At 32.8% G+C, this 55518-nt stretch carries 50 protein-coding genes (1 of these 50 running past the window's edge); 27 read left to right on the plus strand and 23 right to left on the minus strand.

The features are described from left to right. The 13 genes from asnB to JS605_RS15820 all read right to left on the minus strand — a co-directional run. On the minus strand, positions 1–1798 hold the 5' portion of the coding sequence (asnB, locus tag JS605_RS15760) for an asparagine synthase (glutamine-hydrolyzing) (protein WP_203258687.1). Its footprint begins 98 nt before the window's first position; only the first 1798 of its 1896 coding nucleotides appear in the window; it begins with the start codon at positions 1796–1798; its stop codon lies off the left edge, out of view. Between the two features lie 5 nt (positions 1799–1803). Next, positions 1804–2949 (minus strand): glycosyltransferase family 1 protein, encoded by a 1146-nt coding sequence (locus JS605_RS15765; protein WP_203258688.1) that lies wholly within the window; start codon positions 2947–2949, stop codon positions 1804–1806. Position 2950: 1 nt separating this feature from the next. Beyond that, a complete protein-coding gene (locus JS605_RS15770; protein WP_203258689.1) occupies positions 2951–3847 on the minus strand; it encodes a glycosyltransferase family 2 protein in 897 nt (298 codons plus the stop codon). Next, the gene (locus JS605_RS15775; protein ID WP_203258690.1) at positions 3848–4951 is read right to left on the minus strand and encodes an EpsG family protein; all 1104 of its coding nucleotides are present in this window, start codon (positions 4949–4951) and stop codon (positions 3848–3850) included. It abuts the gene before it with no gap. Positions 4952–4978: 27 nt separating this feature from the next. Beyond that, complete coding sequence (locus JS605_RS15780) at positions 4979–6097, minus strand: glycosyltransferase family 4 protein (protein WP_203258691.1); 1119 nt, start codon at positions 6095–6097, stop codon at positions 4979–4981. Between the two features lie 10 nt (positions 6098–6107). Continuing rightward, entirely contained in the window at positions 6108–7091 is a 984-nt protein-coding gene (locus JS605_RS15785) for a glycosyltransferase family 2 protein (protein WP_203258692.1), read from the minus strand. Continuing rightward, positions 7081–8199 (minus strand): glycosyltransferase family 4 protein, encoded by a 1119-nt coding sequence (locus JS605_RS15790; RefSeq protein ID WP_203258693.1) that lies wholly within the window; start codon positions 8197–8199, stop codon positions 7081–7083. Before JS605_RS15790 ends, JS605_RS15785 begins: the two co-directional genes overlap by 11 nt. Beyond that, positions 8192–9301 (minus strand): polysaccharide pyruvyl transferase family protein, encoded by a 1110-nt coding sequence (locus JS605_RS15795; protein ID WP_203258694.1) that lies wholly within the window; start codon positions 9299–9301, stop codon positions 8192–8194. The genes JS605_RS15790 and JS605_RS15795 overlap by 8 nt, the downstream gene beginning before the upstream one ends. A gap of 4 nt (positions 9302–9305) precedes the next feature. After that, on the minus strand, positions 9306–10460 hold the full coding sequence (locus tag JS605_RS15800) for a glycosyltransferase (RefSeq protein WP_203258695.1): 1155 nt from the start codon (positions 10458–10460) through the stop codon (positions 9306–9308). Then, entirely contained in the window at positions 10447–11085 is a 639-nt protein-coding gene (locus tag JS605_RS15805) for a CatB-related O-acetyltransferase (RefSeq protein ID WP_203258696.1), read from the minus strand. Before JS605_RS15805 ends, JS605_RS15800 begins: the two co-directional genes overlap by 14 nt. Further along, complete coding sequence (locus JS605_RS15810) at positions 11082–12590, minus strand: lipopolysaccharide biosynthesis protein (RefSeq protein WP_203258697.1); 1509 nt, start codon at positions 12588–12590, stop codon at positions 11082–11084. The genes JS605_RS15805 and JS605_RS15810 overlap by 4 nt, the downstream gene beginning before the upstream one ends. A gap of 23 nt (positions 12591–12613) precedes the next feature. Beyond that, positions 12614–13897: a nucleotide sugar dehydrogenase gene (locus JS605_RS15815; RefSeq protein WP_203258698.1), complete on the minus strand. Its 1284-nt coding sequence runs from the start codon at positions 13895–13897 to the stop codon at positions 12614–12616. Between the two features lie 109 nt (positions 13898–14006). Beyond that, a complete protein-coding gene (locus JS605_RS15820; RefSeq protein WP_203258699.1) occupies positions 14007–15005 on the minus strand; it encodes an SDR family oxidoreductase in 999 nt (332 codons plus the stop codon). A gap of 541 nt (positions 15006–15546) precedes the next feature. Here JS605_RS15820 and JS605_RS15825 point away from each other — a divergent pair. The 4 genes from JS605_RS15825 to JS605_RS15840 are packed head-to-tail and all read left to right on the plus strand — an operon-like array spanning position 15547 to position 21844. Beyond that, positions 15547–16671, plus strand: coding sequence for an aminotransferase class I/II-fold pyridoxal phosphate-dependent enzyme (locus tag JS605_RS15825; RefSeq protein WP_203258700.1), 1125 nt, complete (start codon positions 15547–15549; stop codon positions 16669–16671). A gap of 21 nt (positions 16672–16692) precedes the next feature. After that, complete coding sequence (locus JS605_RS15830) at positions 16693–18648, plus strand: polysaccharide biosynthesis protein (RefSeq protein ID WP_203258701.1); 1956 nt, start codon at positions 16693–16695, stop codon at positions 18646–18648. Between the two features lie 39 nt (positions 18649–18687). After that, positions 18688–19467, plus strand: a complete 780-nt coding sequence (locus JS605_RS15835; protein WP_203258702.1) for a polysaccharide biosynthesis/export family protein — start codon at positions 18688–18690, stop codon at positions 19465–19467. A gap of 4 nt (positions 19468–19471) precedes the next feature. Next, positions 19472–21844, plus strand: coding sequence for a GumC family protein (locus tag JS605_RS15840; protein WP_203258703.1), 2373 nt, complete (start codon positions 19472–19474; stop codon positions 21842–21844). Positions 21845–21909: 65 nt separating this feature from the next. On the opposite strand, the gene aroB is transcribed toward JS605_RS15840, so the two are convergent. Beyond that, on the minus strand, positions 21910–22977 hold the full coding sequence (gene aroB / locus JS605_RS15845; RefSeq protein WP_203258704.1) for a 3-dehydroquinate synthase: 1068 nt from the start codon (positions 22975–22977) through the stop codon (positions 21910–21912). Positions 22978–23064: 87 nt separating this feature from the next. Between aroB and JS605_RS15850 the strand changes: the two genes are divergently transcribed. Then, positions 23065–24240, plus strand: coding sequence for a proline dehydrogenase family protein (locus JS605_RS15850; RefSeq protein ID WP_203258705.1), 1176 nt, complete (start codon positions 23065–23067; stop codon positions 24238–24240). On the opposite strand, the gene JS605_RS15855 is transcribed toward JS605_RS15850, so the two are convergent. The 4 genes from JS605_RS15855 to JS605_RS15870 all read right to left on the minus strand — a co-directional run bounded on the left by JS605_RS15855 (position 24237) and on the right by JS605_RS15870 (position 27560). Then, positions 24237–25319: an SDR family NAD(P)-dependent oxidoreductase gene (locus tag JS605_RS15855; RefSeq protein WP_203258706.1), complete on the minus strand. Its 1083-nt coding sequence runs from the start codon at positions 25317–25319 to the stop codon at positions 24237–24239. The two genes, JS605_RS15850 and JS605_RS15855, sit on opposite strands and share 4 nt — an antisense overlap. A gap of 62 nt (positions 25320–25381) precedes the next feature. After that, complete coding sequence (locus JS605_RS15860; RefSeq protein WP_203258707.1) at positions 25382–25975, minus strand: sugar transferase; 594 nt, start codon at positions 25973–25975, stop codon at positions 25382–25384. After that, positions 25975–26331 carry a hypothetical protein gene (locus tag JS605_RS15865; RefSeq protein WP_203258708.1) on the minus strand — a complete coding sequence of 119 codons (357 nt, stop codon included), beginning with the start codon at positions 26329–26331 and terminating at the stop codon, positions 25975–25977. Before JS605_RS15865 ends, JS605_RS15860 begins: the two co-directional genes overlap by 1 nt. A gap of 29 nt (positions 26332–26360) precedes the next feature. Beyond that, positions 26361–27560: an alanine dehydrogenase gene (locus JS605_RS15870; protein WP_203258709.1), complete on the minus strand. Its 1200-nt coding sequence runs from the start codon at positions 27558–27560 to the stop codon at positions 26361–26363. 186 nt (positions 27561–27746) lie between these two features. Here JS605_RS15870 and JS605_RS15875 point away from each other — a divergent pair, with 186 nt between their 5' ends. Next, positions 27747–30176: an outer membrane beta-barrel protein gene (locus tag JS605_RS15875; RefSeq protein WP_203258710.1), complete on the plus strand. Its 2430-nt coding sequence runs from the start codon at positions 27747–27749 to the stop codon at positions 30174–30176. A gap of 3 nt (positions 30177–30179) precedes the next feature. On the opposite strand, the gene JS605_RS15880 is transcribed toward JS605_RS15875, so the two are convergent. From JS605_RS15880 to porX, 4 genes are all read right to left on the minus strand, one after another. Continuing rightward, positions 30180–30704: a hypothetical protein gene (locus JS605_RS15880; protein ID WP_203258711.1), complete on the minus strand. Its 525-nt coding sequence runs from the start codon at positions 30702–30704 to the stop codon at positions 30180–30182. Then, the gene (locus JS605_RS15885) at positions 30664–30810 is read right to left on the minus strand and encodes a hypothetical protein (RefSeq protein WP_203258712.1); all 147 of its coding nucleotides are present in this window, start codon (positions 30808–30810) and stop codon (positions 30664–30666) included. Before JS605_RS15885 ends, JS605_RS15880 begins: the two co-directional genes overlap by 41 nt. A gap of 196 nt (positions 30811–31006) precedes the next feature. Further along, a complete protein-coding gene (gene tsaE / locus JS605_RS15890) occupies positions 31007–31423 on the minus strand; it encodes a tRNA (adenosine(37)-N6)-threonylcarbamoyltransferase complex ATPase subunit type 1 TsaE (RefSeq protein WP_239000375.1) in 417 nt (138 codons plus the stop codon). A gap of 85 nt (positions 31424–31508) precedes the next feature. Then, the gene (gene porX, locus JS605_RS15895; RefSeq protein WP_239000376.1) at positions 31509–33056 is read right to left on the minus strand and encodes a T9SS response regulator signal transducer PorX; all 1548 of its coding nucleotides are present in this window, start codon (positions 33054–33056) and stop codon (positions 31509–31511) included. Between the two features lie 81 nt (positions 33057–33137). Here porX and JS605_RS15900 point away from each other — a divergent pair, with 81 nt between their 5' ends. The 20 genes from JS605_RS15900 to JS605_RS15995 all read left to right on the plus strand — a co-directional run bounded on the left by JS605_RS15900 (position 33138) and on the right by JS605_RS15995 (position 53970). Then, positions 33138–34349 (plus strand): HD domain-containing protein, encoded by a 1212-nt coding sequence (locus JS605_RS15900; protein ID WP_203258713.1) that lies wholly within the window; start codon positions 33138–33140, stop codon positions 34347–34349. A 132-nt stretch (positions 34350–34481) separates the two neighbouring features. Next, positions 34482–35507 (plus strand): UDP-3-O-(3-hydroxymyristoyl)glucosamine N-acyltransferase, encoded by a 1026-nt coding sequence (gene lpxD, locus JS605_RS15905; RefSeq protein ID WP_203258714.1) that lies wholly within the window; start codon positions 34482–34484, stop codon positions 35505–35507. Continuing rightward, the gene (locus tag JS605_RS15910) at positions 35494–36900 is read left to right on the plus strand and encodes a bifunctional UDP-3-O-[3-hydroxymyristoyl] N-acetylglucosamine deacetylase/3-hydroxyacyl-ACP dehydratase (protein ID WP_203258715.1); all 1407 of its coding nucleotides are present in this window, start codon (positions 35494–35496) and stop codon (positions 36898–36900) included. The genes lpxD and JS605_RS15910 overlap by 14 nt, the downstream gene beginning before the upstream one ends. A 14-nt stretch (positions 36901–36914) precedes the next feature. Beyond that, positions 36915–37700, plus strand: a complete 786-nt coding sequence (gene lpxA, locus JS605_RS15915) for an acyl-ACP--UDP-N-acetylglucosamine O-acyltransferase (protein ID WP_203258716.1) — start codon at positions 36915–36917, stop codon at positions 37698–37700. Between the two features lie 17 nt (positions 37701–37717). Next, the gene (efp, locus tag JS605_RS15920; RefSeq protein WP_203258717.1) at positions 37718–38284 is read left to right on the plus strand and encodes an elongation factor P; all 567 of its coding nucleotides are present in this window, start codon (positions 37718–37720) and stop codon (positions 38282–38284) included. A gap of 5 nt (positions 38285–38289) precedes the next feature. Further along, entirely contained in the window at positions 38290–39234 is a 945-nt protein-coding gene (locus tag JS605_RS15925; protein ID WP_203258718.1) for a UDP-3-O-(3-hydroxymyristoyl)glucosamine N-acyltransferase, read from the plus strand. Between the two features lie 65 nt (positions 39235–39299). After that, positions 39300–40172: a succinate--CoA ligase subunit alpha gene (gene sucD / locus JS605_RS15930; protein WP_203258719.1), complete on the plus strand. Its 873-nt coding sequence runs from the start codon at positions 39300–39302 to the stop codon at positions 40170–40172. A 129-nt stretch (positions 40173–40301) separates the two neighbouring features. After that, complete coding sequence (locus JS605_RS15935) at positions 40302–40877, plus strand: DUF4082 domain-containing protein (RefSeq protein ID WP_203258720.1); 576 nt, start codon at positions 40302–40304, stop codon at positions 40875–40877. Between the two features lie 107 nt (positions 40878–40984). Next, a complete protein-coding gene (fabG, locus tag JS605_RS15940) occupies positions 40985–41731 on the plus strand; it encodes a 3-oxoacyl-[acyl-carrier-protein] reductase (RefSeq protein ID WP_203258721.1) in 747 nt (248 codons plus the stop codon). Between the two features lie 30 nt (positions 41732–41761). Next, on the plus strand, positions 41762–43774 hold the full coding sequence (locus tag JS605_RS15945; protein ID WP_239000377.1) for a VWA domain-containing protein: 2013 nt from the start codon (positions 41762–41764) through the stop codon (positions 43772–43774). A 14-nt stretch (positions 43775–43788) separates the two neighbouring features. Then, complete coding sequence (locus JS605_RS15950; protein WP_203258723.1) at positions 43789–44604, plus strand: prohibitin family protein; 816 nt, start codon at positions 43789–43791, stop codon at positions 44602–44604. Positions 44605–44960: 356 nt separating this feature from the next. Continuing rightward, the gene (hisG, locus tag JS605_RS15955; protein ID WP_203258724.1) at positions 44961–45818 is read left to right on the plus strand and encodes an ATP phosphoribosyltransferase; all 858 of its coding nucleotides are present in this window, start codon (positions 44961–44963) and stop codon (positions 45816–45818) included. Between the two features lie 57 nt (positions 45819–45875). Beyond that, on the plus strand, positions 45876–47162 hold the full coding sequence (gene hisD, locus JS605_RS15960; protein ID WP_203258725.1) for a histidinol dehydrogenase: 1287 nt from the start codon (positions 45876–45878) through the stop codon (positions 47160–47162). Then, positions 47159–48196, plus strand: coding sequence for a histidinol-phosphate transaminase (gene hisC / locus JS605_RS15965; protein ID WP_203258726.1), 1038 nt, complete (start codon positions 47159–47161; stop codon positions 48194–48196). Before hisD ends, hisC begins: the two co-directional genes overlap by 4 nt. Before the next feature lie 108 nt (positions 48197–48304). Further along, complete coding sequence (gene hisB, locus JS605_RS15970; protein ID WP_203258727.1) at positions 48305–49441, plus strand: bifunctional histidinol-phosphatase/imidazoleglycerol-phosphate dehydratase HisB; 1137 nt, start codon at positions 48305–48307, stop codon at positions 49439–49441. Positions 49442–49570: 129 nt separating this feature from the next. Further along, entirely contained in the window at positions 49571–50152 is a 582-nt protein-coding gene (gene hisH / locus JS605_RS15975; RefSeq protein WP_203258738.1) for an imidazole glycerol phosphate synthase subunit HisH, read from the plus strand. A gap of 63 nt (positions 50153–50215) precedes the next feature. Beyond that, entirely contained in the window at positions 50216–50941 is a 726-nt protein-coding gene (gene hisA / locus JS605_RS15980; protein WP_203258728.1) for a 1-(5-phosphoribosyl)-5-[(5-phosphoribosylamino)methylideneamino]imidazole-4-carboxamide isomerase, read from the plus strand. 72 nt (positions 50942–51013) lie between these two features. Then, positions 51014–51769 (plus strand): imidazole glycerol phosphate synthase subunit HisF, encoded by a 756-nt coding sequence (gene hisF / locus JS605_RS15985; protein WP_203258729.1) that lies wholly within the window; start codon positions 51014–51016, stop codon positions 51767–51769. A gap of 134 nt (positions 51770–51903) precedes the next feature. After that, positions 51904–52497 carry a bifunctional phosphoribosyl-AMP cyclohydrolase/phosphoribosyl-ATP diphosphatase HisIE gene (hisIE, locus tag JS605_RS15990; protein WP_203258730.1) on the plus strand — a complete coding sequence of 198 codons (594 nt, stop codon included), beginning with the start codon at positions 51904–51906 and terminating at the stop codon, positions 52495–52497. A 69-nt stretch (positions 52498–52566) separates the two neighbouring features. After that, positions 52567–53970, plus strand: coding sequence for a right-handed parallel beta-helix repeat-containing protein (locus JS605_RS15995; RefSeq protein ID WP_203258731.1), 1404 nt, complete (start codon positions 52567–52569; stop codon positions 53968–53970). Between the two features lie 14 nt (positions 53971–53984). On the opposite strand, the gene JS605_RS16000 is transcribed toward JS605_RS15995, so the two are convergent. Continuing rightward, complete coding sequence (locus tag JS605_RS16000) at positions 53985–54404, minus strand: hypothetical protein (RefSeq protein ID WP_203258732.1); 420 nt, start codon at positions 54402–54404, stop codon at positions 53985–53987. A 98-nt stretch (positions 54405–54502) separates the two neighbouring features. On the opposite strand from JS605_RS16000, the gene JS605_RS16005 reads away from it, so the two are divergent. Next, positions 54503–55279: a tRNA pseudouridine synthase A gene (locus JS605_RS16005; RefSeq protein ID WP_203258733.1), complete on the plus strand. Its 777-nt coding sequence runs from the start codon at positions 54503–54505 to the stop codon at positions 55277–55279. The last annotated feature ends 239 nt before the right edge of the window (positions 55280–55518 follow it).

Below are 55518 nucleotides of genomic sequence, written 5' to 3' on the forward strand. Positions count from 1 at the left end.
TATTGATGTTGGCATAATCGAAAATATGTTGTTTTTCTATTAAGCCTTTATCACAATAACTCAACAATTCAGTCTTTAAAGTATTTCTTAACCAATCCCCAACAGGAACTCCAAAACCAGATTTTGGGTTGTTTAAAAAATTATCTGGAAATGCATCTTCAAAAGCCACCTTTAGGATATGTTTTTTGTCTGTTTTATTCATTAGGAATTCTTCAGGTAAAGAATTGGAAAACTGCCAAAGCTTCTTATTTAAAAAAGGAGCCCTACACTCTAAAGATGTTAACATACTTGTTCTATCTACTTTAACTAGCATATCTCCTTCTAGGCTGATATGTTTATCTATTAATCGATATTCTGTTAAATTATTAGGTGCAGAGATGCCTGTATGGTCGGCATAATATGAGAAAAGATTATCAGCTAAACGATCTTTTAATAAAAATTGAGGAAGTGCTCCCGACGAAAAACCTAAAGAAATAATATCCCAGTAGTAATTATTGGTGTAGTCTATTGAATTCAAAAGCCTGTTTATGCGAAATCTCTTCCCTCTGTTATCATGTTTCGTTTTTAAAGCGTAAGGACCTACTTTCTTTAATAACTTATGAACTGTTTTAGGTACTATTCGAGTATAATAATCATTAATCTTGCCCATATAGTATTTATTATAACCTCCAAAAACTTCATCACCTCCATCCCCAGTAAGGGCAACCTTTACGTGTTGGGATGTTTTATTTGCTACTAAATATGAAGGTAGGGAAGAAGAATCGGCAAAAGGTTCATCAAAGTTTAGAAGAATTTCATCAATATTATCTTCGAGATCAGTTTCTCCTAGTATAAATTCGTGATGATTACTATTTACAATGTTAGCAACGATTCTAGCTTTGTCTGATTCGTCATAACTTTTTTTCTCAAATCCAATTGAAAATGTATTAATTTTGGAATCACTATTTTTTGCCAGGCACCAGGTAACTACAGAAGAATCAACTCCTCCGGACAAAAATGTCCCAATCGGTACATCGGAAACCGAACGGCTATCAACACTTTCCTCTACTAACTCCCTTACCTTTAAAGAAGCCTCTTCTTTAGGCATCTCGCTTTTTTCTATACGTTCTTCTTTATCAATAATATCGATTTGATAGCTATCATTTTTTAAATCGAAGGTAATTATGTGGTTTGGTTTTAGCTTAAATACACCATCATATATTGTAAAGGGAGCGGGGATGTAGGTAAGTCTAAAATATAAATTCAGTCCAATATTATCTATCTTAGGTTTTTCTCCGATAGCATTAATTAAGGATTTAAGTTCTGATGCCCAAATAAACTTATCGTTGTGTTTGGTATAATACAATGGTTTCTCTCCAAAGAAATCACGAGCTATAAATACCTTGTCTAACTTTTTATCATAGATGCTAAAGGCAAACATCCCATCTAATCTACCAAATGCATTGGTGCCATGGAATTCATAAAGTTTTAATATGATTTCTGTATCACTTGTGGTATTGAAAACGACACCTTCAGCCTCCAGTTCTTTTTTTAGTTTTTTGTAATTATATATTTCGCCATTGAATACGATTACAATGTCTTTATCTTCACTGTACATTGGCTGATCTCCAGTACTTAAGTCTATAATAGACAATCTTCTCATACCCAGCCCCACGGAATATTTATCTGTTGCGAACGTAAAATCTCCATGAGAATCTGGACCTCTATGAATGATCAGATCATTCATTGAGGTAATTAAAGATTTTAATTCTAAATTTTCTAGCTTTTTCGATGATACGAAACCATTTATTCCACACATAAGAACTATTCTAAATTATCTAAATAAAATTTTTGTAAAACTAAAGCATTACTTTTAATATCGTAATTAGCCTCTATTATCTTCTTTTTCATATTTTCTCTTTTATAATCTATTAAATTCAATAATAGATTTGCCCATTCAACAGCTGAATCGTCTAAAGATCTGAAATGAACTAGGCCGGTTACATTTATTTTAGAGGTTACCGTATTGGAAGTCAAAATTCTTAAACCAGATGCCTGAGCTTCAATTAAAGACACAGGTAAACCTTCATATAAAGAGGGGAACAATATAATGTCCATTCCGTTTAAGAGTTCATGAACATCATTTCTAACACCTAAAAAGTGTACGTTTTTCTCCAATTTATATTTTTTTACTTTTTCTATAACCTGATTTTTCAGATGACCTTCTCCAATCAAGACCAGATCGATTTCGCTATTTTTATTGTGAATTTCATTAAAAATATCGATTAGAAAAAAGTGATTTTTCTGATCGTCAAATCTACCAACATGCCCAATAATTCTTTTATTTTCAAGATTTAGGTCTTTTTTAATTTCTTGAGCTTTATCTGAATTAAAGACGAAATTCGAGCTGTCTATGGCGTTGTTAATAACATTTACCTTATCCATCTCGTGTTCTCCAAATAACCATTTACCAGCACTGGTGCCACAAGCAAAATAGTTTGTAGCTACCTTTAGCACTTTCTTCTTTAACAAATTTTGGATGCAATCTTTAATAGTAAATACCAGACGTTTATTTGGAGCGAAAAAAGAACCGATTGTGATGGGTTCAATGGCTATATGACTGTGAGCAACACGAGTTTTAGTACCAGCCTGCTTTGCTGCTTTAAGAACATAATAGCTTAACCCGTTTAGATGGGAGTGTACAACAGAGTAATGATGTGTCTTAAAGAACTCTTTTAACTTAGCCCTATATTTAAAGGCATTATTGGGGCTTATTGGTGGCATTCTATAAATTTTACCTCCCAAACTTTCGATCTCGTCATCAAATGCACCTCTTTCTTCACGATGCAATAAAAAATCGAACTGAACTTTTGAACGATCCATATTTCGATAATAGTTCATTATCATAGTTTCAGCACCACCTCGATTCATTATTGTTAGTACCTGTAGCACACGAAAGGGTAGATTCATATTACTTCTTTTTACGCGTTCTTATTAAAATATATAAGTATAAAAGTACTCCAGGAATAGTAGCTAAAAGAACTGTTAGCTTTCTTGGTGCTTTTTTCAAATAACTAAAGTTTCCAAACATTAAATTATTCGCCACATAATGTATTGCTTTTTTAAATCGATATGAAAACGTTCTTCCATATTGTATTTCAGAAATTCTAGAAAAAGCAAAACCTTTTGGGTGTCTTTTATATTGATGAAATATATTTAAGCTAGAACCGTCCAGCATATACTCTACGATACAAAGAGGTTTGTTTAGAGTCAATAGTTCGTAGTCCTGATCTATGAGCAAATATTTGTATCCCAGTGGTACAAACCTTTCTCCTTCAAAAAGCGGATAGTTGGGGTAGGAGTTTACTATTTCCGTTCGGTATACAAGTTTCTTATCACCATAAATTTTATGTTTCTCGTACAGGTCATATAATGTTGTTTTTGTAATATCTGGTGGAATCTCGTTTCCAATAATATTATTATTCTTGTCTGCATCTAACCCTACAATTCCTGCGACACTCTCTTTTTCTGATTTTGAAAGTTTATTCCAAAAACCCAGTATATCTTTAACAGCATTGTCTGGCATAAAATCATCACTATCAATACAAACATTAAGTTCTGTATCAATTAAACTGTAGGCAGTATTATGAGCACCATGCATCCCTTGATTTTCCTGATAGTGATAGATGATTTCTATTATTTGTTCATCAATCCAGGATTTAATAAGTTCTTTGGTGTTATCATTAGAACCATCATCTATGATAAGCCATTTAAAATCTTTATTAGTTTGTCTTAATAGGCTTTCGTAACACTGATGTAAGCAATAAGCCCTATTATATGTTGGGGTAAATATAGTTATCTGTTTCATCTATCTTAAAAATGCGTAATAAATGTATGACATAAAATATGTGAATGAGAAATATGCTAAAACTGTTTTACTTATCATTAAATGCTGATTCTTAAAAAACTGTTGTTTTAGAAAAGGGTAAATTATTACTAACCCCATAATAAACCAAGACAGATATGCAAAACGGTTGGAGAAATTTGCTCTTATTACCAATACCCAAAATGAATTGGCTAATATGTATGTGGAAAAAATTCTATTATAGAAAACATCAGAAAACCCTCTTTTGATAATAAAATAAAAACCAACAGCAACGGCACCACTACTATAAATTAAGAAATCCCATCTAAAACCAGAATTAGCGAAAGCCTCATCTTTCTCACCTACTAGGTACCCTCCAAATCTATCGTCTGCAAAACCCAAACTAGCAAACAAGTTTTCCCAAAAACCTCCTAAAACTAAAGATAAAGGTATGCAAGCAACCCAAAAATAGAAAAACAATTTTGGATTATTGTAATAAAATGTTACTGCGTAAATCAATACAGGAAGTAAAAGAGTCTTATGGGTATAAATAGATAGTAACATAAGTACTATGTGTAGTACTTTATTGTTGCGATAAGCTAATGCCCATAAAAAAAATGATGTGGCCATCCCGTTTCTAATTCCGTTAGTACCATAAGTCCAAAATGAAAATGAAATGGTAAACATGAAAAAGGCATAGAACCAATATTTATCAAAAAGCTTTTTTGATAACTTAAACAAGGGAAACACATAAAGAAAGCAGCATGTAGTAAAAAAAGCATGAATCCCCATAACATTGGAACAGATTTTCATAAAATAATGAAAAAGAACATCCTTTGTTTCCTTAACTTCTCCTCCATTAATATAATATCTAAAGTGCTTTGCATAAGTACTCATATCACCGAAAAAGCGACCACTAATTGGGCGTAGTCCTACATAAAATATCAAGAAGAATAATATTAGGTAACCGAAGAATTGAATAGACCCTATATTCCTCGAATCATTTAAATTTACAGCTAACCCATTTACCATTACCAATAAAGTAGCAATAAGCATGAGGTTTATGTAAAAGTCATAATATAAGTCTAAAGGAATAAAATCTATCATAGCAAAAAAATTAAAACTTTTTAGACATTATTCTTTATTAACTTCATTGAACATTTCTATCCATTTAGCCATAACTACTTCAATATTATAATTTTTAATATTTTTTTTAGCAGCCTTTCCCATATCCAATCTTTTCCCTTTATTTTCAATTAGTTCTACAACAGAATTTGCGAAAGTATCAATATTTTGTTCCGGAATTAAAATTCCTGATTCTTTTGTAATAATATTACGTGGACCATGAGGACAATCAAAAGAAATAATTGGTAATCCACATGCCTGGGCTTCTAATAGTACCAGAGGGAAACATTCATTAAGAGAAGTCATAACAAAAAATGAAGATGACAATAGTGCAGCTTCAACATTGTTTGTATTTCCTTTTAGAATGACAATATGATTCAAATTAAGTTCATTAATTTTTTCTTTTAGATATTTTAAATAGCTCTCATCTCCATTACCGTAAACATACAGTTTCCAATCATTATGGATTTTTGCCACTTCACTCCAAATATCCATCAATATGTCAAACCCCTTAACTGGGGCAATTCTTCCAACTGTAACTGCGATTTTATTCTTTAATGCAGCACTTTTTTTAGAACTAAAAGTAGAAGGGTTAGGAATTACTACCGTATTTAAACTTTTATAATAGTTTAATTCATCTTTATTTAAAATAACTATTCTTTCATATTTTGATTCTACATAATCTGAAAATCTATAGAAATACTTTTTAAATAAGCTTTTAGTATGCTCTCTTGAATAACTCTCAATAGACTTTGAAAAGTGAAATTCTTTTATCTTAGGAATAGATTTATTTATAAAAGGAACAAAATAAGTGTCAGTACTATGACTGCAAATAGTTACAACATTCGGTTTTATTTGTGAAAGTAATCTGGAAAGTTTTATTATGTGCTTAGGAAGTTTTATCAAATTTTTTGGATGAAAATAGGATAGTCCTTCTTGGTATTGAGCCCCAACATCCACAAATACAATTTTATTATGAAAGTTATAACAACGATTCTTATTTCGCTGTTGAGTAGTGATAATTGTAACCTCATAATTCAGAGAGGCTAAATAATTAGCCTTAACGGATAGAATACGTTCGATTCCACCGTGTTTATATACCTGATCTATGATAAAAACGACTTTCATGTTTAAACTCTTACCTTGTTATTAGTCTTTTAATTTTGCAAGCTATTAAAAAGGTTTCTTTGTTATTTGCTATTAAAATGAACATTCTTTGCAAGAAACTTTTGTTTTTAGACAGTTTTATAGGATAATTGTTGTTTGTTTTAAGCTTGTCTATAATACCATTTATAAATTTGGTGTTGTATCTAAATCTGAACAAGCTAAATAAAAGCCCATATACAAAATTATCTAACCACAAAGTGAAAATCGCTTTACTTCCCGGAAAACTTGATTCGTTCTTATCCAAAAAACTTGTTAAATTCTTCAAGACAATCACAGAATCGTTTGCTAACCTTTCTAAATGTTCGTTAGTTCTAATATTGCTAATTGAGGTGGGAACAATTACATAATTATAGCCTGCTTCTTTTAGAGTTACTATTTTTTTTGAATAGAATATAGTTCTCAGGCTAAAATCAAAATCTGTTGCTGTTTTTAGTGAGGGATCAAAAGTAATTTTATTCGAAGCAATTAGCTTTCTTGAAATAACTTTAGACCATACATTATTATTAAATATCGAAGCCTCTATTAACTCATTTCTGGTGTAAGTTTTGTCTTTCAATCTAAATCTCGACACAACACTTCCATCCGGATTAACAGTTTTATAACTAAGCACAACCATTTCTGGCTTGACCTGTTTCACAACATTATAAATACTAGAAAAAATTCCTGTATCTATGTAATCATCTGCATCAATGAACCAAATATATTTTCCTGTAGCTAATTGTAATCCTGTATTTCTTGTTGCTCCTTCTCCTGAATTTTCCTGTTCATGTAAACTAATACTTTGGTTTTTCTTAGCAAGCTCTTTTAGTAAGTCAGTACTTCCATCTTTCGAGCCATCATTTATAATAATCAGTTCAACATCTTGAAATGTTTTAGTTTGTTCAACAATAGAGTTAACGCATCTCTCTATATATTTTTCCGCATTATAAACGGGTATTATTATACTAATAAGCATGATTACCTTTTATTAAAGATTTAAATAAATTATCCCATTCTTTCATTATATTTTCCGCTAAGAACTTTTTAGATCCTTCCCGTGACTTTTTTCCCATTTCAAATCTTAGATTCAAATTCTCAATTAAGAGAATAATTTTTTCAGCAAAACTTTCTATGTCTCCATTTTCTATAAGAAATCCGTCTTTACCACTATGTATAAGATCTTTAGGTCCGGATGGACAGTCGTAAGAGATACACGGCAAACCACACGATTGTGCCTCAATAATGGTCATCCCAAAACCTTCAGAGCGGGAAGGCATAACGTATATAGAAGATTCTAGATATTTCTCTTTAATATTTTTAACAGCCTTATAAAAGGTTACACTAGAATTTAATTCTAATTGCTTTGCCATGTTTATATATGTCATGTTTTGCCCATTGTTTCCAAAAACATTTAGTCTCCAATTAGAATGTTTAGAAATAACGATTTTCCACGATTTTAATAATCTGTCAAACCCCTTATTATGATTATGATGACCAACAGCTATAACATTTCTGGATTGTAAATTAGAGGTTGTCTCAGGGAAAAAGGATAAAACATTAGGAATAACAATACTGTTATTTATTTTCCATTCGTTTTTATTGCCATTGGTTAATAAGACTACTTTATCAAATTTCTTTGCTCCATAATCAAGTAAAAGATTAAGAAGCTTAAGTTTAACCTTTTTGAGTATATTACCTGTCTTGGATTCAACATGTATCCTCTTTGACGCATGTCTTTCGTAAATTAAGGGGCATTTTATTTTGAGAAAAACAGGGGCTAGTATTCCTTTAATACCATCATCACAAAATGAGATTAAATCAGGCTTTATTTCCTTTATTTTGTTTTTTAAATTCGATAAATATGAAGAAAAATAAAATATAGGATTAGTATTAATTTTTATCTTATGGAATAATATCCCCTCATTAAAATCATAAAACGGACTTTCATTTTTAGCTTGGCTCAAAGTGAGTATATGAACCTCATAATTTAAATTGTTAATCAAGTAATTAGACTTTAGAGCAAGTACTCGTTCTAATCCACCTGGGCCAGAAATATTATTGGTAATAAATAATAATTTAGTCATTACTTGATATTGATTTGCTTAAAAAGTTTTTAGATTTTTCTATTTGCTTTTCTAATTCATCAGAGGCATAGGAATAGTTCAAATCTGCATCAAAGTCACTCTCTTTACTAATTAGTAAGTGTGGTACTTTTAGAAGGGCTAACAAGTCTCTCATTCTAGTATTGATTTTATCTGACCTGTTGAATATTACAAATTTCCTTTTAAATATTATAGAAAAAGCTACAGCGTGAAAGCTATTAGCAATAACAAATTCCGCATGTCTTATGAGTGACAAAAACTTAATTGGTCCTTCAAGGAAAAAATTCTTATCAGCATAATTGACTTTTTCATTAATGGTAATGATTTTATAGGAGTATTGGTTTTTCAACCTTAGTGCAAGCCTTTTTATTTCATCATTTTGGTCAAAATCATAAATGAGAATATATTTATAATTTAAATCGGATTTTTCTAGATTAAATGTATTTATCCAAAACTCTTTTGAGAGAAGAAATACGGGATCTAGCACCTGAATGGCATCATTAATATCTAAATTGTTTAGAATTCTGACACCTGATGACTCTCTAACCGAAACGAAATCTATCTTAGAAACTTTTTCTTTAACAAAAGGCTTTATGTCTTCTTCTAGCTCATCTATGGCAAAACTGGCGGCATACGAGATTTTTAGTTTATTAGCAGGAACAAAATCTAAATAAAAAGCTGGATCCTTTCCGTTTTGAAAAAAAGAATTCCATATTTGATCACTACCGCATATGTATACATCCGCTTCTGGAACGTCATTTTTAAGTTCTTCATTGGAATGATATAGCTTAGATCCAGAATTAATGTGTTCTTTAGAAAATTTGTCGAAGGCTCTCTTTCTTTTTAAGTTATAAACTCTACTTGGAAATTTAAGAACCAAATATATTAATCTCAGAATTATGTTTTTATCAAAAAAACCATTACTAACTTTCCATAGCTTAAAATGATCACTTAGGTAGGGGGGCTTGTAGCGAATAGTCTTAGATTCGTGCCCCAATTCCTCAAGATATTTCAAAAGAGCATATTCCTGTAAACTCGCTCCATAGTTATATACTTCATGACATGTTATTGTCTTGATTTTCATAATTTTATTTTATTAAACCATATACCTTTTCAAGTATAACTTGTTTGTCTTTGTTGTTGTTTTTAGCCAGATTTGCTTTAAAAAATTTTCTTAATGCAGTATCATTTATCAAAGTCTCAACAGCATCAGTAATACCTCGTGGTGTCATCTCGCAAATTAATCCTGTATTATTATTATCAATTATCCCATAGGCACTAGGAAAGTTTGTTGTTACAATAGGTTTCTTTAATATTGAAGCTTCTATCAAAGATAGTCCAAGCCCTTCAAAAACAGATGTTTGCACATAGATGTCGCAATGTTTTATGTAAGGGTAGGGGTTTTCCTGGTAACCAAGGATTATAAAATTATTAGTTAAATTAAATTGCTTAATAGCGTTCTCTATGGTTTCTTTTTCTTCCCCCTGACCAATTATCAACCACTTTATATTATGACCAGCATCTACTAGGTTTTTACAAGCCCGAATTGCTAGGTTATAACCTTTTGCTTTAACCAACCTACCTACGGTTAATATATAGATAGCCTTGTCGCTTTTCTGTAAATCTATTTTTTCCTCACTTCTTTTGATTATAAACTCATCATCTACTATATCCTTAATTACTGTAGTTTGAAGCTTTAAATCTATTCGATTTAATTCGTTAAGAAAAACATTCTCATTTTCTTCTGAAACGCAAACCACCTTATTAAAGTTTAGATAATAGAACTTATCTAATTCAATTTTGTATCCAGCACGCTTATAATCGGTATTAAGCCAAGAATATTTAACTTTTGCATCGATTTTTTCAGAAACTAAATAAGTTGAAAATCCCTGATTATATGCTATAGCAACATCGTAAGTTTTATTAACCTTAGCGTAATTCTCTTTGTTGTATTTCCAGTATAGTTGTGCTGTATGCAAAGAACTATTTAGTCTGTGCACAAAATATCTGACTTTATTGATAAGTTTTCTTATAAGGCTTACACCAACAGAAACTGGTATTTCTTTAAAGCTAACAGGTTTTGGTACAAATTTTTCAAACTCACCACCTCTTTTAACTAAGTATAGGTCTATAACATATCTCGTTAAATCAATATTCTGAAGCAGCGTTACCAAACTTTTTTCAGCACCTCCACAATGAAGAGATTCTATAACAAAAGCAATATGTTTTTTATTTCTTGCCATATTTTTCAATAAATGAATCTATGTCTCCGTAAAAATCAGCTATTCTCTCTTTCACTAAGTCTTCTGACCAATCCCACCAGGCTATCTTATTAAGTTTTTCACGAATTTTTTCGTCATGCTTATATCCTATAACTTGTCCCGGACTACCAACTACGATTGCATAATCGGGAACGTCTTTAGTCACTACAGTATTAGATCCTACTGTAGCACCATTGCCAATAGAAACCCCAGGTAATATAGTTGCTCCAATTCCAATCCATACATCATTACCTATTGTAATCCCTTCTTTTTGAGGAATAGTATCCAGAATTGATTTTTTGAGTTCTTGAAACCGTTTTTGGTTGTCTTTATAAAAATTATTTATTAAAGGAAATGAAGTTACAGAGGAGCTGGTATGATATCCTGCATCAGCGATAAATTTAGCCCCATTTGCTATGCTACAATATTTACCTATATTTATGGGAGCTGATGTCCACCTCCATATAAGAGCCCCATTATTGTATGACTTTTTTCCAATTGATGTGTACTTATCTTTATCAAGAAATATATAATCATGAATTCTCATGGTATGCCTAAAATCAATACCCAATATTCTCCATAATATTTTACGAATACGTGACATCATGACTTTCTTCTTAATGCTTTATTAACGGTATTTAGAAATAAGTTTTTCTCAAACTCATTCATACCGAGTTTGTATATGACAAATATAAATATGACAGCATATAATCCACACTTCAAAACAAAATTAAGCCAGCCAGTACCAGGTATTAGAGTTAAAAAATATCCTAAAAAACTAATAATAATAAAGGCAATTAATGTTTTTTGAAACAATTCCTTGAAAAATCTTAATATGTTCAATTTTAAAACACGGTGATAAAAGAAGTTCATAATATTTTGCGCAAGCACCCATCCAATTATTGTTCCTGAAATCATGCCTAAACCGTTATACTTCAATGCTAAAAAGTACCCTATTATCGTACCAATAATCATAAAAACCAAATATGTAATAGATTTAAATGCTACTTTGTTCTGAGCTTCTATTAAAGCTCCTGTAAATCCCTGTACTAATGGTATTGTAAAGGCAAACATAATTGCCACCGCAATAATCCAGGACTCATAGTAAGAGGCACCAACCCAAAGAAAAACAAATTGTTTTCCATAAAGAATAAATGCTCCCAAAATAAAGAGTAAGGCAATAAAGGAAACCCTTCCTATTTTAATCATCATATCGGTAAGCTCTTTTGGAGAAGAGTTGTTTACCGTCATTTGGGTGGCCCTCGGTAAAAATACACTTGTTATAGCAGATGAAAAAGCACCATAGTAACTTCCTAGCATTATTCCTATGGCATAAATGGCCAAAATTTCAGGTGCACAAATTTTCCCCAAAACAATGTGACCAGCTTTCCACTGAAACTGTGCCACAATTCCGTAAACAAAAATCCATACCGAATAACTAAAAATATGTTTTATAAATCCAAAGTCTAAACTATGGAGCTTAAATCTGACTTTAAGTCGAAAATGAACATAATAGAAAAAAATAGACGTCATTAAAACATTAAAAATAGTATCTATGATTACCAATGCTATAGCCTTGCCGCCTGCAAATAGTACAAATACGACTACTAAAGACCTAATAATATAGCGAACAATGTCTAAGGATTTCGGAAAAACAAACTCTTCATAGCCATAGCAAATTGCCTTAAAACTACCACCTGGAATTCCTGTGGCGAGATTGAAAATAAATAAAACAAATATGACTCTAGCTATTTTTATTTCATCTGGGCTCATTTTTGTGAAATACGACCCAATATGACCATAAAACAAAACTCCAACAATAATTATAAATATAGAGATGATAAAATAAATTAACATTGTTGTGGCTAAAAAGTTCTCTTCACTTTTACGATCCTTTTCGGCTTTGTATTTGGCAACAAATCTTACTATAGTATTGTTCAAGCCAAGATCCAAAAGGGAAATCGTACCTACCAGAGCACCAATAGCAGTATACACACCGTATTCGGCATCTCCAAGTGATTTTAATATGAAGGGTGTTAGTAAAAGCCCAACTACATTAGTCAAAATTATAGTCGCGTAATTAAGAAAAGCTCCTTTTTTAAGTTGGCTCAAAACAGTTTGGTTTAATTTTAGACTTATAGTCTGGCATCCGCGGTTTTGTCTAAGATACCTTTTACGTCATATAATACACCATTAGGTTGTAAAACGCTCTTTAAATCTATATTGAGAAATTCTTTGTGGGCCACGGTTAATACAATTGCATCAAACTTTTCTTTTGGTAAAGAATCGGTTGTTTCGAGAGCATATTCATGCATTACCTCTTTTTTGGCAGCCCATGGATCAAATATTGTAACATCTGTATCATAACTTTTCAAGTTGGTTATGACGTCAACAGCTTTAGTGTTTCTTACATCAGGACAGTTTTCTTTAAATGTAATTCCTAAAACCAAAATCTTTGCACCTTTGATTTTAATATCTTTTTTTACCATTAGTTTAATAACTTCGGATGCTACGTATTGCCCCATTCCATCATTTACTCTACGTCCAGCCAAAATTATTTCAGGATGGTATCCCACTTCTTGAGCTTTTTGAGCTAAATAATAAGGATCTACACCGATACAATGACCTCCTACTAGTCCTGGTTTAAACGGTAAAAAATTCCATTTAGTTCCTGCAGCTTCTAATACTGAGTGCGTATCTATATTCATTAAGTTAAATATCTTGGCTAACTCATTAACAAAAGCGATGTTGATGTCTCTTTGGGAATTCTCAATAACCTTAGCTGCCTCTGCAACTTTAATTGTTGGGGCAAGGTGAGTGCCAGCAGTTATAACACTAGAATACAATTTATCAATTCTTTCTCCTATCTCTGGTGTAGAGCCTGCTGTTACTTTTAAAATTTTATCTACGGTATGCTCCTTATCTCCAGGATTGATGCGTTCTGGAGAATACCCCGCATAAAAGTCAACGTTAAATTCAAGGCCACTCACTTTTTCTAATATAGGAACGCATTCATCTTCTGTTACCCCAGGGTAAACTGTAGATTCATAAATAACAATATCATTTTTCTTCAGAACCTTAGCTACGGTTTCACTAGACTTATATAGAGGTGTTAAATCAGGTCGGTTGTTTTTATCTATAGGCGTAGGAACAGTAACAACATAAATATTACAGTTTTTAATATCATCTATATTTGATGAACAAAATAAACCAACTGTATCATTAACGGTTGTTTTAAGAACAGCTTTTAAAACATCATCATCAACTTCAAGCGTAACATCTTTACCTTTTTGCAATTCTTTTACTCTAGTTTCATTAATATCAAACCCTACAACAGGATATTTAGTTGCAAATAAACGGGCTAGGGGTAAACCTACATAACCCAACCCTATAACTGCAATTTTACTTTCTGTATTCATATAATCTTAATTATTGACCAATAAAATCTGTATTTTGTTAAGACAGACATGGTAGCGCCTACTTCACATATCCTACATTAACAGAACATACCTTATTAATTTTTATACTTTATAAGTTTTCCCAATACCAAGACACCGCTTTTTCTAAGCCACTATTGATATCATAATGTGGGTTGTATTTCAACAGCAGTTTAGCTTTTTCTATTGAAGCTAAAGAATGAGGAATATCCCCAAGTCGTGTATCTCTATATTTTATTTCAACATCATTTATTTTTGGATCAAATTTAGATAAGTGAAACTTTAATAAATTGGCCAACTCATTTAAGGTAGTTCTTTGTCCATAAGCAACATTGTAGACTTGATTAAGTGCATCATCATTCTCTACTAATAAGGCTTTTAAGTTCATCTCAACAACATTATATATGTAGGTAAAATCTCTCGAGTAAGAACCGTCTCCATTTATGTATGGAGATTCATGCTTTATAAATTGTTGAACAAATTTGGGTATTACTGCTGCGTAAGCTCCATTTGGATCTTGCCTTTTACCAAATACATTAAAATATCTAAGCCCTATGGTATTTATTCCGTAAGTTTTGTTAAAGATGTCGGCATAAAGCTCATTAACATATTTAGTAATAGCGTATGGGGATAGGGGTTTTCCTATAGTGTGTTCTACTTTTGGTAATGCCTCATGATCCCCATAAGTAGAAGAGCTAGCAGCATAAACAAAGCGCTTTACTTTTGCATCTCTTGCAGCAACCAACATATTTAGAAACCCAGATATATTAACTTCATTAGTAGTAAGAGGATCTTTGATGGATCTTGGAACAGAACCTAAAGCAGCTTGATGTAGAATATAATCTACGTCTTTAGATGCACTTGTGCAATCCTCTAGATTTCTAATGTCTCCTTTTATAAATTTGAAATTAGAATCTTTTATAAATGGATTTATATTTTCCATCTTACCAGTTGCTAAGTTGTCAAGACAGATAACTTTAGCTTTTAGGCTAAGAAGGGTTTCACATAAATTGGAACCTATGAATCCAGCACCTCCAGTAATTAATACTGTTTTCCCTTTTAATATTTTAAATTGGGCATCATTAATCATGCTTATAATAGATTTGGAATATTATTGCGCAAATATTGTAAAAATAAATGTAACCAATGATAAAAATATATTAAGTTCATGTTTTTACGATAAAATTCAACTTATTAGATTAACAGTTCATTTTTCAAGGTAAAACCTGTCTGATGTCTAAATTTTAATCTCTAATAGTTCAAGGCATCTAATTTACAATCGACAATATGCAAAGAATATCCACAAAAGAATTTGTAAATGTATTTAGCCGATTTTTACGAGGTTTTTAGCGAATTAAAGGGACTCTTTCAATAATAAAATAAAACTATTACTACCTTTACGGCGCAATTCAAGAATTAAATTGATTAATAGCTCGATTTTGATTTAATATGAATTTGCAAATAAACATAACTGATTATCCCTCTAATCTGGTTTCTGTTTTTACAAAAATCATATTTAATCATTTAAAACGATTAATTAATTATTGATTTTGTTTTCTTCAATTATAGGGGGAGCAATTCAACAAAAAAACATAAAGGTGTCAAAATACAAATTTTGACTTTGATTAAAAATGTTGACTAAAACAAAAATTTATCTGTCATCTCCTCACATGGGAGGTTCTGAAGAAAGTTATGTAAAATTAGCTTTTGATACTAATTGGATAGCTCCTTTAGGCCCAAATGTAAATGGGTTCGAAAATGATATTGAAAATTACCTTGGGGACAAAAAAGTTGCTGTGCTAAGTTCAGGAACGGCTGCTATACACCTTGCCTTAGAGTTAATTGGAGTGTCCAAAAGTGATGAGGTTTTATGTCAAAGTTTCACATTCTCTGCTTCAGCTAATCCCATAATTTACCAAGGAGCTACCCCTATATTTATCGATAGTGAACCTGAAACTTGGAATATGTCTCCAGAATTGTTGGAAATCGCTATTAAAGATAGAATTGAAAACTATAAAAAACCAAAGGCTATTGTAGCGGTGCATTTATATGGAATGCCATACAAAGTAGATGAAATTAATGCAATAGCAAGAAAATACGATATCCCATTAGTAGAAGATAGTGCTGAGGCATTAGGTAGTTCATACTTTAATAGAAAGTGTGGGACTTTAGGTACTTATGGTATCCTCTCTTTCAATGGAAATAAGATTATAACGACTTCTGGAGGAGGCGCTTTAATAGCTCCTGATGTAACCTCCAAAGAAAAAGCAGTTTTCCTATCTACTCAGGCTAGGGATGATGCACCTCACTACGAACACAGTAATGTTGGGTATAATTATCGTATGAGTAATGTTTTAGCTGGAATTGGTAGAGGTCAAATGGAGGTATTGGACGAAAGAGTTGAGGCTAGGAGAAAAAACTTTGAGTTCTATAAGCAAAATTTAGAACATCATCAAAATATTGAGTTTTTGGAAGAACCGCAAGGTTTTTATTCAAATAGATGGCTTACATGTATTAAAACTAGATCTTTTGAAGAAAGAGAACGTATTAGGTTGGCTTTATTAAAACAAGATATAGAGTCAAGACCGCTATGGAAGCCAATGCACCTTCAACCCATATTTAAAAATTGCTTAAACTTTACAAACGGAATATCTGAATCGTTATTCGAAAAAGGTTTGTGTCTTCCAAGCGGATCGAATTTAAATGAACAAGATCTTTACAAAATTATAACCATAATTAATAATACCCTCAAATAAAATTATAAACTCTCTCAACTTATGTTAAACAATTATTTTTCATTTTTTTCTCAAAGATTCGTATCAAAGTGGCTGGTATTTGGTATTGATTTGCTTATAGTAGGGATTACTTTTTTTGCAGCCTATGTAGTAAGATTTAATTTCACATTAGGCTTTGATATTTCTAAACTAGGCATTCAAATACCAATTTTACTTGCTATATCTGCTTTAAGCTTTTTACTAGTTGGTTCTTTTAAAAGTGTAATTAGACACACAGGATTCACTGATGTTGTTAATGTTTTTAAGTCTGTAACTTTAATAATGTTTTTAATAACACTTTCTGTACTTTTTAATTCTGCTTTTGGGCTTGTGGAAAGTTTTACAATTCCTAAATCAATAATTGTAATTCATGCTCTAATTAGTTTTGTTGCTCTAAGTGGGTCAAGATTAATTTTTAAATTAGCTTACAACTATTTAAAATGTAAATTCAATAGATCTAAGAACGTCATGATATATGGCGCTGGAGATTCTGGAATTATAACCTATAATGCTTTAGTTAATAATTCAAAAATTAATTACAATACGGTATTATTTATTGATGATGATGAGAAAAAAAGAGGAAAGTTAATAAACGGTGTAAAGATTTTACCCTCAAATGAAATTAATGAAAAATTAGTTAAGAACAATGATATTGCCGAGATAATTATTGCCTCTCAAAGTATTGATCCTACATCACTTATTACTTTTGTTGATGGTTTGATAGATTGCGATGTCAAGATAAAAAAAGTTCCACCTATTGAGAAATGGATAAACGGTGAGTTTAACAGCAATCAAATAAAGCAGTTTGAGATTGAAGACTTATTAGAACGGGCACCAATAAATATTGACAATCCCAATCTATTGAGAGAGTTTAATGGAGAAACTATTCTTATCACTGGAGCAGCAGGTTCAATTGGTAGCGAATTAGTTAAGCAATTGGCAAATTTTGACGTAAAAAAATTAATTCTAGTTGATCAAGCTGAATCAGCTCTCTATGATGTTCAGCAAGATTTAAAAAGAGACGGTAAACATAATTTTACAGCGATTGTAGCTGATATCAGAGATGGATTAAGGATAGATACAATCTTCCAGCAAGAAAGGCCATCAATGGTATTTCATGCAGCTGCTTACAAACATGTGCCGCTGATGGAGAAATCCCCTTATGAAGCAATAAAGATTAATGTTAATGGAACAAAATTATTAGCAGATACTGCTTCTCGTTATAATGTTAAGAAGTTTGTTTTTGTTTCGACAGATAAGGCCGTTAACCCTACAAGTGTAATGGGGGCAACCAAAAGAATGGCTGAGATGTACATATCTTGTCTACAAAAGGAGAGTAAAACAAAATTTATTACCACAAGATTTGGAAATGTTCTTGGATCAAATGGTTCTGTTATTCCTTTATTTAAGAAGCAGATTGAAAAAGGAGGACCTTTAACTTTAACCCATAAAGAAATAACTAGATATTTCATGACTATTCCAGAAGCAGCTCAATTAGTTTTAGAAGCAGGTACAATGGGTAAAGGAGGAGAGATTTTTATATTCGATATGGGCGAATCAGTGAAAATTTATGATTTAGCTAAAAACATGATTAAGTTATCAGGCTTAAGGTTTCCAGAAGACATCGATATTGAAATTACAGGTTTAAGACCAGGTGAGAAGCTTTATGAAGAGTTATTAGCTAATGGAGAAAATACACTATCGACTTATCATAAAAAGATTTTGATAAGTAAAACCAGAGAATTAGATTATTTGAAAATAAAATCTGAGATAGAGGAACTTTGTATAACAAATCGTTTTCAGAGTAATAATATTGTATTGAAAATGAAGAACTTAATCCCAGAATACAAATCTAACAACTCTGATTATGAAAAATTCGATAAAAGAGTACAGATTTATAAAAAGGTAAAAAAGAATTACAATAATAATCCATCAAGTCAAACCATAAGTAATTTATAATTAAAGTTTTTTTAGTAAATTCCCCAAATATACCATTTAATGATTTCACGTTTGCTCAGAATTACTGCTATTGTAGTAAGTTTACTTATCTTATCAGCTTGTGTTGGACGAAAGGATATTGTTTATTTTCAAAACGCCAAAGATTTTGAAACTATAGTTGATACTGATACTTTTAAGGCCAAATTAAAAATTGGAGATATTTTAACCATTTATGTATCTACTCTCGATCCTACTGTTGCCCAACCTTACAATATCTTAGCAAGAACAGGGGGAGAAAATGGAGGAGGTCAGTTACTAGATTTTTTAATTGATGTTGAAGGTAATATTGATTACCCTGTCTTGGGAAAAATTAAATTAGCAGGATTAACTATTGAAGAAGCAAAACAGCTTTTGAAATCAAAATTCTCTGAAGGTCAGTTACTTAAAGATCCCGTGATAATTATCAGATTATTAAATTTTAGGGTAACAATTGCAGGAGAAGTTAGATCTCCTGGAGTATATCCGGTTATAGGGGAAAGAGTTACTATTTTAGAGGCATTAGGAATGGCTGGTGATTTAACTATAAAGGGAAGAAGAGATAATATTCTTGTTATTAGGGACTTTAATGGTTCAAAAACTTATACTAGAATTGATTTAACTAATAAAGAAGTATTCAATTCTCCAGTTTATTATTTAACTCAGAATGATTACATATATGTTGAACCAAATAACTCTGGAGTAAGTCTGGCTTCAGGAGATGCAAGAGTGGCCACATTAATATCCATAACTTCATTTTTGGTTACTACAGCTCTTATATTTGTTACACGCACGCAAAACTAAAATTATGAGTCCCAATCCGAATAAGATTGATGGTATAAATTCTGAAAAATTCAATCTCAAAAAAACACTAAATCTATATCTCCGAAACTGGAAATGGTTTTTACTAAGTTTAATGGTAGCCTACACAGTAGCATTTTTGTCCCTGCGTTATACCACTCCTAAATATGCGGCTTTTTCGAAAATTATGATACTTCCAGAAAGTGAGGGAGGGAGTGGAGCAAGTGCTTTAAAAGACTTATCGATTTTCTCCGAAAAAGAAGAAGCTGCCATTGAAGATGAGATTCAGGTTATCAAGTCTAGAGATTTTATGCAATCAATTGTAAAAAAATTAAATTTAAACCTTCAATTTTTTACACAAGGGAGAGTTAATCAAACAGAGTTATACAAGAATTCTCCAATAACTATTAATTTTCTTGCAAATGATTCTATTGTTGAGCGTACTTATTTTAATTTCTTTGTCAATATATCATCTCCAGAACAGTTTGAATACCGTAAATCAGAAGAGGATATTCCTAAAATAGTGAAATTTGGAGAGGCTATTTCCGCTTCATTTGGAGATTTTGTAATTACACCTAAGGAGAATATCAAAAGTTTGATTGGGAAAGATATTAAAGTAAGGTTAGTACCTATTTCGAGAGTGGCTCAATCTATAAAGAACAATTTTAATATAGAACAAACTTCTAAGTCATCAAAAGTACTGATTGTTGGTTATCAAGACCCTGTTGAACGCAAAGCTGTAGATATTGTAAATACCTTAATAAGCACATACAATGAATCTACAATAGAAAAGAAAAATATTAGATCAAGAGCGACTGTAGATTTTATTGATAAGCGTGTAGAGTTAATTGCAGATGATCTCGTTAATGTAGATGATAGTATTGTAAGGTTTAAAACAGGTAACAAAGTAACAGATGTAACATCTGAAGCAGGGCAGTTTCTTACCTCTAGTATGCAGAACAGGCAACAACTAGACCAAGCAAAGACGCAAATGAGGCGTTTGAATTATATGGAATCTGCTCTAGGTAATGATAATGAATTTGCATCTTTACCATCTAACTTGGGAGCTGAAGATGGTGCGATTTCTACTTTATCAGCACAGTACAATGAGTTACTAAGAACTCGGGAATTAAAACTTAAAAGTGCTGGTGCTAAAAATCCAGTAGTAATTCAACTTGATCAAACATTAGCAGACATAAAGAGTAACTTAAGAAATAGTATAAGAAACTCTAAACAAGGTTTAGGTATAGAGATAAGAAGTTTGGAAAGTCAATCTGAACGAATCAATTCTAAGATATATTCTGTACCAGGACAACAAAGTAGGCTTAGAGCCATTGAACGTAAACAAGGTATAAAGGAATCTCTGTATTTATACCTCTTAGAAAAACGAGAAGAAGCTGCAATTTCCTTAACGGCAACATCTCCTAATCTAAAAGTGATTGACGCTGCTTACGGTCTTGGAGGTCCTGTTTCTCCCAATAGACAAATTGTTTTTATTGGTGCTTTATTTTTGGGGTTGTTTATACCTTTTTCGATTATTTATCTTGTAGACTTGTTGGATAATAAAGTTCATAACAGAGAAGACCTTGAAAAGGTAATTAAGAATATTACTATTTTAGGAGAAGTACCAAAAATTAAAGGAAACAAAAATTTGATAGAGAATAATGATAGATCGATCTTATCTGAATCATTTAGAATTATACGTACAAATTTTGATTATGTACAACGAAGTAAAAGTATACAATCTTATCAAAATGTAATCTTTGTAACTTCTACCATAAATGGAGAGGGGAAATCTTTCTTTAGCATGAATATGGCTTTAACTATAGCTAATACTAAAAAAAGAGTATTACTTATAGGTGCAGATATAAGAAACCCTCAAATTTTTCCTGCAATAAAAAATGCAGTAAAAGACAAAGACTCAACTAATGGGCTGACTGAATTTTTAGTGGAAAATTCTCTAAAAGTGAACGATGTGATAAGTAAGCACAAAGTAAATAATATAGATATAGATGTTCTATTATCTGGTAAAGTCCCACCTAATCCTGCAGAGTTATTGATGGGAGATAAAGTTAAGCAGTTATTCGATGAAGTATCTAAAGATTATGATTATGTAATTGTAGATACAGCTCCTTCTATGTTAGTCACTGATACTATGTTGATAAGTCAATATGCAGGCCATACTATTTACTTAACAAGAGCTAATTATACAGAAAAAGAAATTTTAACTTTTGCAAATGAACTCAATGAGACCAATAAACTTAATGGTATGATGTTAGTAGTAAATGACGTAAAGCAATCTAACTTTGGTTATGGAGCAAAATATGGCTATTATGGAGCACCTAAGAAGAAAAAATGGTATTCGTTAAAGAGAGCATAAATAAAAAGACCTGATATTTTTAATCAGGTCTTTTTTGTTAATGTTTAATTATTACTAATATTTTTTCAGCTTAAATAATACTCAAACGCTTCTAAAATAATAGCCTCATCAACTAAACAATCAATTTTAGTTTTACCAATATCTTCAAGCAATACAAAATTTATATTGCCATACGAGTTCTTTTTATCATACTTAAGCAACTCTATAATGGAGGCGTAGTCATTGTCTTCAAACTCAACTTTATCATAATACTTATGGATGAGTTGCTTGATGCTTTTAGCTTTATTTTCAGGGAAACTAACTAATTCTTTAGATATGTATATAGCTAAAATCATACCTATGGCAATGGCTTCACCATGAAGTAAATCTTTTTTACTTGGATTACTTAAAAAGTAAGATTCTATGGCATGTCCTAAAGTATGTCCAAAATTTAGAGTTTTTCTAAGTCCGTTTTCTCTAGGATCTTTATCTACAACATCTTTTTTTATTAAAACCGATTCGTAAATCAATTCATCTAAATCTGCTAGAGTAAGCTCAGCGAAATTGTTGAATTTATTCCAATATGTTTCGCTACTTATTAACCCATGCTTCAACATTTCAGCAAGTCCAGATCTCATTTGCTCTTTAGGAAGTGTATCAAGATAATTGGTGTCTATTAGCACTATATCAGGAGTGCTAATAACTCCAATTTGGTTTTTTAATGTACCTAGATCAACTCCAGTTTTACCTCCAACAGAGGCATCAACCATTGCTAATAATGAGGTTGGGATATTAATGTAGGCGATACCTCTTTTAAATGTAGATGCAACAAAACCTCCCAAATCGGTAACAACACCTCCACCAATATTAATTAGTAAACTTTTTCGGTCTCCATCTAAATCAGATAGAGAATTCCATACTCCAACACAAGTTTCAATAGTTTTATATATTTCTCCAGCTTCAATTTCTATAATTTCTAGATGCTCTGTGTTATCTAAATTAGACAAGAAATAGGGAAGGCAATGTTCATGCGTATTACTATCTACAAGAATAAAAATTTTAGAAAAATTATTTTCTTTTATATGCTGATTTAATGCTGGATAGCAAACTTTGTTAAAATGAATTATACCATTATTTGCTGTAATAGAATCCATATCTACTTCATTTAGTTGCGTGCGAAATTAAGGAGATTTTAATAAAATTGGTAGCAGTACTATAATTATATTTGCGAAAACATTGATATGAAGAATAAGGATATTTTTGATAATACTGATATAGCGTTTAGCTTAAAGAGCGATTCAGAGTTAGAGCGTGCTTATTTTCTATTTAAAATGATATCAGTTGAACCATTGGTTAGAATAGGTACTGCCGCAGCTAATTTTGCCCTTAAAGCTAATTTACCCGTTGAGGGTCTCATTCGCTCTACAGTTTTTGACCATTTTTGTGGAGGTGTTAATGAGGAAGATTGTTTACCTGTAATACATAAAATGTTTGAAAAAGGTGTAAGCTCTGTTTTAGACTATTCAGTAGAAGGTAAAGAAAATGAGCAAGAATTTGATAATGCCTTGAAGACTGTTTTGAATATTATTGAATTTGCAAAGTCTTTAGATGCAATACCCATTGCGGTTTTTAAGCCTTCTGGTTTTGGACGTTTTGAACTTTACGAAAAGAAAAATAAAAATTTGGAGTTGAATGATGAGGAAATCCAAGAATGGAAAAGGGTAGAAGCTAGATTTCATGCCGTTTGCAAAAAAGCAAAAGCTTACGATGTTGCAGTTTTAATCGACGCTGAGGAAAGTTGGATACAAGATGCTGTAGATGTTCTTGTAACTAGAATGATGAAAGTGTACAATACCGAAAAGGCTATTGTTTACAATACATTGCAGATGTACAGGCACGATAGAATGAGTTTTTTAAAGGAAGAACACGCTAAGGCAAAAGCGGACGGTTATTTTTTAGGATATAAACTTGTTCGAGGGGCATATATGGAAAAAGAAAATGATAGGGCAGAAGAAGAAAAATATGTATCACCCATTTGTACAAGTAAAAAGGCAACAGATGAAAATTTTAATGTGGCACTAAAGTATATGATAGATCATCTTGATTGTATGTCTATTTTTGCAGGAACTCACAATGAGGAAAGTTGCTATTTGTTGATGCAATTGATGGCTGAAAAGCAAGTTTCGAATAATAATCCAAATATATGGTTTGGTCAGTTATATGGTATGAGTGATCATATAAGTTTTAACCTTGCTAATTTAGGATACAATGTGGCAAAATACATGCCATTTGGCCCTGTAAAGGATGTAATGCCATATTTAATAAGACGGGCGGAGGAAAACACATCGGTCGCTGGACAGACAGGTAGGGAGTTAGCGCTAATTAAAAAAGAAAAGAAGCGACGTAGACTACTTTAAATATTACATAATTCTTGTAGTACCCTCTTTACCTCACTTAATGAGCTACTATTATTAAGATCGTAAAGTTTTTTTAGGTTCAAACTTCTACTTGTCTCATTATTGTCAAACAAGTAAAATATTTTTTCATGACCTGAAGGTTTAAGGGTCTCACTTTTTGATGTAATTGATTCATGGAGTTTTTCCCCAGGATGTAAGTCTGTAATATTTATTAGTGTTTCATAGGGTTTACTTGGTTGTAGTAAGGAGATTAAAACTTTAGCTAAATCTATTATTCTTATGGGGTCTCCCATATCAAAAGATACTATGCTGTGATTTTTTTTAATGTCCAATTTGGTTAGTTCTATAATGAGGCTACACGCTTCGTTAATATCAATAAATAACCTAGACGCTTCTTTGTGGGTTACTGAAATTTGTTTACCCTTCTTAAGTTGTTTAATAAACAAGGGTACAACAGATCCATTAGAACCAAAAATATTTCCAAATCTAGCTGAAACGAACTTAGTGTAGGTAGAATTTATATTTAGGTTTGTTAAATGTTTTTCAGCAATAGATTTTGTCATTCCCATTATACCTGCTGGGTTAGCTGCCTTATCAGTTGAAATAAAAATAAATCTTTTTGATGCATGCTTTATTGCTAATTGAGACAATAATTGTGTTGCAAAAATATTTGTTTTAATAGCTTCATAAGGGTTGTCTTCAACTACTGAAACATGCTTGTAAGCTGCTGCATGAAAAATCAAAGTAGGTTTATAGCACCTAAAAAGATGGGACATTTGTGATTCGTCTCTTATATCCCCTAAAATAAACTCTACGTTGTTTGATAGGTTATTAGAAACACTTCGTTTTAATAAAAACAATGGGGTTTCGGCATTATCTAGCAAAACAAGCTTTTTGAATTTAGAAGACAGTATTTTTTTTATAATACCACTGCCAATAGAGCCAGCTGCTCCCGTAATTAAGATGGTTTCCTCTGAAAAATCATGGGGCAATGAGTTGCTAATAACGATGTCATCCTCAGAAATTAATCCACAAGATTCTATAAAACCTTTAATCCTCTCAAAAACCGCAACCTCCATTTTAAAAACAAATACACTTATGGTGTGAAAATATTAATAATAAAGGGATAATCCAATTAGGTTTACTTTGCAAGAACCTTATATACCGTTTTAAATATTAATTTTATATCAAATAAGAAGTTTTGCTGCTTCAAATAACGTTTGTTGTAACTTAACTTATCTGGTATAATAGTTTCAATAAAATACTTTTCTGGATCTTTAACTTTTTTTAATAATTCTACCTCATCCCTGTATTCTAAAGACGCCAAACCGGTAATACCTGGTTTCAGTTTAAAAATAACCATATCATCCTCGGTATAGAAATTAACGTAATATCTTAGTTCTGGTCTAGGACCAACAAAACTCATATCTCCTTTTATTATATTGATTAATTGAGGAAATTCATCAATTTTATATTTCCTTAAGAAGTATCCTATTTTGGTAACCCTAGAGTCGTTGTCGCCAATGGTTAATAGCCCTTTTTTTTGGGATTTAAGATACATGGTTCTAAACTTGTATATATTAAATTCTTTATTGTGTTGTCCTACACGCGTTTGAATAAATAAAATAGGGCCTTTGGAATCTAATTTTATAAAAACAGCAATGATGATCAATAACGGAAATAGTAGCACTAAACCTAAAAACGCAAAAAGAAAGTCAAATATACGTTTTATCATTACTTGAAAGACAGGTTGTTAATCTTAACTAGACTATCACAATTTTCTACAACTATTTCTATCTCCTTGTCTTCTATTTTACTCTCAATTAAATAAATGCCACAAGGTTCTTGTCTAGGTGTGCTTTTAGAAAAGTTAACATCCCCTTTTTCTATAAGCGATTTAACTGTAGTAGTATCATATTCTTTTAGAACAGCATTGGAGTATTTAAACGGTTTTGAATTAATATTTTTTAAAACCCTAGCTTCAGGACCGTAGGCACAAGATGTTCTTTTTCCGCTTAAAAAGAAAGCCAGAATTATTAGTCCTAAAGCGAAACCACCGAGATAGTAGCCTAAGCGTTGCATTAGTTTCATTTACAATGTTTAAACAGTTATATGGTAGATTAAAATATTAAGAGGTTAATATCGCTATACTTTAAGTCGAACCATTCCCCCACAGATTTATTTGTTAAAATACCGTGGTAAAAGTACAACCCATTTTTTAGACCTTTATCAAATCTTAAGGAATTTTCTATACCACCATCCTCTGCTATTTTCATGAGGTAAGGCGTAAAAATATTACTAATTGAAATAGAGGCAGTTCTGGAATATCTTGCAGGGATATTGGGTACACAATAATGTATAACACCGTGTTTTATGAAGGTAGGCTCTATATGCGATGTTACTTCACTGGTTTCAAAGCATCCCCCCATATCAATGCTAACATCAATAATTACGGCTCCTTTTTTCATGTGCTGTACCATGGCTTCGGTAACAACTATAGGAGCTCTATTTATACCTCTTACGGCACCAATAACAACATCGCAGCGCTTTAACGCTTTAAGCAAATTTTTTGGTTGAATGGTAGAGGTAAACAGCGACCTTCCCAAATTTGTTTGTATGCGTCTAAGTTTAGTGATAGAATTATCAAAAACTTTAATACCGGTACCTAGGCCTATGGCGCTTCTCGCTGCATATTCCCCAACCGTACCAGCTCCTAAAATAACCACTTCAATAGGAGGGACACCACTTATATTTCCTAGCATTAGGCCTAAACTGTTTTTATCATTTGATAACAACTCCGAAGCTATTAAAACAGAAGCCGTACCAGCAATTTCGCTTAAGGAACGTACTGCAGGGTAGGTACCATCTTCATCCTTAATAAATTCAAACGCTAAAGCGGTAATTCGTTTTGAGGCAAGCGCTTCAAAATATTTTTTAGTCTGTGTCTTTAATTGAAGCGCAGAAATCAAAATAGCTTGGGGGTTCATCAATTTTATTTGCTCTAGACTAGGTGGTTCTACCTTGAGTATCATGGGGCACGAATACACCTTAGTAGTATCACTAGAAATTTCCGCTCCAGCTTCGCTGTAATCTTTATCACTAAATCTTGCGCCTTTGCCAGCCCCAGCTTCAATTAAAACCTTATGGCCGTTACTTACTAGTGCAGATACTGCATCTGGCGTTAAGCAAATTCTATTTTCTTGATATGTGGTTTCTTTGGGAACTCCAATATAAAGTTGTCTTTTGTGCTTTAAAATTTCTAATTTTTCCTCTTGGGGAAGTAGTTGTTGCTTTGTAAAAGGCGACAAGGATTGAGACATCTTAAAAAGTATTTATCAAAATTGAAATTACAAATATTTTTGGTTTTATAAATAGTTTAAGTGCTATTAATTTGGTTATCTAGTATGTTGATTAACAACAAGTAGGAATAAAAGCTAAGCAACTTACGGTATTTGCCCATAATACTTTAATTTAATTATTCTAATTTTGTTAGTATAGTATCGTTTATGTACAAAAGAATCACGCTACTTTTTACGTTATTTTTATCTTTTTTGGGGTTTACCCAGAATTATAGTATTGAGGGTATTGTGAAAGATGAAAAGCAATCAAGTATAGCGTTTGCAAATGTGATTCTCGAAGATCCTCAAAATACTGAAAACCTTACAGGTACGACTACAGATGAGCAAGGATATTTTAAGTTTGAAGATTTAAAATCTAAAACATACAATTTAACAATAAGCTTTTTGGGATTTGAGCGTTTTTCGGCGAAAATAAAATTGGTGGGAAATGTAGATTTTAAAACTATAGTCTTAAAAAGAAACGAAGAAGTACTAAACGAAGTAGTGGTTACCGCTAAACGCCCCACCGTTAAGCGTCTGGTAGATCGTATCGTTTTTAATGTTGAAAATTCTACCCTATCCAATGGTAATGTTCTAGATGTTTTAAAGCACACACCTGGTGTCATCGTTAGGGATGGTTCAATTTCTGTAAAAAACACCTCTCCTGTAGTTTATATAAACGATAGGCGGGTACATTTATCGATTGATGAAGTGCAGCAACTCCTGGAAGCAACACCAGCTAATAATATCAAATCAGTTGAAGTGATTACAAATCCCCCAGCAAAGTATGATGCAGAAGGAGGAGCAGTGTTAAATATAAAAACAAGTAAAAATATTATTGCAGGTTACCATGGTAGTGTTTTTGGTAGTTATCAACAAGGATTTCAATTTCCTAAATTTTCATTAGGCACAAGTCATTTCTTTAAATCTAAAAAATTGAGTGCATATATCAATTATAATATTAGTCCACGTAAGGATTTTAGAAACAATTTGGAGGAAATTAATTTTATTGATAATAATAGTATAGTATCCAGTTGGGAAACAGATTTTAAACGAGAACGAGAGTCAGATAACCAAAATATAACAGGTACTATCACTTATGATTTTAATGAACGTAATAGTTTGAACTTTACAGCAAATACTTTAATTGCACCCAGAGAGCATTCTAGAACCCGAGTAAATAGCTTAACAGAAGTATTTGGTGCTAATCAAGCATTAGATTCTACGTTTCGAACTTTTAATAATTTGGTTTCTGAGAAATTTAACCTAGCATTTTCTCTGGGATATATTCATAAATTCAATAAAGAAGGAGAACAACTGTCCATAGATTTGCATCATACAGATTATGATTTTTCTGAATTCCAAAATGTAGATACAGGCTATTTTTTACCAAACGCTTCATCATCTTTTAGAGATAATCGATTTCAAACATTTTCCAGTCAGGATATTAAATTGAGTACAGCTCAAGTTGATTATAGATTACCATCAGAAGGAGGTTCAATTTTTGAAGCGGGAATAAAAGCTGTAAATATAAATTCTGACAATGTTTTAGATCAATTTAGCTTTGAAAATGGTGTTAGAGAGGACGATTTAGATAATTCTGATGTTTTTATTTATGATGAAAAAAATTATGCAGCTTATATTAGTTATGAAAAAGACTGGGAGAGATGGAGTTTAAAGACGGGTTTACGTGTTGAGGTAACTGAAACCGAAGGAACTTCATTATTAACAAATACAACGAATATAAATGACTATACAAACCTGTTTCCATCATTTTATCTTTTAAATCGCTTAAAAAATGATGATGAATTATATTTTAGTTATAACAGGCGTATTTATAGACCACGGTATAGACAATTGAATCCATTTCGATATTTTTTAAATGATAATGCGTTTATTACAGGAGATCCTAGATTGCTTCCCGAAATAGATGATAGTTTTACCTTGGGTTATACTCTAAAGAATAAATATACATTTGAAATCTATTACCGTTATGAGAAGAACCCAACATTAGAATTACCTGTTCAAGATAACGATAATAGGTTGTTGAAATATGTATTTACTAATATAGACCATAATGAATCTTATGGTCTAGATTTTACCACATATACTGAAATTACTAGAGATTGGAATATTTATGTGTTATCATCTTTATTTTTTTATGAAAATAATTTTTTTGCAGTTGGAACAAATAATGAACTTTTAAATAATGAAAGGTGGTCTGTCTATGCAAATGTGGTTAATTATTTTAATTTTTTAAAAGATAAAAGTCTAACAGCTGACATTGGTGTAGATTATATTAGTCCTGTATTTGTAGGGCCAAGTGATATTAGCAGCAGAATAGGAGTAGATATTAATTTAAATAAAACCTTTTGGGATAATAGAGCGTCCCTAAATATTGGTATCCGGGATTTGTTTAATACAAGGAACTTTACCCAAACAACAAGATATTTAGATCAAGATTGGTTTGTGAATAACGATTTAGAGAATAGATTATTTGTGTTGGGTTTTAATTATAAATTTGGTAATTACAGACTAAATGTAAAGAAAACAGGTATAGATGTAAATGAGCGTGATAGGTTGGAAAGAGGAGAATAAGTCTTAAAAATATTGTTTTACTTTATCCCAAAAGTTTTTAGGGGATATTTTAAATTCGTCTTCTAGTTCTTCCATACTCTTACTTGCTTCGTTTATTTTGTTGAAAATGCGAGCTCGTATTAAATAAATTGATGGAATAATTATAGCCATTACAGGTAATAAGTATACTATTTGATTTTCCTCTGCAAACCTTAAATCATCATTAAAAACTTCAATTATGTGGAAAACATACATAGCAATAGGAACTAGTATGGTGTGATACCACCAATGTTTGCAAGTTAAAAACCAAATAAATAATAAAAATAAAGGTATTACTTTATTAGCTAAAGTCCAGGCAAGAACAAATAGACTTTCATAATAATTGCTTTCATACAAACCAAAAAAAGTGTCCCAAGTTTTTACGTTTGGAACACTTTCATGTAATGTGAATAAGAAAGGTGAGATAGCAATTAGTGTAGCTACAACACTACCTAATACTAGTCCTTTTTTATTTTCCTTGTCCTGGAACTTTGATCTTTGTCTTGTCAATTTTTGCTGTTGTTGCTCCATCTACATTGTAAGTGTTAGCAGCATTAGCTAAAAACAACATACCTCCGAAAATTGCTAAGGCAATTACATACTTTTTAGTTTTCATTTCTTTAAGGGATTTAATTAATTAACACCTCAAAGGTATGTAAAGACTAGGGCAACAGTTTTCGATATATGTTAAAATAATGTTAAAAACATTGATTTTTAAAAATATCGTTGTGGGTTTCCCGTAATCTTTTAAAAATATGTGAGAAATGATGGTTTTCTTATGCTATATTAGGGCTTTCGGTTAAGTTTATATTTTAAATTTTTACTTTAATAGTTCTTAGATTTTCCGTGTTTTCTTCTAGAAAAATTTCACAAAAATTATAATCTAATATTGGTTTAATGATGTCTGGCCATTCTATTATTATCCAATGATTTGCATACAAATACTCTTCAATACCGAAATTGTATGTTTCTTCAATATCATGAATCCTATACAAATCTAAATGATAGAACAGACCTTCATTTACCTTATATTCATTAATAATTGAAAAGGTAGGGCTACTCACTTCATCAGTACTTCCCAAGGCTTTCACAATACTTTTTACAAGTGTTGTTTTGCCTACTCCCATTTTACCATGAAGTAGAATAGTCTTGGAATTTACTGTTTTTATGAGCTTTTCTGCAACACCATCAACTTCATTTAGACTATAAGTTATTTCCAAATCAATCATTCAATTTCAAGCAATATTAAACAAAAAAATTTAAAAAAACTAATAAATTTAGCGTTTCATCGATGTTTTTGGTATTACAAAGATTTTATTTAGGTGTAAAAACGGTAAATGGAATAATCATTTCTTCGAGTGAAACACCTCCATGTTGGTATGTATTCCTGTAATAACTTACATAATGGTTGTAGTTATTTGGGTAAGCAAAAAATAAATCTCCCTTTGCGAAAATAAAAGAACTACTCATGTTAATTGTTGGTAAGTGTATGTTTTTAGGATCATCTGCCAGTAGCACATCTTTTTTATCAAAGGTTAAGCTTCTCCCAGTTTTATAACGTAAGTTTAAACTCGTGTCTCTGTCCCCAATAACCTTAGAAGGGTTCTTCACGTTTATGGTGCCATGATCTGTGGTTAAAATTAATTTAAAACCTAATTGTTGAGCTTGTTGAATCATTTCCAATAGTGGCGAGTTTTTAAACCAGCTAAGTGTTAATGAGCGGTATGCTTTATCGTTGGATGCAAGTTCTTTTACAACTTCCATTTCGGTTTTTGCATGGGATAACATATCTACAAAATTGTAAACCACTACAGTTAAATCGTTATTTTTTAATGCTTTAAAATTATCTACTAATTTTTTCCCATTTTTTAAATTGGTTATTTTGTAGTATTCATGCTTTAAGTTATTTAAACCTAAGCGTTGCATTTGGGCACTTAAAAAATCAGCTTCATGTAGATTTTTCCCCCCAGTGTCAGTATCGTTTTTCCAGTATTGTGGATATAGCTTTTCCATTTCACTAGGCATAAGTCCAGAGAAAATAGCATTTCTGGCATACTGCGTTGCAGTTGGTAGGATGCTAAAAAAGGCGTCTTCCCGTTCCTTTTTATAATAGTTGTTTATAACTGGTTCAAAAACTTTCCATTGGTCATACCTTAAGTTATCTACAACGACTAGAAGTGTTGGTTGTTCTTTGCTAAGCTCAGGTACGATTTTATCTTTAAATAGAGTGTGAGACATTATTGGCGCACCAGATGTATCATCAAACCAATCGGGATAGTTTTTATCAATAAATTTCCCAAATTGAATATTAGCCTCGGTTTTTTGAGATTCAAGAATTTCAAACATACCAGCATCCTCTATATCTTCTAACTGAATTTCCCAATAAATTAATTTTTGATATAGGTTTACCCAATCTTCATAAGAATTTATCATAGCTAAATCCATAGCTATTTTTCTAAATTCTTGTTGATAATTTGAAGTTGTTTTCTCGGAGACCAGTCTAGAATGGTCTAAATTCTTTTTTAAACTTAAAAGAATCTGATTGGGATTTACAGGTTTTATAAGGTAGTCGGCTATTTTATTGCCAATAGCTTCTTCCATTATATATTCCTCTTCACTTTTGGTAATCATGACCACTGGGAGACTGTCCTTTTTTTCCTTTATCTCATTTAGTGTTTCTAAACCCGTAAGCCCAGGCATGTTTTCATCTAAAAAAACAATATCAAAATTAGTGTCTTCAATAATATCAATAGCCTCAGTACCACTATTACAAGTGGTTACTTTATAGTTTTTCTTTTCAAGGAATAGTATGTGCGGTTTTAACAAATCAATTTCATCATCTACCCAAAGTATGTTAATCATATTTATCTCTATTTTATGGAATGCAGTCCCAAATTGGACTTCATATATTTATATTTGTAAAAATTAGTAAACTTTTAAAGTTTGAATAAACTTAAAATATTAAACGACCCAATTTACGGATTTATTACTATTCCAAATTCGTTAGTTTTCGATATCATTCAGCATAAATACTTCCAACGCCTTAGAAGAATTACCCAAATGGGGATGTCTTATCTAGTGTATCCTGGGGCGCATCACACAAGGTTTCATCATGCTATAGGTTGTATTTATCTTATGCAAAAGGCTGTGAATGTGCTTCGTTATAAGGGAGTTACAATTTCTAAAGAAGAAGAAGATGCATTATATATAGCCATTGTGCTTCATGATATAGGTCATGGTCCGTTTTCCCATGCTATGGAACATAGTATTGTTAACGGTGTGTCTCATGAGCAAATTTCTTTGTTGTTTATGGAGCGGTTAAATGAAGAATTTAACGGAAGTTTAACGCTTGCGATAAAAATATTTAAAGGAGAGTACCAACGTTCGTTTATGTGTCAGCTTATTTCTGGTCAACTTGATATTGACAGGGCGGACTATTTAAAGCGTGATAGTTTTTATACAGGTGTTGCAGAAGGTAATGTAAATAGTGAACGCCTAATAACCATGCTTAATGTGGTTGATGATGAATTGGTTGTTGAGGAAAAAGGTATTTACAGCGTAGAAAAATTTATTATCGCCCGTCGTTTTATGTATTGGCAGGTATATTTACATAAAACAGGCTTGGTAGCAGAACAACTTATGATGCGCGTGTTATCCAGAGCTAAAGAACTAACCAGTAAGGGTTGGGATTTAGAGGCTAGCAAAGCACTTAAGTATTTTTTAAAGAATGATATCTCAATCGAGAACTTTACTGATAAAACTCTAGATATTTTTAATGACTTAGATGATTATGACATCATATCTGCTATGAAGTCTTGGAAAAATAGTGATGATTTTGTGCTTCAAAAATTATGCGAAATGATAATTGATAGAGTATTACTGAAGATAAAAATCAAAAATAAACCCATCAAGGCCAAAGATTTAGAAAAACAGAGGAGTAAAGTAATTGATGACTATGGTATTACTGCCCAAGAAGCAGCGTATTTTGTGTTTACTGGAAATATTTTTAATCAAGCTTACCAAACAAAAAAACAGAATATTAATATTCTATATAAGTCCGGTAAAATTCAAGACATTGTTAAGGCTACCGACCATCTAAATCTAAAGGCATTGTCTAAGCCTGTTACCAAATATTACATCTGTTATCCAAAATAGAAATAGTTGCATAATTTTTTGATTATTAAATTGTTTACAACCTTAGAATATCTTAAAAAGAAAGGCGTTATAACTTTAGCACATTTTTCCTATTTTTGCTCAAATTATTAAAACTGAACTAACTCACAACGTTTGAAATTCACAGCACAACAAATAGCAGATATTCTGGAAGGGGATATTGTTGGTGATGCAAATATAAAAGTATCTAAGCTTGCAAAAATTGAGGAAGGTGTTGAAGGAGCTCTAACATTTCTGGCTAACCCAAAATACACATCTTTTATATACTCCACTAAGGCTTCTATAACTATAGTAAATAAGACTTTTGAGCCTGAAGAACCTTTAACAACTACCTTAATTAAGGTAGATGATGCATATAAGTCTTTTTCTAAGCTTTTGGAATATTACAATCAAGTAAAGCTTAATAAGTTTGGTGTAGAACAACCCTCGTTTGTTTCAGAATCGTCATCTAGCGGAGAAAATATATATATAGGTGCTTTCTCTTATATTGGTGAAAACGTTGTTCTTGGAGATAATGTGAAAATTTTCCCTAATTCTTATATAGGGGATAATGTGAAAATAGGAGATAATACCATAGTGTTTGCAGGTGCTAAAATATACTCTGAGTGTGTTATTGGTAAGCATTGCGTTATTAATTCTGGAGCAATTATTGGCGCTGATGGATTTGGTTTTGCGCCTAATGAAAAAGGCGAGTACCAAAAGGTGCCACAGACAGGTAATGTAATTTTAGAGGACTTTGTTGATGTAGGAGCGGCAACAACCATAGATAGAGCTACTTTAGGTTCGACCATTATACGAAAAGGTGTGAAACTTGATAATCAAATTCAAATTGCACATAATGTTGAAATAGGAAAAAATACTGTAATTGCGGCCCAGACGGGTATAGCGGGTTCTACCAAAATTGGAGAAAATTGTCAAATAGGAGGTCAGGTAGGTATAGTCGGGCATATTACTATTGGTAATAATGTTAAAATTCAAGCCCAGTCTGGTATTGGTAGAAATGTAAAAGATAATGAGGTACTGCAAGGGTCGCCTGCATTAGCTTATGGCGATTATAACAAATCTTATGTACACTTTAAGAACCTACCCCAAATTATTAAAAAAATTAACGATATAGAAAAAAACTATGGCAATAGTTAACACAGATACTAAACAAAAAACTATAAATAACGAGGTGTCACTTACTGGTGTTGGTTTACATACCGGTAAAAATGTAACCTTAACCTTTAAACCATCACTAGCTAATTCAGGTCTAGCTTTCAAGCGCGTAGATTTAGAAGGAGCACCTGTTATAGAAGCAGATGCTAACTATGTAACCAATACCCAAAGGGGGACTTGTTTGGAAAAGAATGGTGTAATGATTCAAACATCAGAACACGTTTTAGCAGCATTAGTCGGTTTAGATGTAGATAATGTAATTATTGAACTTAATGCATCAGAACCTCCAATTATGGATGGTTCATCAAAGTTTTTCATTGAAGCAATAGAAGAGGCAGGAATAGTAGAGTTGGATGCTACAAGAGAAGAATTTGTGGTGTCTGATGTCATATCATATACAGATGAAGAAAGTGGAAGCGAGATTTTGGTAATGCCAGCCAAGGAGTATCAAATTACTACCATGGTAGATTTTGGAACTAAAGTTTTAGGAACACAAAATGCTACATTAAATCAGATTTCAGATTTTAAAAATGAAATAGCAAATTCCCGTACATTTAGTTTTTTACATGAAATAGAAATGCTTCTAGAACATGGTTTAATAAAAGGTGGCGATTTAAATAATGCTATTGTTTATGTAGATAAACCATTGTCTCCTGAAACCATGGAGAAATTAAGGGTGGCTTTTAACAAAGAAAACATTGCGGTAAAGCCTAACGGTATTTTAGATAATTTAACGTTACATCATCCAAATGAAGCTGCAAGACATAAATTGTTAGATGTTCTTGGAGATTTAGCGCTAATAGGTACACGAATTCGAGGAAAAGTTATTGCTAATAAGCCAGGACACTTTGTAAACACCCAGTTTGCCAAAAAACTTTCAAAAATAATTAAGAATGAAAGGCGTAATAATGTGCCTAATATAGATTTGAATCAAGAACCTCTTATGGACGTGACTCAAATTATGAATATGTTGCCGCACCGTCAGCCTTTTTTATTGCTGGATAAAGTTTTTGAACTTACTGATAAACATGTGGTTGGGATGAAAAATGTGACGATGAACGAAGAGTTCTTTAAAGGGCATTTTCCAGGAGCGCCAGTAATGCCGGGAGTTTTAATAGTGGAAGCAATGGCACAAACAGGAGGTATTCTTGTATTGAGCACTGTGCCAGATCCTGAAAACTATCTAACATTCTTCATGAAAATGGACAATGTTAAATTTAAAAGAAAAGTGAGTCCTGGAGATACTTTAATTTTTAAGTGTACATTAATAACGCCTATTAGGAGAGGGATTTGCCATATGCAGGGGTATGCTTATGCCAACGGGAAGTTGTGTGCAGAAGCAGAATTAATGGCACAAATCTCTAAAGTAAAATAATTAAAACGTAAAAAATGAATCAACCTTTAGCATACGTGCATCCTGGTGCAAAAATTGCAAAAAATGTTGTAATAGAACCTTTTACTACTATTAATAGTAATGTAGTAATTGGTGAGGGTACTTGGATAGGTAGTAATGTTACCATAATGGAAGGTGCGCGTATTGGTAAAAATTGTAATATATTTCCAGGCTCGGTTATTTCAGCAGTTCCTCAAGATTTAAAATATAATGACGAGGATACCACTGTTGAGATAGGTAATAATGTAACGATTAGAGAATGTGTTACTATTAATAGAGGTACAGCTGATAGAATGAAAACCGTTATTGGTAATAATTGCCTTATCATGGCGTATTGCCACATTGCACACGATTGTATTGTAGGCGATAACTGTATTTTCTCAAACAATAGTACTCTTGCAGGACATATAAACATTGGAGATTATGTAGTACTGGCAGGTATGACGGCTGTGCATCAGTTTGTCTCTGTTGGTAACCATGCTTTTGTAACAGGAGGTTCTTTAGTAAGAAAGGATGTGCCACCCTATGTTAAAGCAGCCCGCGAACCCTTATCTTATGTAGGAATAAATTCGGTGGGATTAAGACGAAGGGGATTCACTACCGAAAAAATTAGGGAAATTCAAGATATCTACAGAATTCTATATCAAAAAACATATAATAATTCCCAAGCAGCAGATATTATTGAGGCAGAAATGGAAGCAACGCCAGAACGTGATGAAATTCTTCAGTTTATAAAGAATTCGCACCGAGGAATAATGAAAGGGTACTTTAAATCAAATTAAAAAATAGTTAAAAAGATATGGTAACTACAAGTGATATACGAAACGGATTATGTATTAGATATAATAATGATATTTATAAAATAGTAGAGTTTTTGCATGTTAAGCCAGGCAAAGGGCCAGCATTTGTAAGAACAAAACTAAAAAGTGTAACAAACGGAAAAGTGATCGACAATACCTTTTCCGCTGGTCATAAATTAGAAGATGTGCGTGTAGAAACCCATAAATTTCAGTTTCTATATAATGACGGAGAGTATTTTCATTTTATGAATACTGAGGATTATTCTCAAATTCAACTTACTGAAGCAGCATTAGATAACCCTGGATTAATGAAAGAAGGCGAAGTTGTAACCGTTTTAATTAACACTGAGGACGACATGCCTTTATCAGTAGATTTACCTGCTAGTGTGATTCTTGAGGTAACGCATACAGAGCCTGGGGTAAAAGGGAATACTGCTACCAATGCAACTAAACCTGCAACGGTAGAGACTGGAGCAGAGGTAAACGTTCCTTTGTTTATTAATGAGGGCGATAAGATTAAGGTTGAAACTGCAAAAGGCACTTATAAAGAACGCGTAAAAGAATAATTTAGTTGAAGTTTCCTAAACCAGAATCCTTAAAAAGCATAGCGCAACTAATTGATTGTGAATTTGTTGGCGACTCTAATCTTCCAGTTCTTGGAATGAACGAAATTCATGTAGTTGAGCCAGGAGATATTGTATTTGTAGATCATCCTAAGTATTATGATAAAGCACTAGAGTCTAAGGCAACCATAATACTAATCAATAAAAAGGTTGACTGTCCAGAAGGGAAAGCACTTTTAATCAGCGATGACCCTTTCAGGGATTTTAATAAATTATCTCAGCATTTTAAGCCGTTTCAAGTTTCCAATACTTCTATTTCCCAATCAGCTAGCATAGCAGAAGGTACTGTTGTGCAACCTAATACCTTTATCGGTAATAATGTAAAGATTGGTAAAAATTGTGTAATACATTCAAATGTGAGTATCTATGACGATGCTATAATAGGGGATAATGTCACAATTCATGCAGGCACAATATTAGGAGCCAATGCATTTTATTACAAAAATAGACCTGAGGGGTTTGATAGATTATTATCCTGTGGGAGGGTAGTGATAGAAGACAATGTAGATATTGGAGCCTCTTGTACAATTGACAGGGGGGTAACTGGGGATACAACTATTAAAGCAGGAACTAAAATTGACAACTTAGTGCAAATAGGGCACGATACCATTATCGGGAAAAAATGCCTCATAGCTTCTCAAGTTGGTATTGCAGGTTGTGTTGTCGTTGAAGATGAAGTTACCATTTGGGGTCAAGTAGGCATAACAAGTGGAATTACTATTGGTAAAAAAGCAGTTATTTCTGCAAAAGCGGGTGTGAGTAAATCTTTGGAAGGAGGAAAAGGATATTTCGGAATTCCAGCGGATGATTTTCGAACAAAATACAAAGAAATAGCATCAATTAGAAAAATCCCTGAAATCTTAGAAACTTTAAAAAAACAAAGTGATAAGTAGTTTATTTTTCCCTTAAAATAAATTACTTTTGCTTGACTTAAAAAATAAACGAAAAATCATCACAAATGAGCGTTCTAGTAAATAAGGATTCAAAAATTATAGTGCAAGGTTTTACTGGTAGTGAAGGTACATTTCACGCTAGTCAAATGATTGAATATGGTACAAATGTAGTTGGAGGTGTTACTCCGGGAAAAGGAGGGCAAACACATTTAGATAAACCTGTGTTTAATACAGTGCAAGAAGCTGTAGAACAAGTAGGGGCAGATACTACTATTATTTTTGTACCACCTGCATTTGCTGGTGACGCTATCATGGAAGCAGCAGATGCCGGAATTAAAGTGATTATTGCTATTACAGAGGGCATCCCTGTTGCAGATATGATTACAGCATCAAATTATATTAAAGATAAAGGATCAAGATTAATTGGCCCTAATTGTCCGGGTGTAATTACACCAGGGGAAGCAAAAGTTGGTATCATGCCAGGTTTTGTGTTTAAGCAAGGAAAAGTGGGTATTGTATCCAAATCAGGAACATTAACCTATGAAGCAGCAGACCAAGTTGTAAAACAAGGTTTAGGGATCACAACAGCAATAGGTATTGGTGGAGACCCAATCATAGGTACTACAACAAAAGAAGCTGTTGAATTATTGATTAACGATTCTGAAACTGAAGCTGTAGTAATGATAGGAGAGATAGGAGGGCAGTTAGAAGCTGATGCAGCAAACTGGTACAAACAAAGTGGAAGCAAAAAGCCAATAGTAGGTTTTATAGCAGGAGAAACTGCGCCTGCAGGTCGTACCATGGGACATGCTGGAGCAATTGTAGGAGGTAGTGACGACACAGCTCAAGCAAAAAAGAAAATTATGAGTGAGTGTGGTATTCATGTAGTAGACTCTCCTGCAGAAATTGGAAAAAAAGTAGCCGAAGTACTCGGATAGAACACATAAATTTATTTTGAAGATCCGTTAATTTTAAAATTAACGGATTTTTTTTGCTCTTTATTGAAAAAAGGGTAACAAAACATGGCTCTAGTGTATATAATGGTGTAATGATAAAAACCTAAAATCATGAAAACTGTTAAAGTGTTTTTTGCAGCCCTAGCTATTATAATGTCAATCAGTAGTTGTTCTAAGGATGACGATTCCATCCAGTATATAGAGGCAGATCCACAATTCCCGATGAAAACATTACTTGAAAGTGGCGCTGTGGAACTTACAGGAACTAAGGTTAACTGGGTAAACACCTATGAATTAGGTTATGAGTTTAAAACTTTCAAAAATGGAAAAATTACTGCTTTAGGAGTTCGTATACCAGATAACGGGGAATTTCGCGTTACACTTTGGAACTCTGACACCGAAGAAATTTTGGTTACCCAAAATGTAATATCAACTTCAGGATTAATTTCTTTTGAAGATATAGCTCCAGTACAAATTTCTTCAGGAACTCGTTATTTTATTTCAGTGAATACTAATAGTTACTATATTTTTAGCAATGATGGTAACATTATCTTTCCAGCTGAAACAGACGATATTATCATTTTATCTTACGGTGGTATCTTTGGAACCGCACAGGCTCTACCAACCATTACTTCACAAACGGATTATGTAGGTGTTGTAGACGTAAAATTTATTCCCGATAATTAATACCAGTGTTTTGAACCTTACGATTTTGTGAGGTTTTTTATTTTCAAACAATCTGTATTTCTTATATTTGATTGAAATTGAAAATTATTTAAATAGACTAATAAAACATGAAGTTATTAGAAGGTAAAACAGCTATAATTACTGGTGCAAGCCGAGGTATAGGAAGAGGAATAGCAAAAGTTTTTGCAGAACAAGGAGCTAATATAGCATTTACATACAGTTCTTCTGTTGATGCTGCCAACGCATTGGAGAAAGAATTAAAAGATGCAGGTGTAAATGCCAAGGGATACCAAAGTAATGCGGCAAGTTTTGAAGATGCACAGCAACTAGCTGAAGATGTAGTAAAAGAATTTGGAAGTATAGATGTGCTTATAAACAATGCTGGAATTACAAAGGATAACTTACTAATGCGCATTAGTGAGGAAGATTTTGATAAAGTTATTGAGGTAAATCTTAAATCTGTATTTAACATGACTAAGGCAGTACAGCGTACCATGCTAAAACAGCGAAAAGGCTCAATAATTAATATGAGTTCAGTAGTAGGTGTAAAAGGTAATGCGGGCCAAACAAATTATGCAGCATCTAAGGCAGGAATTATAGGTTTTTCTAAGTCGGTAGCTTTAGAATTAGGATCCAGAAACATTAGGAGTAATGTTATAGCTCCAGGTTTTATAGAAACCGAGATGACAGCTAAGTTAGATGAAGAAGTTGTAAAAGGCTGGAGAGCAGGAATTCCTTTAAAACGAGGAGGTACGCCAGAGGACGTAGCCAATGCTTGTGTGTTTTTGGCAAGTGATATGAGTGCTTATGTTACGGGACAAACCTTAAATGTTGATGGGGGAATGCTTACATAGTTTTAAGGTTTAATGCAGGCAAAAATATTGTTGTACATAATATTATCTGGAATTATAGCGCTACTAGTAGCGCTTTTTCAGTATAAATATAAATCAAAACATAAAGGCAGGTTATCCTTACTATTTACTTTTTTACGTTTTCTAACGGTTTTTACTTTATTGTTGTTATTAATAAATCCAAAGTTTACACAAGTTAAAGTTTATCTAGAAAAGCCCAACCTAGTATTAGCTGTAGATAACTCTAATTCTATAGCGCATTTGCATCAAGAAGATAGCGCTTTAAGGGTTTTGGAGCTATTAAAAAATAACCCTAGCCTGAATGATAACTTTAAATTGGATGTGTTTTCTTTTGATGAAACGCTTCAGAACTCAGGGGAATTCAATTTTAAATCAGAGGGGAGTGATATAGATAAAGCATTGCGTGGAATTTCAGAAGTCTATAAAAATGAAATTGCTCCTGTGGTTTTGATCTCAGATGGTAATCAAACCTTTGGAAACGATTATTCTGTTTCAAATACATATAAACAACCTGTGTATCCAATAATTTTAGGAGATACCGTTACTTATGCAGACTTAAGTATAAAACAACTTAATGTTAACAGATATGCGTTTTTAAAAAATAGATTCCCCGTAGAAGCTATTTTAGTTTATCAAGGTAATTCTAGTGTTTCTTCTAAGTTTAGAGTCGTAAAAAATGGTAGTACAGTATTTGCTAAAACTATAAACTTTTCAAAGCAAAACAGTTCAGAGATTATACAATTTACACTTCCAGCCAATAGCGTTGGTATTAATAGTTATGTAGCAACCTTAGAGCCATTACTAACAGAGAAAAATACAATAAATAACTCAAAAAATTTTGCTGTTGAGGTTATTGACCAAAAGACTAAAATTGCTTTAGTAACCGATATATTACATCCAGATATAGGGGCATTCAAGAAGAGTATTGAAACAAACGAACAGCGTTCGGTTTCAATTTTAAATCCTTACGAATTTTTGGATAAAGTTAATGAATTTCAATTGGTTATATTGTATCAGCCAAACAATAAGTTTAAGAGGCTGTATGAGGTTTTGGATAAAGCATCCCTAAATACATTTACAGTAATTGGCACAAAAACAGCATTAGGTTTTTTAAACAACACAGTTGGGTTTTTAACTCAGGAAAGCACAGGGCAAATAGAAGATTTTCAGCCAAAATTAAATTTGAATTTCTCGCCTTTTTTAGTGGAAGATATCAATTTTGAAAGTTTTCCGCCATTAAAAGGGCCTTTTGGTGTGTCTAAATTCTCGATACCTTTTGAAACTTTACTGGAGAAAACAGTTTTAGGTATTGAAAAAAACGAACCGCTATTAGCTGCCTTGGAGCACAATGGCAAACGGGAAGCTGTGTTATTTGGAGAAAATATTTGGAGATGGCGTGCACAAAGTTTTGTGAACGAAACGTCTTTTTCCAGTTTTGATAATTTTATTGGAAAATTAGTGCAGTATCTCGCTTCAAATAGAAAAAAGTCGAGGCTAACAATAGATTATAAGTCATTTTATACAGGTAGTTCCAATATTGTTATTACATCGCAAGCATTTGATAAGAATTACGAATTTGATGCACGACAGTCACTGGAGTTAATTCTAGAAAATACGGCTACAAAAGAAAAACAAGTGTTTCCATTTGTACTTAGGAATAATAGTTACCAGATAGACCTAACTGGTATTGCGGCGTCTAAATATAATTTTGTGGTACGTTCAAAAAGTGAAAATATATCAAAATCTGGTAGTTTTGAAGTGTTAGAATATAATATAGAACAGCAATTTTTAAATGCAGATGTAACGAAGTTGCAACAATTAGCTACTAATACCAATGGCAAAGCCTATTTTATGAATTCAGTAGATGCGTTAGTTTCAGAATTATTGTCTAATGAAAGCTATAAACCTATCCAAAAAAGCGATAAAAATACCGTACCTTTGATAGACTGGAAATATTTATTAGGTTTTATAGTATTTACACTATCTGCCGAGTGGTTTCTAAGAAAATATAATGGACTAATTTAAAAGAATAAAATACCATGGAAAGATTGCCAAAAATAGCATTGCCTATTATCATCACAGTTGTCATACTTTTTGTTTTACTGGCAAAATCTGCCGTAACCATAGGCTCTGGTGAGGCAGGGGTGTTGTATAAAACATTTGGAGGTGGTGTGGTAACAGATGAAGCTCCTATGGGAGAAGGGTTTCATATCGTAGCACCTTGGAACAAAGTTTATATTTATGAGGTGCGTCAGCAAGAACTATTTGAAAAAATGAGAGTACTATCATCAAATGGATTGGAGATTCAAATTGATGGTTCGGCTTGGTACCAACCCGTATATGAAGATTTAGGGAAGTTGCACCAAACATTAGGCGAAAATTATTTACAAAGGGTAATACAACCGGCCATCCGAAGTGCTGCGAGAAGTGTTGTTGGCCGTTATACACCTGAACAATTATATTCTACCAAAAGAGATGCGATTCAGGATGAAATTTTTGTTGAAACAAAGAAAATTTTAGAAAAACAATATGTGCAATTAAATGAGGTTTTGGTACGTGATGTTACTTTGCCGCCAACTATTAAGGAAGCAATTGAGCGTAAACTAAAACAAGAGCAGGAATCTCTGGAGTATGAATTTAGATTGGTAACAGCGGAAAAAGAAGCGGAAAAGCAGCGTATTGAGGCTCAGGGTAAGGCAGATGCTAACAAAATTTTGAGTGCTTCGTTAACGGACAAGATTTTACAGGACAAAGGTATTGAGGCTACAATGAAATTATCAGAATCTCCGAACAGTAAAGTTATTGTTATTGGCTCTGGTGACAGTGGGTTGCCTATTATCTTAGGGAATCAGTAAAGCGTAATTCACTTAGCTTAGTTTACAATTTAAAGAAAAACTAATTTATTTTAAATTTTGAACTAATAATTTGGAATTATAGTTATAAATTACAGATATTTGCATCAAATAAATAACATGACTATTACTCAAACACATCATCATTTTTACATTTGCTCTCAAGCGAAGTAAAAATGTATTGAGTAATATCAACATATATTTTAAACCCGTTTGAGACAATCAAGCGGGTTTTTTAGTGAAACTCAATTTGAAGAAGTCCAAAGGACGCACTTAAAATTGTATGTTGAACTAATCCCGCTAAAGAGCGGGATATGAGTTTTTAATCTGGAAACAGATAAATTAATTAAGATTAAAAAATGAGTAAATTAAGAATTGCAGTACAGAAATCGGGTCGCTTAAACGAAGATTCGATGCGTTTGTTAAAAGATATAGGTATTTCTATTGATAACGGGAAAGACCAATTAAAAGCTTCAGCAAAGGGGTTTCCAGTAGAAGTTTTCTACCTGAGAAATGGAGATATTCCGCAATATTTAAAAGATGGCGTGGTAGATGCTGCGATTATTGGAGAAAACGTTTTAATAGAAAAAGGAGAGGGCATTGGTATAGTTGAAAAACTAGGATTCTCGTCTTGTCGTGTTTGTATCGCTGTACCAAAGGCAGATAATTACAACAGTATAAAGGACTTAGAGGGTAAGCGTATTGCAACATCTTACCCTCATACAGTACAACAATTTTTAGATAAAAATGGTGTAAACGCAAATCTACACATCATTAATGGTTCAGTTGAAATTGCACCAAATATTGGTTTAGCAGATGCTATTTGCGATATTGTTTCTAGCGGAAGCACCTTATTTAAAAATAATTTGAAAGAAGTAGATACAATTTTAAAATCTGAAGCAGTTTTAGCGGTGTCTCCTAAATTGGATACTGAAAGACAAGCCATTTTAGAGAAAATTAAATTTAGAATTCAGTCCGTTTTAAAAGGAAGAGATTCTAAGTATGTCTTATTAAATGCACCTAATGATAAACTAGAAGATATCATCAAAGTATTACCAGGAATGAAAAGCCCAACTGTATTGCCTTTAGCCGAAGAAGGCTGGAGTTCTGTACATTCTGTAATTAGTAAAAATCAGTTTTGGGATGTCATAGACGACTTAAAGGCCAAAGGAGCGCAAGGTATTTTGGTATGCCCAATTGAAAAAATGGTACTTTAATTTTTTGTCATTCTGAACTCGTTTCAGAATCTCATTAATAATTTGAAGATTTATTTAATGAAAATCATAAAAAATCCAAATAAAAGCGAATGGTCTGAAATTTTAAAAAGACCAACCCAAACCGTTGGAGATATTGAGGGTACTGTTACTACAGTTTTTGATGATGTTTCTAAAAATGGGGATAGTGCTATTAAGCAATATACGCAAAAGTTTGATGGTGTTTCTTTAGAATCTAGCGTGGTGACTTCTGAAGAAATTGAAGAGGCCATTCAATTAGTCCCTGTAAAACTGCAAGATGCTATAAAACAGGCAAAGCACAATATTGAAACGTTTCATAAGGCTCAAAAAACATCAAAAGTAGAGGTAGAAACTACTAATGGCGTGAAATGCTGGCAAGAAAAAAGACCGATACAAAAAGTTGGTTTGTACATCCCAGGAGGTACAGCGCCCTTATTTTCAACAGTGTTGATGTTGGCTGTTCCTGCTCAAATAGCGGGTTGTAAAGAGATAGTTTTATGTTCTCCACCGAATAAAGAAAGTAAACTAGCACCAGAAATTTTGTTTACAGCTAAATTATGTGGTGTTACTAAAATTATAAAAGTAGGTGGTATACAAGCCATTGCAGGATTAACTTTTGGGACAGAAACCATTCCGAAAGTTTATAAAATTTTCGGACCCGGAAATCAGTATGTGACGGTAGCAAAACAAATAGCGACAAAATATGGTGTTGCTATTGATATGCCTGCAGGACCAAGTGAATTATTGGTAGTAGCTGATGAAACTGCAAATGCTGCTTATGTGGCATCAGATTTATTAAGTCAAGCCGAACATGGTACAGATAGTCAGGTAATTTTGGTGTCAACATCCAAAGGTTTTATAGATGAAGTTTCTAAAGAAATAGAGAAGCAGCTTGAAGTATTACCGAGAAAAGCCATTGCAGAAAAAGCCATAGCAAACTCAAAATTAATTTATGTTGAAAATGATGCGACTGCTCTAGAAATGATTGATGAATATGGGCCAGAGCATTACATTATCTGTTGTAAAAACGAAGACCTTTATATTGATAACATAAATAATGCAGGATCAGTTTTTATAGGAGATTATACGCCCGAAAGTGCGGGAGATTATGCCTCTGGAACCAATCACACATTACCCACGAATGGGTTTTCTAAAGCCTATTCTGGAGTGAATTTAGATAGCTTTATGAAAAGTATGACATTTCAAAAAATATCTAAAGAAGGTATTTTAAATATTGGCGAAACTATCGAGTTAATGGCAGAAGCAGAAGGCTTACAGGCGCACAAAAATGCTGTGAGCATTCGATTAAAGGATTTGAAACAATGAGTATTCAAGATTTAATAAGACCAACTGTAAAAGCGTTAAAACCATATTCATCAGCAAGAGATGAATATCAAGGTAATAGTGATGCTATGGTGTTTTTGGATGCCAATGAAAACCCGTTTGAAAATGGTGTAAATCGTTATCCAGATCCGCAACAGCGTACTGTAAAATCATTGCTTTCAGAAATAAAGTCTATTCCTCAAAAAAATATACTTTTAGGTAATGGTAGTGATGAAGTGCTAGATTTAATTTATCGTGCGTTTTGCGAGCCAAATCAAGATAACATTATTACGTTACCACCCACCTATGGTATGTATAGTGTTTTAGCCAACATCAATGCTATTGCTATAAAAAGTGTGCAGCTGGATGAAAATTTTCAACCTAAAGTTGATGCTATCTTAGAGGAAGCAGATTCAAACTCTAAATTATTGTTTTTGTGTTCGCCAAATAATCCAACAGCGAATAGTTTTAAAGCTAAATCTATAGAACGATTAGTAAGAGAATTTAAAGGCATTGTAGTTATTGACGAAGCGTATATCGATTTTTCAAACGAAGAAAGTTGGGCAAGCAGATTGAATGAGTTTCCAAACTTAATCGTCACTCAAACATTATCTAAAGCTTTCGGAATGGCAGGTATTCGCTTGGGTATTTGTTATGCTTCGGAAGAAATTATTTCGGTTTTAAATCGAATAAAACCTCCTTACAATGTTAACGAACTCACGCAACAAAAAGCGATTGCGCAATTAAAGCAAAATGAGTTAACACAACAGCAAGTAGCATCAATATTAAGCGAGCGTGATATTTTAGTTGAAGAATTAGATGCTATTAGTTTTGTTTCAAAAATATATCCCTCAGATGCTAATTTTGTGCTAGCTAAGGTAGATGATGCTACAAAGCGTTATAATGAGTTAATAACAAAAGGCATTGTAATCAGGAATAGGACAACCCAACCCGGATGCGAAAATTGCTTGCGTTTTACGGTGGGAACTAAGGAAGAGAATAAAGTTTTAATAAAAGCATTAAAAGCGTTAGAATGATTTGTCATTCCGCACTGTCCCACTGAGCGCAGTCGAAGTGTGATGCGGAATCCATATAAATTTGAATATAATAAAATAGATTCCTGCCTTCGCAGGAATGACAAGAAAATGAAAAAAGTATTATTTATAGACAGAGACGGTACATTGGTGTTAGAACCACCTGTAGATTATCAACTTGATAGTCTAGAGAAATTGGAGTTCTATCCAAAAGTATTTCAATACATGGCGAAAATAGCTAGTGAATTGGATTATGAGTTAGTGATGGTAACCAACCAAGACGGTCTAGGAACGGATAGTTTTCCCGAAGACACCTTTTGGCCAGCGCAGAATAAAATCATTGATGCGTTTAAAAAGGAAGGTGTCGTATTTTCAGAAGTTCATATTGATAAAACCTTTCCGCATGAGAATGCTGAAACCCGAAAACCAAGAACAGGGTTGTTAACTCAGTATTTTTCAAAAGACTATGATTTGGAGAATTCGTTCGTGTTAGGCGATAGAATTACAGATATGGAGTTGGCTAAAAACCTTGGTGCAAAAGGTATTTATTTATCTGAAGATCCAGAATTAGGTGCTGACGAAATTGAAAGTACAAAACAAGATATTTTAGATTGTATAGCCTTAACAAGTACTGATTGGGCTGAGATATACGAGTTTTTAAAGCTGAAAGATAGAGTTGAAGAGATAACTCGTAACACCAATGAAACACAGATATATATAAAATTGAATTTAGATGGTTCTGGCAAAAATGATATTGATACTGGTTTGTCGTTTTTCGATCATATGTTAGATCAAATTGGGCGTCACGGAGCTATGGATTTAACCATTAAAGTAGATGGCGATCTAGAAGTTGACGAGCACCATACCATTGAAGATACCATGATTGCTTTAGGCGAATTGTTTCATAAAGCCTTAGGCAATAAATTAGGTATAGAACGTTACGGTTTTTGTTTACCAATGGATGATTGTTTAGCACAAGTAGCTGTAGATTTTGGCGGAAGAAACTGGCTGGAGTGGGATGCAGAATTTAAACGCGAAAAAATTGGTGATATGCCAACAGAAATGTTTTATCATTTATTTAAATCGTTTACAGATGGTGCAAAATGTAATTTAAATATAAAAGCAGAAGGTACAAACGAACACCATAAAATTGAAGGGATTTTTAAAGCCTTTGCAAAAGCTATGAAAATGGCGGTAAAAAGAGACCCAAATAAGATGTTTTTACCGAGTACAAAAGGAATGCTTTAAAAATTCCAAAAACAAAACTCCAAACTCCAACCAGTTCAAGTGAGTTTTGGAATTTAGTGATTGAAAATTGGATTTTGTAATTATTAGTTTTCAAAATCCTAAATGTCAAAATTAAGAAATAGAAATAGTTTGAAACTAATAATTATTGATTACGGCGCAGGAAATATAAAAAGCATTCAGTTTGCTTTTAAACGTTTGGGGTATGATGCTGTTTTATCAAACGATCCAGAAGAAATTAAAGCGGCAGATAAAGTGATATTTCCTGGTGTAGGAGAAGCAAGCTCTGCAATGAAAATGCTTAAGGAGAGTGGTTTGGACAAACTGATTCCAAGTTTAAAACAGCCTGTATTAGGTATTTGTTTAGGTATGCAATTGATGTGTTTGCATACTGAAGAGGGTAATACAGAAGGTTTGGGTATTTTTGAAACCAAAGTAAAACGCTTTTCAGATGATGTAAAAGTGCCGCAAATGGGATGGAATGTTATAAAAGATTTAAAATCCGATTTATTTAAAGGTATTAAAGAAAATGAATATATGTACTTGGTACATAGTTATTATGCTGAACATTGTAATGAAACCATAGCAAAAACGGATTATGGTATCAATTATGCGTCTGCATTACAACATGAAAATTTTTATGGCACTCAGTTTCATCCAGAAAAAAGCGGAAATGAAGGTGCTAAAATATTAAAGAACTTTATAAATATATAGCATTTAGCAGTTGGCTCTTAGCTTTTTGCTAATGGCCAATAGCTAATTGCCAATAGCTAGAAAATGAGAATAATTCCAGCAATAGACATCATAGATGGTAAATGTGTAAGATTGTCCAAAGGCGATTACAGCACAAAGAAAATATACAATGAGAATCCACTAGAAATTGCAAAGCAATACGAAGATCATGGTATTGAGTATCTGCATTTAGTGGATTTAGATGGTGCAAAAGCAAGTCATATTGTAAACCATAAGGTTTTAGAAACCATTGCAGCGAAAACAAATTTAAAGATTGATTTTGGTGGTGGCCTAAAAACTGATGAAGATTTACGTATTGCTTTTGAATCTGGAGCAGGACAAATAACAGGCGGCAGTATTGCCGTTAAAAAACCAGAGGTTTTTAAAAGTTGGTTAGCTAAATTTGGAGCTGACAAAATCATTTTGGGAGCTGATGCCAACAATGAAAAAATTGCTATAAGTGGGTGGTTAGAAGAATCTGATGAGGAATTGATACCGTTTGTAAAAAACTATATGCAGGAAGGTGTGTCGTACGTAATTTGTACAGATATAGCTAAGGATGGCATGCTAGAAGGTCCGTCGTTTGATTTATATGAAAAGATGCTAGGGGAGTTAGAAGGTGTTAAATTGATTGCTTCGGGCGGTATTTCAAAATTTGATGAACTTCCAAAATTAGCAGCATTAGGTTGCGAAGGTACTATCATAGGAAAAGCGATTTATGAAAATAAAATAAGTTTAAAACAGTTAGAAAATTATATAGTTGCTAGTTAATAGTTATTGGTTAATAGCTTAAAAAAAACCATAACAACCAATAACCAATAACCAGTAACAGTAACCAAATAAATGTTAACAAAAAGAATAATACCCTGCTTAGACATCAAAAACGGACGCACCGTAAAAGGTGTAAATTTTGTGGATTTGCGTGATGCAGGAGACCCTGTAGCATTAGCGAAACAATATGCTGAACAAGGTGCCGATGAATTAGTGTTCTTAGATATTGCAGCCACTTTAGAAAATAGAGGCACTACTTTAGATATGGTATTGCGTGTTGCTGAACAAGTCAATATACCATTTACCGTAGGTGGCGGTATTTCTAGCGTTGCTCATGTAGATGCCTTATTGAAAAATGGCGCAGACAAAGTATCTATTAACTCTTCGGCTGTGAAACGTCCAGAATTAGTAAACGAATTAGCCGATAAGTTTGGCAGCCAATGTGTGGTTGTAGCTATTGATGCAAAAGAAGTTGATGGACAATGGAAAGTACATTTAGCAGGAGGCACCATTCCAACAGAGATTGATTTGTTTGAATGGGCAAAAGAGGTAGAAGAACGTGGTGCAGGAGAGATACTGTTTACCTCGATGAATCACGATGGTACTAAAAATGGTTTTGCCAATAAAGCTTTAGCGAAATTATCTGGAGAATTAAATATTCCAATAATTGCATCAGGTGGTGCAGGAAATGTGCAGCATTTTGTAGACACCTTTAAAGAAGGACAATCTGATGCGGCATTGGCGGCTAGTGTGTTTCATTTTGGAGAAATTCCTATTCCTGAGTTAAAAAAAGCATTAAAAGAACAAGATATTGAAGTGCGTATTTGAAGCCCCCTAACCCCCAAAGGGGGAACTCTTACTCAAACTCAAGACAATTATGAAGAGTAAAAGATTTATATGCGGATCAACAAAAAAAGTAATAATATAAAATCGATTCCTGCCTTCGCAGGAATGACAAGAAAATGGAAATAAAATACGATCAAAACGGTTTAGTACCAGCTATCATTCAAGATGCCACCACGAAAAATGTATTAATGTTGGGGTACATGAATGCCGAAGCCTATCAAAAGACATTGGAAACTAAGAAAGTCACTTTTTTCAGTAGAAGCAAGCAGCGTCTATGGACCAAAGGCGAAGAAAGTGGCAACTTTTTAGAATTGGTTGATATTAAGAACGATTGCGATAAAGACACACTTTTAGTTCGCGCAAATCCTGTAGGCCCCACATGCCATACAGGTACCGATACATGTTGGCACGAGGAAAACACGCCCAACTACGGCTTCTTTTCTACATTGGAAGATGTCATTGCAGAACGCGTGGCTAATAAAGACACTGCAAAATCTTATGTGGCAAGTTTGTTTTCAAAAGGCATTAATAAGGTTGCCCAAAAAGTAGGCGAGGAGGCTGTAGAAACTGTAATTGAGGCAATGGATAATAATGACGAGCTGTTCTTATATGAATCCGCTGATTTATTATTTCATTACTTAATGCTACTACAAGCCAAAGGCTTTACATTAAAGGATATTGAAAAAGAATTAAAAAGTAGGTATAAGTAACATTAAAAAAACTTTTACTACTTTTAGCGTAAAATAGTACGTAATAACCCCAAAAAAACCTACTATATTATGTTTAAACCTACTACTACTACCAAATGGTATTTATATTTGTATATAATTACCTTATTGTTTTCGTGCTATAACGATTCGGACGACCCAAAAAATGTTACACCTTCATCTTTAAGTGATACTGACTCCAACAACCCAAACCCATTTAATGGTGTTATGGGGCCTATAGATGTGTTGCCTTATTCAGAAATATCTACAAAAGCATATATAATAGAGTTAGAGCGGTGGGATATTCCAAATAATAGAACGGAAGCTGTAAAAACTACAGACAATTTACAAGCAGCAATAGATTGGGCCATTGCAGAAGGTTATGGTATTATTCGCTTACCAAAAGGACATTACTTAATAGGTAAATACGGAAACGATATTTATCAAGCTGGTATTACATTAGATGATAACGTAGCATTTTTACTAGATGAAAATGCTGTTATAGAAATGGCGCCAAACAATAAATGGAATTATTGCGCTATAGCAGTAAGAAATAAAGTTAACGTTGTCATTTCTGGAGGAACAATATTAGGCGATAGAAACCATGTTTACACTCCAAGAGCTGATGGCGCTTCAACCCATGATGAAGGGCATTTAATTTGTATTGAAGGCGAAAGTCAGTTTGTTACTGTAGAAAATGTAATACTAGGAAAAGCTAATGGCGATGGAATTTTAATGGTTGGAAATAAGAAGGGCGAAGCTCAAAATTTAAAGCATATTACTATAAGGAGGAATAACTTTTCAGATAATAGAAGACAAGGTGTTTCTCTTGTTGGAAGTGCAGATGTATTAATAGAACTTAATGAAATTCATCATACCAACGGCACATCGCCTCAGTTTGGTGTAGATATAGAAGGAGCAGGTAGAACAAATAAAGATATTGCTATTATAAACAATTATTTTCACAATAATAGAGGTGGCGATATTGTGAATACGGATGGTAAAAATGTACTAGTAGAACATAATATTTTGTTACAAGGCGATGACAGCGAATATATAGATGGTCCAGTGGTGTACTGGAAAAATGCAGATTGGACGATAAGGCATAATAGCATAACTATGCGCACCGTTTCTGTGAATAACTGGAATGGAATTTTGATGTATTCCAACGACAACCCAAAAACCAATCCAGCAACAACTTACATATATGATAATACATTAAATAATTGCGGCATGTATATGTATAAAGGAGCAGACTTGGAGATTTATAATAACTATATGAACCATGGGCATTTGGCGTTTAAGGAAATGCTCAATTTAACCTTAACCAATAACCATGTAGATCATGATAACAAATGTTGGGCCTACCGCTTTTTAGAAGTTAGCGGTAATGCCTCTGGCAATACTTACAATGGAGAAGCATTCAATATCCCTTTAGTTACAGATGCAACATGGGATGGCTGTTGGATAAGGTAACCCTTTATAAGTCGCTAAGATAGCCAACCATTAGCTTCAGATTTTCTTGCAAACCAGGTAAAGATAAAAGCAAATACAATTATCATTATGGTCATACCTATACTTGAAGCATAACCATTTATTAAAATATATCCCATTCGTACAATTACTGCTAATAGAGATAATAACCACAATTTAACCGACCACGATTTTCTTAGTAGCAATCCAATGGCCGCTAAAGCACCAGCAAAAACTGCAATTGCAAAAGCAGCGGTAACCCATGCTGGCATATTTGCATCAATTTCAAGTTGTTCGGGTGTGTACATAGCACGGTAACTTTCTGTATTATAGGCTTGTTCTAAATAAGCTTTTACACCCATGCCATTCCAGATAAGTGCAATAACACTAATAATCCAAAACCAAATTGGTGGTTTGTTTGATGTAGAATTCGACATAATTTTAAAGTATTTAGTTAGTAAATTGATATACAATTTATAAATTTTTTGTCACAGTGGATTATATAGACTAATTTTCGCTCTTCGTTTCAAGGTATATGAAAAAGTATTTTTACGTCATAAAAATCCAATATTTGGGCTATCGTTTTCATGGTTGGCAAAAACAACCAAGTTTGAAAACCTTGCACTTAATGGTGGATAGAACATTCAATTATATTTTAGAAGGAAAGTATTTTAAAACACTTACTTCTGGTAGAACTGATGCCATGGTTTCTGCTGAAAGTGCTGCGTTTGAGTTGTTTTTAAAAGAACCTATTGAAGATGACATAGCTTTTTTAGAGTTATTCAATTATAATCTACCACAAGATATTAAAGCCTTAAGCATAAAGGAGGTTGATGCAGAATTTAATATTATTCAACACTCTAAAATTAAAGAATACCTGTATTTGTTTACCTATGGCGAAAAATGCCATCCATTTTGCGCACCAATCATGACCACGATTTTAGACGATTTGGATATTGATATTATGAAACAAGGCGCCAAATTATTCGAGGGCGAAAACTACTTATGGTCTTATTGCTATAAACCAACCGAAAATGGCGTTTACACACGTCATATTCTACAATGCGAATTGGTAGAAAACCATATATATACCGCCAATTACTTTCCTGAAAAAACATATTTACTAAGAGTAAAGGGCAAAGGGTTTATGCGTAACCAAATACGATTAATGATGGGGACTTTAATCGATTTAGGCAAAGGAAAATTAACACTAAAAGATATTGAAGATAGTCTTGTTCCCGATAGTAAGATTAAAATGAATTACATCGCACCGGCTTCGGGATTGATTTTGAATGCTGTGGAGTTTGAGTAACGCAGCCCCTCTTAATCTCCCCAAAGGGGAGAAACTATTACTTAATAAGTAATGATGCCTATTTTTTAAAAGTAAGAGTGGAGTTCCCCTCCTTGGAGGGGCTAGGGGTGGGTTGCGTATTCTATGATTGCTCCAAATAATTTTTGTTAAAATTTAGGCTACAAACCTCAAAGTGTCTACATACGGTGTTTGCCTTTGTATCACAGCAAAGATGCGAGCGATCAATTTGTTTCTAATAA

The sequence above is a fragment of the Hyunsoonleella ulvae genome, assembly GCF_016827605.1.
Taxonomy (GTDB): domain Bacteria; phylum Bacteroidota; class Bacteroidia; order Flavobacteriales; family Flavobacteriaceae; genus Jejuia; species Jejuia ulvae.

What these genes read in the sequence shown, in the direction of transcription:
- JS605_RS15950 (WP_203258723.1), top strand. Translation starts at nt 43,789, where the DNA reads ATGGAAAGATTGCCAAAAATAGCATTGCCTATTATCATCACAGTTGTC.
- hisD (WP_203258725.1), top strand. Translation starts at nt 45,876, where the DNA reads ATGAAAATCATAAAAAATCCAAATAAAAGCGAATGGTCTGAAATTTTA.
- hisF (WP_203258729.1), top strand. Translation starts at nt 51,014, where the DNA reads ATGTTAACAAAAAGAATAATACCCTGCTTAGACATCAAAAACGGACGC.
- JS605_RS15770 (WP_203258689.1), bottom strand. Translation starts at nt 3,847, where the DNA reads ATGAAACAGATAACTATATTTACCCCAACATATAATAGGGCTTATTGC.
- hisG (WP_203258724.1), top strand. Translation starts at nt 44,961, where the DNA reads ATGAGTAAATTAAGAATTGCAGTACAGAAATCGGGTCGCTTAAACGAA.
- JS605_RS15775 (WP_203258690.1), bottom strand. Translation starts at nt 4,951, where the DNA reads ATGATAGATTTTATTCCTTTAGACTTATATTATGACTTTTACATAAAC.
- JS605_RS15995 (WP_203258731.1), top strand. Translation starts at nt 52,567, where the DNA reads ATGTTTAAACCTACTACTACTACCAAATGGTATTTATATTTGTATATA.
- tsaE (WP_239000375.1), bottom strand. Translation starts at nt 31,423, where the DNA reads ATGATTGATTTGGAAATAACTTATAGTCTAAATGAAGTTGATGGTGTT.
- JS605_RS15850 (WP_203258705.1), top strand. Translation starts at nt 23,065, where the DNA reads ATGAAGAATAAGGATATTTTTGATAATACTGATATAGCGTTTAGCTTA.
- JS605_RS15790 (WP_203258693.1), bottom strand. Translation starts at nt 8,199, where the DNA reads ATGACTAAATTATTATTTATTACCAATAATATTTCTGGCCCAGGTGGA.
- JS605_RS15875 (WP_203258710.1), top strand. Translation starts at nt 27,747, where the DNA reads ATGTACAAAAGAATCACGCTACTTTTTACGTTATTTTTATCTTTTTTG.
- JS605_RS15800 (WP_203258695.1), bottom strand. Translation starts at nt 10,460, where the DNA reads ATGGCAAGAAATAAAAAACATATTGCTTTTGTTATAGAATCTCTTCAT.
- porX (WP_239000376.1), bottom strand. Translation starts at nt 33,056, where the DNA reads ATGATTAACATACTTTGGGTAGATGATGAAATTGATTTGTTAAAACCG.
- fabG (WP_203258721.1), top strand. Translation starts at nt 40,985, where the DNA reads ATGAAGTTATTAGAAGGTAAAACAGCTATAATTACTGGTGCAAGCCGA.
- JS605_RS16005 (WP_203258733.1), top strand. Translation starts at nt 54,503, where the DNA reads ATGAAAAAGTATTTTTACGTCATAAAAATCCAATATTTGGGCTATCGT.
- JS605_RS16000 (WP_203258732.1), bottom strand. Translation starts at nt 54,404, where the DNA reads ATGTCGAATTCTACATCAAACAAACCACCAATTTGGTTTTGGATTATT.
- JS605_RS15840 (WP_203258703.1), top strand. Translation starts at nt 19,472, where the DNA reads ATGAGTCCCAATCCGAATAAGATTGATGGTATAAATTCTGAAAAATTC.
- JS605_RS15935 (WP_203258720.1), top strand. Translation starts at nt 40,302, where the DNA reads ATGAAAACTGTTAAAGTGTTTTTTGCAGCCCTAGCTATTATAATGTCA.
- hisA (WP_203258728.1), top strand. Translation starts at nt 50,216, where the DNA reads ATGAGAATAATTCCAGCAATAGACATCATAGATGGTAAATGTGTAAGA.
- hisIE (WP_203258730.1), top strand. Translation starts at nt 51,904, where the DNA reads ATGGAAATAAAATACGATCAAAACGGTTTAGTACCAGCTATCATTCAA.
- JS605_RS15885 (WP_203258712.1), bottom strand. Translation starts at nt 30,810, where the DNA reads ATGAAAACTAAAAAGTATGTAATTGCCTTAGCAATTTTCGGAGGTATG.
- JS605_RS15765 (WP_203258688.1), bottom strand. Translation starts at nt 2,949, where the DNA reads ATGAATCTACCCTTTCGTGTGCTACAGGTACTAACAATAATGAATCGA.
- JS605_RS15805 (WP_203258696.1), bottom strand. Translation starts at nt 11,085, where the DNA reads ATGATGTCACGTATTCGTAAAATATTATGGAGAATATTGGGTATTGAT.
- efp (WP_203258717.1), top strand. Translation starts at nt 37,718, where the DNA reads ATGGTAACTACAAGTGATATACGAAACGGATTATGTATTAGATATAAT.
- JS605_RS15780 (WP_203258691.1), bottom strand. Translation starts at nt 6,097, where the DNA reads ATGAAAGTCGTTTTTATCATAGATCAGGTATATAAACACGGTGGAATC.
- JS605_RS15865 (WP_203258708.1), bottom strand. Translation starts at nt 26,331, where the DNA reads ATGAAACTAATGCAACGCTTAGGCTACTATCTCGGTGGTTTCGCTTTA.
- JS605_RS15870 (WP_203258709.1), bottom strand. Translation starts at nt 27,560, where the DNA reads ATGTCTCAATCCTTGTCGCCTTTTACAAAGCAACAACTACTTCCCCAA.
- hisB (WP_203258727.1), top strand. Translation starts at nt 48,305, where the DNA reads ATGAAAAAAGTATTATTTATAGACAGAGACGGTACATTGGTGTTAGAA.
- JS605_RS15825 (WP_203258700.1), top strand. Translation starts at nt 15,547, where the DNA reads ATGTTGACTAAAACAAAAATTTATCTGTCATCTCCTCACATGGGAGGT.
- JS605_RS15795 (WP_203258694.1), bottom strand. Translation starts at nt 9,301, where the DNA reads ATGAAAATCAAGACAATAACATGTCATGAAGTATATAACTATGGAGCG.
- JS605_RS15855 (WP_203258706.1), bottom strand. Translation starts at nt 25,319, where the DNA reads ATGGAGGTTGCGGTTTTTGAGAGGATTAAAGGTTTTATAGAATCTTGT.
- hisC (WP_203258726.1), top strand. Translation starts at nt 47,159, where the DNA reads ATGAGTATTCAAGATTTAATAAGACCAACTGTAAAAGCGTTAAAACCA.
- JS605_RS15785 (WP_203258692.1), bottom strand. Translation starts at nt 7,091, where the DNA reads ATGCTTATTAGTATAATAATACCCGTTTATAATGCGGAAAAATATATA.
- JS605_RS15835 (WP_203258702.1), top strand. Translation starts at nt 18,688, where the DNA reads ATGATTTCACGTTTGCTCAGAATTACTGCTATTGTAGTAAGTTTACTT.
- sucD (WP_203258719.1), top strand. Translation starts at nt 39,300, where the DNA reads ATGAGCGTTCTAGTAAATAAGGATTCAAAAATTATAGTGCAAGGTTTT.
- JS605_RS15820 (WP_203258699.1), bottom strand. Translation starts at nt 15,005, where the DNA reads ATGATTAATGATGCCCAATTTAAAATATTAAAAGGGAAAACAGTATTA.
- JS605_RS15830 (WP_203258701.1), top strand. Translation starts at nt 16,693, where the DNA reads ATGTTAAACAATTATTTTTCATTTTTTTCTCAAAGATTCGTATCAAAG.
- JS605_RS15910 (WP_203258715.1), top strand. Translation starts at nt 35,494, where the DNA reads ATGGCAATAGTTAACACAGATACTAAACAAAAAACTATAAATAACGAG.
- JS605_RS15860 (WP_203258707.1), bottom strand. Translation starts at nt 25,975, where the DNA reads ATGATAAAACGTATATTTGACTTTCTTTTTGCGTTTTTAGGTTTAGTG.
- JS605_RS15815 (WP_203258698.1), bottom strand. Translation starts at nt 13,897, where the DNA reads ATGAATACAGAAAGTAAAATTGCAGTTATAGGGTTGGGTTATGTAGGT.
- aroB (WP_203258704.1), bottom strand. Translation starts at nt 22,977, where the DNA reads ATGGATTCTATTACAGCAAATAATGGTATAATTCATTTTAACAAAGTT.
- lpxA (WP_203258716.1), top strand. Translation starts at nt 36,915, where the DNA reads ATGAATCAACCTTTAGCATACGTGCATCCTGGTGCAAAAATTGCAAAA.